Source organism: Devosia sp., assembly GCF_035944845.1.
Classification (GTDB): domain Bacteria; phylum Pseudomonadota; class Alphaproteobacteria; order Rhizobiales; family Devosiaceae; genus Devosia_A.
In genome coordinates this window covers 1-57,438 of record NZ_DASZAW010000069.1, presented here as the reverse complement: position 1 = coordinate 57,438, position 57,438 = coordinate 1, and the positions used below count along the sequence as shown (strand labels likewise).

Below are 57,438 nucleotides of genomic sequence, written 5' to 3'. Positions count from 1 at the left end.
CTACAAGCCGGGCGGCAAGCTCGCGATGTTCTTCGATCTGTCGGCCAAGCAGGCGCTGGTCCGGCCGGTGACCCCCGGCTACGTGGTCGAGGCCAAGGTGTTCGAAAAGGCGCTGGCCGATATCGCCAATGGCGCCAGCGTCGCCGACACCCTTGATGCGGCGGTGGACGAGATCGACGCCGATATCGAAAAGAACGGCGGCTACGGCTTCTAGGGACTTCTCCCTCTCAGTCCCCAGGACGGGATCCCGGCTCCGGCCGGGGTCCCTGTGGGTTCGCATTTCCCGCGAGACAGGCACATGGCCTCAAAGTTCACACGCTCAAATCGGGTCGGATGGCTGATGGCCGGGCCGGCGGCGTTCCTCATCGCCGCCTTCGTGGTGCTGCCCTTCATCTTCGCCATCATCCTGAGTTTCACCAACCAGCGGCTGATCTCTCCCAACCCGACGCAGTTCACCGGGCTCAGCAATTACGAGCAACTGCTCGGAGTGGGCATCCTGTCGCTCGAGCCCGAGCGCGATGCTGCGGGTGCGGTGCTGCGCGATGCCGACGGGGCGCCGAGCTACAAGGCGCTCCGCAGCTACACTCGCAACAACCCCGAATACCCGCAGTTTGACGGGATGCGGGAATGGTTCAGCTTCCAGCAGGGCGACAATCGCACCTATGTGCTGGCGCGTGACGTCGTGTTTATGAAGGCCGTCGTCAACACCTTCATCTTCGTGCTGGTGGTGGCGCCGGTGCAGGCGGGGCTGGCGCTGGTCCTGGCGCTGCTGATCAACCAGCGCCTCAAGGGCATCAACCTGTTCCGCGCCATCTATTTCATGCCGGTGGTGGTTTCGATCGTCGTGGTGTCGCTGCTCTGGCGCTTCATCTATGACGGCAGCAGCGGGCTGCTGAACAACCTGCTCGGCGCGCTCAGCTTCGGGGCCATCCCAAAGGTCGACTGGCTCGGCAATCCGTCGACGGCGCTCGGCGCCATCATCGCCATGTCGATCTGGCAGGCGGTAGGCTTTCACATGGTGATCTGGCTCTCCGGCCTGCAGACCATCAGCCCTTCGCTTTACGAGGCGGCGGCGATCGAAGGCTCCAGCAAGTGGCAGGTGTTCCGCTACGTCACCTGGCCGGGGCTGAGGAACACCGCGGTGCTGATCCTCATCGTCATCACCATGCAGGCCTTCTCGCTGTTCTCGCAGATCGACGTGATGACCGGCGGCGGGCCACTCGACTCGACCCAGACCATTGTCTTCCAGGCGGTCGAGCGCGGTTACGGCAAGCAGGACATTTCGGGCGGCTCGACCATCTCGGTGATCCTGTTCGTCATCGTCCTTTCGATCTCGCTGCTGCAGCGCTGGCTCACCCGGGAGAAGAGCTGATGGCCACCATTGCATCCGACAATCGCGGCCTGAGGCTGGCCGTGCGCTATGCCGTGCTGATCCTGATCGCGGTGATCTTCATCTTCCCGCTGGTGTTCATGCTGATGTCGAGCCTCAAGCCCGACCAGCAACTGCTCAACGATACCGGCAGCCTCGCGGCCTTCCTGCCGGTGGGCGACATCTCGCTCGACAATTACACCGATGCCTTCAAGCGCGCGCCGGTGGGGCTGTTCATCTTCAACTCGGTGTTGGTGACCGGGGTGACGGTGCTGTTGTCGCTGCTCATCTGTTCGGCAGCCGCCTTCGCCTTCGTCTTCGTCGACTGGCGGGGCAGGGAGCTGGTGCTCACGGCGATCCTCGCGACGCTGATCGTGCCGTTCGAAACCATCGCCATCCCGCTGCTGTTGATCGCCTCGAAGCTCCCTTGGCTCGGGCTCGACGGGCTGACCTTTGGTTGGCTCAACTCCTACCAGGTGCAGATCGTGCCGTTCATCGCCGACGGGCTGACGATCTTCCTGTTCGTGCAGTATTTCAAGGATCTGCCGGGCGAGCTGATCGAGGCGGCTCGGGTCGAAGGCGCCAACTGGGGCCAGGTGTATCGCAGGATCGTCATGCCGCTGGCCGGCCCGGTGCTGGCGACGGCGGCGATCCTCAAGTTCCTCGTCATGTACAACCAGTACCTGTGGCCGCTGATGGTGGTGCAGGAGGAAGGCTACCGTCCGGTTATGGTGGGCCTGCAGTACTTCTTCCAGCTCAACCGGGCCTGGGGCGAGATCATGGCGTATCTGTCGATGATCACCCTGCCGGTGCTGGCCTTCTATCTTTTCCTGCAACGCGCATTCATTGCCTCGATCGCCTCGACCGGCGTCAAAGGCTGACGGAGCATTTTCATGGTCATTGCCCTCGAAAAGAAGTGGATCTGGGACAGCTGGTACGTCAATGACGGCCAGCGCTGGCACGGCTTCTTCCTCCAGGCCGACAAGAGCCTCGGCGACCCCGATCTCAGGCATTTCAACGTTACGCAGGGCCATGCCGTGTCCGACAACCTGGTCGACTGGCAGCACCTGGGCACCACGTTTGCGCCGAGCCCCGGCCCGGCCTGGGACGATTACACCACCTGGACCGGTTCGGTACTGCGCGGCGACGACGCGCTGTGGCACCTGTTCTACACCGGCACGACGCGGGCGGAGGAGGGGCTCATCCAGCGCATCGGCCACGCCACCTCGACCGACCTCCACAACTGGCAGCGCGTCGGCAACGGGCTCTGCCTCGATCTCGAGGGGCCCGCCGCGGCCCAGTATGAAGCCCAGCACGCCATCGGCCACTGGCACGACCGCGCCATGCGCGACCCCTGGGTGATGCGCGACCCCGGCGGCAAGGGCTGGGTGATGTATTTCACCGGCCGCGTCCCCAATGTTGCCGAGCCCAATGGCGGCGGCGCCATCGGTTTTGCCACCTCGCCGGATCTCTTCACCTGGACGCTGCAGCCACCGGTGTTCTCGGGCGGCTTCGGCCAGCTCGAAGTGCCGCAGGTCTTCGAACACCTGGGCAGATGGTACTGCCTGTTCTGCACGTCCAGTCAGCACTGGTCGGAGGCGTACAAGCGCTTCAACCCGCAGAGCCCGGTCACCGGCACCCATTACCTCGTCGCCGACGATCCGCGCGGGCCCTGGCAGATCGCCCCCGGCCCGTTCCTCGACGGTGCCGAGCCCTGTCAGCGCTATGCGGCGCGCATCGTTACGACCAGTGGCGGCCTGCGCATCCTCGGCTTTGCCGATACCGGCAAGGCGACGTTCGGCGGGTACGTCACCGACCCCGATCCGGTGCTCGTCGGCTCCGACGGCCACCTCAGCGTGAACCCCATCAGAGACGCAGCGGAGTAGCAGCCATGGCGCGCGTGTCGTTAACGGATATCAAGAAGGTCTACGGCTCCACCGAGGTGATCAAGGGGGTCGACATCGACATTGCCGATGGCGAGTTCGTGGTGTTCGTCGGCCCTTCGGGCTGTGGCAAATCCACCCTGCTGCGGATGATCGCCGGGCTCGAGGATATCTCCGACGGCACGCTGACCATCGGCGAGCGGGTGGTCAACGACCTGCCGCCCAAGGATCGTTCGATCGCCATGGTGTTCCAGAGCTACGCGATCTTTCCGCACATGACGGTGCGCGAGAACCTCGCCTTCGGGCTCACCATCGCCAAGGCGCCGAAGGCCGAAAAGGACGCCAAGGTGGCCGAGGCCGCCCGCATCCTGCAGATGGAGCACCTGCTCGAGCGGCGGCCGAGCCAGTTGTCGGGCGGGCAGCGCCAGCGCGTCGCCATCGGCCGCGCTATTGTGCGGCATCCCGGAGTGTTCCTGTTCGACGAGCCGCTGAGCAATCTCGATGCGGCGCTGCGCGTCGACATGCGGATGGAGTTGGCAAAACTCCACGCCGACCTTGGCGCCACGATGATCTACGTCACCCATGACCAGGTTGAAGCCATGACACTGGCCGACAAGATCGTCGTGCTCAATGCCGGGGTGGTGCAGCAGGTGGGTTCGCCGCTCGAACTTTACCATCACCCGGCCAACCTGTTCGTCGCCGGCTTCATCGGCTCGCCGAAGATGAACTTCCTCAAGGCCAGGGTCGAAGCGATCGACCCGACCGGGGTCAAGGTGGCCTCGGGCGACCTGGGCACGCTGGTGCTGCCCAGGGGCGGCGTGGCCGCGAGTGTCGGCGACGAAGTGACGGTCGGGCTCCGCCCGCACCACCTGGCCCAGAACGGGCAGGGGATCGGCGGCCAGGTCATCCTGGTGGAACGGCTCGGCAATGAGACCCTGGCAGTGGCGCGCCTGCCATCCGGCCAGCAGATCGTCGCGGCGCTCCCGGGCGACGTCGAGATCGCGCCCGGCGCGCCCCTCGGCCTCGCGCCGATGGCCGACAAGGCCAGCTTGTTTCTTGGCTCGGGGCTGGCGGCATAGGGAAGCTGATCCGAGTAGACTGCGGGGTGTGACTACCGCCGGCTGCTCAAGGCTGCGAGTCAGTATTCGCTTGGCGCCAAGTGCGGAGGTTCGGCAATGAAGCCTATGGCGACCGCCTCCGCGGTCCGCAATGGGAGCCGCTTAGCTGCCGAACCAAATCTCAGACAACGCACCGAATGACATCGGATCGTAGCCGATCAGGACTCCTGTAGCGAATTGCCGATCCAAGACAGCGCGTTAGGCGCCGCTGAGGAATCGAGCCAGTTTAGTACCGGTTTCCAGCGGGAACACCTCCGGAAAGAAATGGCCTCCCGGCATGGCCTCTCCTGATACGACGGGGGCAATTCGTCTCCAGATTCCAATGGGGCCATCGTGCTCTGCGTACCATGCATCTAGCGGCCCCCCTGAACTCCAAAGAACGCAGACTGGGCAATTGATCATTCGATCTGCCGCTTCGTCAGCTTCGTCGTGCTCCCGATCAATGCTCGCTGCCGCGCGATACTCATCGCAAATACTGTGCACATGGGCGGGATCGCTGATTGCCCGAATGTAGTCTTCCCTGACCTCGGGCGAAAAAACTCTGGCATCTGCCCCCCACTGCGACAGCGCATTGTCAATCACGGCATGAGGCGCGCCTAAAATTAGTTGCTCGGGCAGCGGAGCGGGCTGTGCAAGCAATGAAAATGGCCAGAAGGTGAGCACTAGTCGATCATCGGCACGACGCCAAACCTCAGCAATTGGCAACACGTCGAGGACGGCTAAGCGGATCACGGCGTTCGGATGATCCAAGGCCATCCTGTATCCGACTCGACCCCCACGATCATGTCCCGCGACTGCAAAGCGATTGAACCCAATGGCGACCATGGCTTCCAACAGCGTCTCCGCCATCGATCGCTTAGACATCGAACGATCGGCGGGGCAGTCACTTTCTCCGTAGCCTGGAAGGTCTGCTGCCACGACTGTGAAAGTGTTTGAAAGCAGTGGGACAACGTCGCGCCACATCAAGCTTGTCTCGGGAAAGCCGTGAAGAAGGAGCACGGGCGGACCATCGCCACAAATTCTTGCAAAGACAGCCCCACGGCTCGTTCTGATGCGCAACCCCGACCATTCCTTGCCCACTGCACCTCCTGCGGACTATTCGCCGGATAATCTGACGCGGGAGAACGGCCAGTTCTCGATGCGACAGTTCTTTGGTGTGAAAGCTGACATGAAAGGTGCCATCGCCATGATCAGGCGCCCGCCGAACGTAGGCTTCCCTGTCTCGACCAAGGACTTCAAGTTGTCCACGATAAACCGACCGGAGCCGCCCATCTTCGCGGTTTGCGTGCCGGCAACAACGTCGGAAACAAGAGTTAGTTTCGTCCCGCCTGGAACCGGCCCGAGTTCATAAGTTGTGACCCCCGGGATCTCGTCAGGCGCCATCGTGAAATTGATGGAGTGCGAGTAGCGAGTTGGGGCGCTAACGTCGAGAACTTTGCCATAGGCAACAACGTGTCTGCCGTCCTTCGATGCCATTCGCATTGACTTGCCAACGACGAGCCCGTCTTCCGTTTGGCATATTGCACCGAAAAGAAATGGCAACACTTCGTCAGTTCGCACGATGCGCCTCCAAACAGTCTCAGGCGGAGCCGCGATGATGACCTGCCATGTCTGCCGGTCCAGCGTTTCGTTGACCATTCCTACCTCCCACTAGCCGAGCGTACCGCGCGACCAAAGGTAGCGATTAACCAGACGAAAGAGAGGATAACCGCGGCGTAGAATCCAAGAACTGTTGCGGCACTGCCCGCACCAGACGCGATACCAGCGAAAGCTCCGAGAAAGACGAGCCCTGTAATAAGGGCGAACCAACCCCGACCGCTCTCTTGGGACTTGAAATGCACCCGAGCTCGAATTAAGGCCGCGGCTATGAATGCGAGGAAGCCGACGCCCCCGATGGCGAAGTGCACTAGACCTTGAGTACTGATTGCCGCGGTGTCGGGGGTACCCGGAGGGAAACCCGCCCCCGGATCAGCCTTGAAAATCCCGGCGAGCAACAGGCTGAAGCCATAGATAAGGAGCAGAACCGCACTGACCAGTCGGCCGCGGCCACTTTCGCCGCGTACGAGGCCAATGGCGCCTGCCATCAGAAGCAAGGCAGTCACGACGAAATTAGCGACCTGTACCCAACCGAAGTCCCCATTGACGAGTACGCTGAGTGGGTGGCGAGTAACATCGAAGCCGGGCCGAAGCAGAATCTGAAGCCCGCCAACGAGCAGGTATACCCATCCAGCTGCAACGCCTAGCCGAAGCATGGCGCGTGTCATATTTGCCGGCCCATCGGCGGTGGTGGTCATATGAACCCCAAAGTATCTGATGTTGGTTTCGCGTGCTCAGGGAAACAGAGCGCTATCTGGCGTTTCATCGCTTAGGAACGGCTCGATCAACTCGAGAAGTAGGTCGACCTGCCCGATCACCGCGGTGTGAGAACTGGCGGGTAGAATGGCCAGTCGAGCCGTAGGGAGCGGTTCACCCATGTCCCCCATCACTCCGCCGCCGAGAAGACGGAAAAGTTCCAGAGTGTGGTCCAGAGACGCGACATCGGCGTCGCCGCTAATGACGAGCACCGGCGCCTTGATCGTCCTTACCAGTTCTTCCCAAGCGAATTTCTCATGCTCGAGATCAATTAGCTTCTTGACGAGCGCCGGGTATCCGTTCGGATCAGCAGCAAGCGTCTGGTATGTCTTGGCCATCGGCAGAGCCATGAACATCTCAACGTTCATCGTTTCCTTCAGCGCCTTCAAGGCAGGCTGCCATCCGTTGGAATCGAAGGCGATCGAGGCCAGCGCCAGGTGCGCGACCTTTTCGGGATGGCGAACGGCAAGCTGCAAGCCGGCAACTCCCCCCATCGAGTAACCAAAGACGTCGGCCTTTTCGATGCCGACCGCGCCCATGAAGGCCGCAACGTCGTCGGCGAGAGCTTCATAGGTTATTGGCCGTTCGATATCGGTTGTTCGGCCGTGTGCCTGAAGTTCCAGCGCGTAAACTTTGTGGGTCTCGGCGAGCTTCGGGATGATCTGGCCCATCGAGACGATATTCATATGGGCGCCATGCAGGACGATCAGAGGGGTGCCGCTGCCCGACACCTCGTAGTACATCTCCATGCCATTGACGGTGACACGATTGCCCATGGGAGCCTCCTCGGCGAGCGCGAAAGTGGCGACGAACGCGAGACTTGCGGTCAGGATACGCAGCATCGATTTTCTCTGTTCTTGAATTGGATTACGCGCGTCCGTAGACCGCGTGAACGATCCCCGTGCCCAGCTGTTTGAGGTCCATCAGCTCGAAGCTGACGGCACAATTCGATGGAAATAGCCGCGTGCCACGGCCCAGTACTGTCGGATAGATCAACATATGGATTTGATCGATCAAACCGTGCGGCAGAAGTGAGTGAACTAGCCCCGCACTCCCATATATGACGATGTCGCCACCATCGTCGCTTTTCAGTTTCCTCACTGCACTGGGGACATCGCCTGACAGTATGGTCGTATTGCTCCAATCGGCGTGCTTCATGGTGTTCGACGCCACATACTTGGGCATAGCATTTAGTTTCTTGGCAAAGCCGGCGGGGTCATCAATCGTAGGCCAGACCGGAGCAAAGCCCTCATACGTCGTGCGACCCAACAGCACGATGTCCGCATCCCAGAGTTCCTGGTGTATGAGGTCGTCCCCTTCGGGGCCGCGGCTGTACGGACCGACCCAATTCCCCAGTCCGGAATTTTCCATTCCGACAGGGTCTTGAATTACGCCGTCGAGCGAAACATAGGTGCTCACTATCAGCTTCCGCGACATTGCAATCTCCGTGATTAGAATAATGATCGGTCAGGCGACCGCTATCAGTGGCCTTTCCCGCTTTGCCTTTTTGAGCGCTTCCACCATCGCCGACGTTTCTGCAGCAGGCACGGCGTCGGCCGTTGCTGGCTAGGCGTTCGGCAGAGTGATTAGCCACAGTCCGAAGCCAGCCAGCGGGACCAGAATCGCTCCAAAAATGGATGCGACCACGATGTTGCGTTCTCTCACAAATTGTCCCTTGGGTTGGCGTGCCGGTGACACTGCGCTATTCTCAGCAGACCCCATGGTGGCGATGATGGCAGTCGCATGCCCGCTGCACAGGCTCGATTCTTGCCCACCTTAACTTGAGGACTTGATGTCCGATCAACGCACGGCGCACGACCTGTATTCCAGCGAGAAGCGGCATTCGCTCGACCTGCCTCGCCTTAAGGTCACTTATGCGTGGATGCCGCCGTTTGAGGGTGCTTCGGTGACACGTCCAAACCGACTTGAGGTGGTATTCTCGCCGCACGACCGGGTTGTCCTGCAGCAGGGCGGAAGGCTCTATGATGTCAATGTGGAAGCGGGCGGCTTCTATGTCATTGGGGAAGAGCCGACAACGCTCGTGAATGTTCCGGAACACAGTGACACACTCGAAATGTACCCAGACATGGACTTGGTTGAGACAGTCCACGCGCGGAAGGTCGAGTTGGATCCGACGCTGGGCCGGTTGACTGGATCACAGCAGTTTACGCCCAACGGCGTGATGCTCGGTCTTGCCCATGTTCTGCGTCAAATGTGTTTGGGGCTTCGTGGCACGACCGCAATCGAAGTGAGTAGTATCGAACACGCAGTTGCCGCGCATATTACAGGCCTATCGAACTTCGCCGGGGGTGGGCGCCTCACTGGCAAAGTTCTCCGACGTATTGTGGATCAAGTCGAAGCAACCATGGCCGACCAACTCACTCTGGATGACATGGCCGCCCAGGCCTGTCTTAGTCCGTTTCATTTCGCGCGATCATTTCGCCGTTCGACCGGACTGTCCCCCCATCGCTACGTACTGGCGCGGAAGATGGATCATGCGAAAAACCTACTGCTAACAACGGACAGCTCGGTCGCAGCTATCGGAGCCGCACTTGCCTTTGACAACTTGCATCACTTTCGGCGGCAGTTCAGAAGTCATTTTGGAGTGCAACCCGGCGACCTAAGACGCGCTGCGTTATGATAAGGGTAGTTGCTTTGGCGAAGCAGGCTTTGCAGGCAGGGTCGTTCTCAGCGCAAGGGTCAACTGGCGAACGTCCGCTGTGAGCCGCAAGCGGAGGTGCGGTCGGCGATCCTACGATTAGTTTGTGCCTCGACACGCGGGATAATTGCTATCGGAAGCTCTGTTGACTGGCAGGCGGACCTTGCACACTTGGCGGACTGAATCGGCCAACCATCGCCACCCGTTCCACTTGACCTCTCAAGACGCGTTCGACACAGTGTCGCGGACCTCTCGGTCAGAATACGCTCCCTGTCGGATAGTGACGCGCTCGTCGCCTTACGGGGTATCGCTGCCTACGTTGGCGACGGCTACCTTCGTCGCTGCACCAAGCCGCCCCAAGTTTCCCATCGAACTATATTGGTTCGGTGACTACTTAACGGTGATCCGAGCAGGAATGGGTCGCAGCGAGTTGCTTGGCGCACGCTTGTTGGCGATAGGCGACCACCCGGTTGCAGAGGTGCACGAGCGTTTGCAGTGGCTCATTTCCAAGGTGAGAACGGGTGGTTCGTACTGGCGAAAAGTGTCGAGCTGATTTTGCGAACCGGAGGTTATCGCCGCGCTCGGCATCGAGCCGTGTTTCGGGTTCGTCGATCGAAATGGTCGGGAGGAAGTCGTCGTTCTTTTTGCGTCAAACGAGGTGTTGGGCCATGCTGAAAACGCGCCACACTCCTGCTGCCGTCCAGCGCTCCCACCATGTCGGCGGCGGAAACGGTGGCCCTAGAGAGCGACAGCGTGCCCAGCAGGGCAGCAGTCATCGTCTACGCGTTGCGTATCGAAACCTTCCCTTATTGTTGTGATCAGGCGGCTCCTTTGAACTCCTCCGCCAGATCAGGAACGACAGGCCCGCGCGCTCACATTTCCGGCCGGATACATTCAGATCGCGCTAGCTCAACACGATTTCTCTTTCAATGCCGATCGCCTCGAGGAAGTCGCGATCATGGCTGACCACCAGCAGCGCGCCGTCAAAGGCGCTCAATCCGGCCTCCACGGCCTCGATGGCGTGGATGTCGAGATGGTTGGTCGGCTCGTCGAGGATCAAGAGTTCAGGCGGCCTGCCGCTGCCGATCGTGCAGGCGAGTCCGGCCCGCAGCATCTCGCCGCCGCTCAGCTGTCCGACCGGCTTCAGCGCCGCATCGGCGCGGAACATGAAGCGGGCGAGAGCCGAGCGTGCGGTGGTCTCGCTGTCGTCGGGGTTGAGCCGCAGGTAATTCTCGCGGATGGTCTCCGAAGGATCGAGCAGGCTCACTTCCTGGTCCAGCAAGGCATGGCGCCGCGCGATGCGCACCGCGCCGCCCTGGGGGGCAAGCGCGCCGGTGATCAGGCGGAGCAGGGTGGTCTTGCCCGAACCGTTAGGTCCGGTGATCGCCACCCGCTCGGGGCCGGTGATGGCAAAGCTCTGGTTGCTGATGACAGGGGCGTTGGGCACCGGGCCACCGGTCAGCCGATCAAGCTGCAGCACAGTCGTGCCATTCGACAGCCCGCTCGGTTCCAGCCGGACGGCCATCGGCTGCAGCACCTCGATCTCCGCTTTGGCGGCGGCGAGGGCGGTGCTGGCGCCGGCACGGCGTCGCTCGCTGAGCTTGGCTTGCTCGCCGCTGGTGTTTTCCGCGTTCATCTTCATGCCGCCCAGCATGATGCGCGGAATGTCGCCCTTGGCGGCCTTGCGGGCGCCGGCACTGTCCTTCCTGGCTTTGCGCTCACGCTGCAACTGCGCCTTGCGGTCGAGTTCGCCAAGCGTCCGCTCGGCGCTGGCGAGGCCCTGTTCGGCCGCCGCGAGCTCGATGGCCTTGCGCTCCTGGTAGAGATCCCAGTTGCCGCCATAGGTGCGGGCGCCGATCGTGGTGAGCTCGACAATGGCGTCCATCTGCCTCAGCAGCGCGCGGTCGTGGCTGACGACGATGGCGCCGCCGCGCCAGCGCTTCAGCAACTCGGTCACGGCGGCTCGGCCATCGCGATCGAGGTTGTTGGTCGGCTCGTCGAGCAGCACGGTGTCCGGCTGTTCGATCAGCAGGGCGGCCAGCGACAGCCGGGTGCGCTGTCCGCCGCTCAGCGTGGCCGTGGGGCGATCGAGCGCCAGCGGCGGCAGGCCGACATCGGCGAGCGCGGTTTCAATCCGGCCGGGCAGCAGCCAGTCGGCCTGTTCGGCATCCTCGAGCGAGCCGGTGCCGGCCTCCAGTCGGTCGAGTCGTGCCAGTTGTTCGGCGCAGCCGAGTGCATAGGCGACATCGGCGTCGGAGCGTTGCACCGCCTGCCGCAGCACGCCGAGCGTCCCGGAAACGACGATCTCGCCGCTGGACGGCGTGAGTTCGCCGAGCAGCAGCTTGAGCAGCGTGGTCTTGCCGGTGCCGTTGCGGCCGATCAGGCCGGTGCGAACCGGGCCGAAGGAAAGATCGAGATCTGAGAAAAGGGTGACGCCATCAGGCGTCTTGTAGCTCACCGCTTTGAGCGAAATGGAACCGGGCATGGTTGGACTCCGGGTGACGGATCAGGGTGTGTTGATCGGTCATGCGGATATCCATTGGGACCTGCCGGCTGGTGTTGCGGATGGGCGGAAAATAGGGAGGTTCGCCCGGATGTCAACCTTTGGCATCGAGGTCACAAACCCGAGAGCAGGCGTAACCATGCGCCCTGGCGGTGCGAATGAGGCAGTGAGGAGAGGCCTGCCTCCCGAACTCAGCTGATCAGGATCCCGATGATGAAACTTCCTTTTGCCGTAGCCATGTTGGCCTTCTTGCCGGCGTTCGCTGGTAGTGCCGTCGCCGCGGAGCCGCAACCGGCAGCGGTGGTGGAGCTCTTCACCAGCCAGGGCTGTTCGTCCTGCCCGCCCGCCAATGCCAACCTGATCGAACTCAGCCGCCAGCCGGGAGTTCTCGTGCTCAGCTTTGCGGTCACCTATTGGGATTATCTCGGCTGGAAGGACAGTTTCGGCAAGGAGGAGTTCACCGAGCGGCAGCGCGTCTACGAGCCGCCGCTGCAGCAGCGTGGACCGTATACACCGCAGATGGTGGTCAACGGGCGCGCCACCGTGGTCGGCAACAATCTGGGGCAGGTGCAGCAGCTGATTGCCAGCACGCCGCGACCGGCCGGTCCGCCGGTCACGGTATCGGCCAGCGCCGTGCGGATCGGTGCGGGGGAAGCCCCGGCGGCAGCCGATGTCTGGCTGGTGCGCTACGATCCGAATGTCGTCGAGGTGCCGGTCGGTCGTGGCGAGAACACCGGCCGCACGCTGCCGCATACCCATGTCGTGCATAGTCTCGATCGGCTCGGGACGTGGTCGGGCGCTGAACTGTCGCTGACCTTCGGGCCAGCCGCTGACGGTCTGCGCACAGCAGTGCTGGTGCAGGAGCGGAACGGCGGCCCGATCCTCAGCGTCGCCACCGACTGAGCCTCACGGGGGGTCGATGGTGCGATTGGCGGCAATGGCGGCGAACCAGTTGGGCGGGCGCTCGATCATCCGGCGCACCACCGGGCGCTCCGGGCCCTGGTGCAGGTTGCGCAGCTGTTCGCCGATCACCTCGTCGGCATGGGTGAGCCGCTGGTTGTGCCGGGCATACTCGGTCCAGGTCGGGCTCTTGTAGCTTTCGACCCAGACATCGGTTTCCGAGAGGTCGCGGCGCAGCACCCACTCGCGGGCGCCATCGCGCATGCGCACCCGCTTCCGATCGGCCATGACGCGCAGGAACTCGCGCACGTCCTGCGGGCGGATCCGGTATTCGATGGAGATGACGATGGGACCGGAGCGCGGTTCGATCGGCAGCGCGATCTGCGGTTCCTGCCAGCGATTGGCCGGATCGAGGTCGAGCATGACGCGCGGCGGGATCGACAGCAACAGCCCGACGGCAGCGCCGACGACGAGGGCAATGGCGGAAGCGAGCAGCGCGTTGCTGACGCCGAATTCTTCGCCGGCGACACCCCAGAGCCAGCTGCCGGCGGCGAGGCCGGCAAAGGTTGCGGTCTGGTAGAGCGACAGCGAGCGGCCGACCACCCAGCGCGGGGTGGAGAGCTGCACGGTGACGTTGAACAGCGTGAGCGCCAGCACCCAGCAGGCCCCGCCCAGCAGCAGGGCGACGCCGGTCAGCCAGGGCGAGGGGCTGAGACCGGTGACCGCGGCACAGATGGCAAAACCGAGGAAGGCGAGGCGGACAATGGCTTCGCTCGAGAATTGTTCGGCCAGCCGCGCGCTGATCAGCGCGCCGCCGACGGCACCGAGACCGAAGGCGCCGAGCAGCAGACCGTAGACCAGCGGTCCACCGCCGGGGATCTGACTCGCCACCACCGGCAGCAGCGCCAGCACCGAGCTCGCGGCGAGGCCGAAGATGAAGCTGCGGATGAGCACTTTGCCCAGTTGCGGCGACAGCGCCATGTAACGGATGCCGGCCAGCATCGCAGCACCGACCGCTTCGCGCGGCAGGCCAGCCGGGGCGGGAGCCGGCTTCCAGCGTAACAGCACGAACAGCAGCCCGAGATAGCTGACGAGGTTGACGGCGAACGCCGCCGCAGCGCCGGCGACGGCGACGATGATGCCGCCCACCGCAGGCCCGAGACTACGGGAGAGGTTGAAGCCGATGGAGTTGAGCGCCACGGCCGAGCCGACGCTGGAGCGAGGCACCAGATCGCCGACCGAGGCCTGCCAGGAGGGGTTGTTCAGTGCGGTGCCGCAGCCGATGAGAAAGGTGAAGGTGAGCAGCAGCCAAGGAGTGATGAGCCCGAGCAGGGCGCTGAGGGTCAAGAGCGCCGAGATCGCCAGCATGAAGAACTGCGCCACCAGCATGACCCGGCGCCGCGGGAAGTTGTCGGCGATCGCGCCGCCGAGCAACGAGAACAGCATGATCGGCAGGGAGGTGGAGGCCTGGACCAGCGCCACGAGGTCGACCGAGTTGGTCAGCGCCGTCATCATCCAGGCGGCGCCGACGCCCTGAATCAGGGCGCCGAAGCTCGAGACAAGGTTCGCAACCCAGATGTTGCGGAACGTTCCATGCTGCAGCGGCTGCAGGACCGATGGTCGATCCTTGGCCATGGATTACCCCCCGATCAGCCCAGGTAGCGGCGCGTCAGGTGCTCCTGGAAGTGGCGCGCGTTGAGCTTCTCGCCGGTGGCGCGCTGCAGCAGCTCGGGCGTCGAGTACTTGCTCGCCTCTTTCCAGATGTTGTCGCGCCGCCAGTCGTTGATGCCGACGAAGCGGCCGTTGCGCATATCCTCGCGGGCATTGGGCTGATCTCGCTCGATGGCGCTCCACAGCTGCGCCGCGATGATGGCGCCCAGCGTGTAGCTCGGGAAATAGCCGATGGCGCCTGACGGCCAGTGCACATCCTGCATCGGGCCATCCTTCATGTTGTCGATGGTCGAGAGCCCCAGATACTCGCGCATCTTGGCGTCCCAGGCTGCCGGCACGTCCTTGGGCGCCAGTTTACCGCTGATCAGGTCCTGCTCCAGCTCGAAGCGCAGGATGACGTGCAGCGGGTAGGTGGCCTCGTCGGCATCGACGCGGATCAGACCGCGCTCGATGAAGTGAACATGCGCGAGGACGTCTTCGAGCTCCCAGCCGGCAATGGCGGCCTCGCCGAGCTTTTCGCGCACATGCGGCATCGCCCATTCCCAGAACTCGGGCGAGCGGGCGATCTGCTTTTCGACAAACAGGCTCTGGCTTTCATGCATGGCCATGCCGCGGGCCCGACCGACCGGCCAGTGCGTCCACTCCTTGGGCAGGCCCTGTTCGTAGAGGCCGTGGCCGGTCTCGTGCAGGATGCCCATCAGCGAGGTGAGGAACTCGCCTTCGGTGTAGCGGGTGGTCATGCGGATATCGGTCGGCACGCCGCCGCAGAACGGGTGGTGCGAGACGTCGAGCCGGCCATGTTCGAAATCGAAACCGACGGCCTCCATCATCACGAGGCCCAGCGCCTTCTGCTTGTCGATGGCGAAGGGCGCGTTGAGCGGCTTCAGCGGGCGCTTCGCCAGCTTTTCCTCCTGGTGGGCGAGCGCCGCCGGGACGAAATCCTTGAGGAAGGTCTTGAGGTCATTTAGCACCGGCGCCACGTCGGCGACACGGTTGCCGGGGTCATACTGCTCCATCAGCGCGTCATAGGGCGAGAGGCCCAGCACGTCGGCGCGCAGTTGCGCTTCCTCGCGCGCGGTCGCCACGAGCCCCTCGAAGGCCGGGAGGAACCCGGCCCAGTCGCCGGAGGGGCGCAGTTCGCGCCACAACTGCTCGGCGCGAATACGGGCATTCACCTGCTTACGCACGAAGTCGGCCGAGAGGCAGGTCATGTTGGTGTGGACGCGGCGGAACTCGCGGATGGCTAGGCGCTGCATCTCATCGAGCGGCTCGGCCTCGGCATCGCCGAGCCAGTCGCCGACTTCCGGCGCCGTCGCCATCTCGTGGTACATGCCGGCCAGCATCGACATGGTCTCGGCGCGCTTTTCGCCGCCGCCCACGGGCATCATCACCGCCTCATCGACGCCCAGCATCGACTGTGCATGCTCGATGGCCTCGAGCTTGCGGCTCAGCGCGTCGAGTTTTGAGAAGGCGGAATTGGCTGACATGAGTGGCCTCTTGAGGTGAGCAGCAACCGCGGTGGCGAACGTACTACCGGGTCATTCCCGCGAACGCGGGAACCTCTGTTTAGGATGTCGCCGCTGGCAAGAAAACAGGGATTCCCGCTTTCGCGGGAATGACCCGGCGTTTGGTTTACCAAATCAGATCAACGGGAATGACGCTCAGCTTTGCGTGTCGTCCGGTCCGGTCAGTCGCGGGGTTGTTTCCACAGCCCCATCGCCAGCGCTCCGGCGATGGCCAGCGCGATACCGATGCCAATTCCCATGCCGATGCTGCCGGTGATCATGCCAATGACCACACCGATCGCGACGCCCACGCCGATGATTATCCCATAGTTCCTGCCCCGCATGGTGACCTCCGTCTTGGTTGGTGTGCTTGGCGAACGAACGGAAGCTGCGACAGTTCCTCAGGAACGACGGCCGCCCAACAGGGGCGGCCGTCAGCAGACGCCGTCAGAGCGCCGCGCGGCAGACGACGCGCACCTGGTAGGCGGTGTTGTCGTGGTGATCGTAGCCGCCCTGATGGGAGTCGTGCTTACCCTTCTTGTTGTTTGCCTTGGAGTCGGCCCAGGCGGAGAAACCGACGAAGGCGAGGGCCGTGGTCTTCTGGTCCTTCGACAGGACCTGTTGCTTGGTCATGCCTTCCGCCATCTTCTGCTTCATCAGGTTGTCGCAGGCCGTCTTCGGCGTCGTCATCCAGGAGAGGCTGCCGGGCTTGGCAAAGACTTCCAGGCTCTTGCCGTAGACCTCCCAGCCCTCGGAGCGGCCGACATTCTTCTCGAACAGGCTGTTGTTCTTGCCGATGCCGAAGACCTTGACCTTCCAGACGCGGTTCTGGCCCGCCGCCTTGGCGAAGACGCGGACCATGTACTTGTGGGCCTTCTGCTCGGAGCCGGTATAGCCCGAGGAGCGCGAGTCGACGTAGATCGGCGCCGTGTCGATGCCTTCGGCGACGATATCGACCTTGGCCATGTTGCTGCCGGCCTGGGCCGGGGTGATCACCGCGAGCGGCGCGGCGACGGCGAGAACCGCCGGGAGCAGCGCCAGGCGGCGGGTGAGGGTAGTGACGTTCATGTTGGTTACTTTCATCAATGTGAAATGAGGCTGGCAAAAGCCTGCGCCGCCTCGCCTAAACCGCCACTGAATTCGTCGTTCACCTCGCCAAGCCATTGTTCTCAAACGGGGAAAGGGCGCAGCCGGGGAGACTGCGCCCTCTGGGGCGGGTTCTATTCTGGAACCGGCCGAGGCTGACGGCACCAATGGGGGATTGTGCCGGCAGCGATGGGGAAAGCCGGAGGAAGGGGCCTCCTCCGCGCGGCTCAGAAGGGGAGGATCGCGTCGGCGATCTGCTGGCCGTAGCGGGGTTGCTGGACCTGGGTGATCTGGCCGCGGCCGCCGTAGGAGATGCGGGCTTCGGCGATCTTGGAGGAGGGGATGGTGTTGTCGGCGTGGATATCCTCGGGGCGGACGATGCCGGCGACGATCAGTTCGCGCACTTCGAAGTTGACGCGCACCTCCTGCCGGCCCTCGATCACCAGGTTGCCGTTGGGCAGCACCTGCACCACGACGGCGGCGACCTGGGTGGCAAGGCTCTCCTTGCGGTTCACCGAGCCCGAGCCGCCATCGGCCATGTCGCCCGAGGTGGTGATCTTGCCCGAGGCCTGCACATCGGCCAGCGGCACCTTGCCGCCGAAGATCGAGCCGAGCACACCGCCGACGCTGCCTTCCGACGACGAGGTGCGCTCGCGATCGGTGGAGTTCGAGATCTTGGCGCTGTCGTCGATGGTGACCATGACCGTCAGGATGTCGCCGATCTTGTGAGCGCGCTGATCCTTGAAGAAGCCGCGGGCCTCGTTGGAGAACAGCGAATTGGGCTGATACGAGGCGACCACCGGTTCGGGCATCGGCATCTGCACCGGACGATAACCTGCCTGGGCGGTCGGGTCGGCAATCGCGGTGAGCCGCGGCTGCTGACCGACCGAGGCCAACTGATCCATGGTCGAGCAGCCGGCGAGGAGGGCGGTGAGCGCGAGGGTGGCGAAGAGTTTCATCGGGTTCATTTCAATTGTCCTTTCGCCCATCACAGTCCGGCGACCTGCAGCTTGGTGGCGGCGGTGGTGATTTCCACCGTGCCGTTGGCGGTCGCGACGCCGTTGAGGATCTTTCGGGTTACCGTGTTCATCACCTGCACCGGCTGGCCGGTAACGGCATCGCCGAGCGACTGGCCGATCACGGTCAGCGTCATCGGGCCGGTGCGCAGCAGCACGGTGACCTCGGTGTTGCGGCGCACCGCCAACGGCTCGGTGACATCGGCGGCCTTCAGCATGACGCCGGCGCGCGAGTTGCGGCGGAGTTGCTTGCCGACGAGATCGTCGAGGTTCTCGACGCCGGACTGGTCGGCGAAAGCGAGCGAAACGCGTTTCATTTCGATATCGGCAGGGCCCAGCACAGCGCCGGCCTTCAGCGAGGCAGCGAGGTGCGGCACTTCAACCAGGAGGTCGATGCTGCCGGAGACGTCGACCGGCAGGTCCATGCCGGCGACCTGGAAGCGGGCAGAAAAGCTGGCTGCACCCGGCTGATAGCGTAGCGCCAGCAGCGTCACCGGGGTCTCGATGGCTTCGGCATTGTAGCTGAGCGCCGGGTCGCTGAAGCGGGTGTGGAGTTCGGCGCCGGCGGGAAGCAGGCCGCGGGCGGCGAGATCGGCAGAAATGAGGCTCGTCAGCGTCGCCGTATCGACCACCGTTACGCGGCGCTCGACGCGGACACTGAGCAGGCCATCCTGCGTGTAGTCGGTGAGCCCGGCCTTGGCCGCCGCGGCGCGCACGGCGTCGAGGCTGACGATGCCGGTGGTGCCGGGCTCGGGAGCGCGGAACAGGGCGCGTTCGGCGAGGAGGCCGGCGTCTTCGAACATGTCGCCGACGGTGATGACCGGGTGGTTGACCGAGACCTCCGCCTTGAGCACCGGCGCCGCGAAGGCAGTGGAACTGGCGAGTGCCACGAACAGGGCCGGGAGGATGAGTTTCTGCATCTAGCGTCTCCCGATCAGCGCAGCTGACTGGCCGACTGCATCATCTCGTCGGCGCCGGAGATGACGCGGGCGTTCATCTCGTAGGCGCGCTGAGCGGCAATCAGGTCGGCGATTTCGGTGACGGAGTTGACGTTGCTGGCTTCGAGATATTCCTGCAGCAGGTCGCCCATGCCGTCCTGGTTGGGCGTCCCCACCTGGGCCGGGCCGCTCGACGCGGTCTCGACGAAGAGGTTGTTGCCGGCCGAGGCGAGGCCCGCCTTGTTGACGAAGCGCGCCAGCTGCAACTGGCCGACCGTGGTTGGGGCGGTGTCGTTGTCGAGAAACACCTCGACGGTGCCATCAGGGCTGATCGACACCGAGTTGGCATTGCCGGGAATGGTGATGCCGGGCTGGATCTCGTAGCCGTCGACATTGACCAGTTGCCCCTCGGGGCTGCGCTCGAACGAGCCGTCGCGGGTATAGCCGGTGCGGCCGTCGGGCATCTGGACGACGAAGAAGCCTTCGCCGCGGATGGCGACGTCGAGTTCCTTTTCGGTCGGGGCGACGGTGCCCTGGCTCATCACACGCGGGGTTGCGGCGGTGCGCACACCGGAGCCGACCTCGATGCCGACCGGCGCCATGGTGCCAGTCTCCGAAGTGGTGCTGCCGGCCTGGCGCTGCACCTGGTAGAGCAGATCCTGGAACTCGGCACGCGCCCGCTTGAAGCCGGTGGTGCGCATGTTGGCGATGTTGTTGGAAATGACTTCGACGTTGCGTTCCTGGGCCGCCATGCCGGTCGAAGCGATGTATAGGGCTTTCATCTGATGTGCTCCGATCAGCCGTTGAGGTTGCCGAGTTTCTGGATCGCCGTGCGGCGCTGGTCGTCCTGCTTGGAGATCAGCGAGGCGATGCTCTCATAAGCGCGCTGCACCCGGATCATCTCGGTCATCTCGCCGACGCCATTGACGTTGGATTTCTCGATCGAGCCTTGCACAACAAGTGTCTGGGTCGCTTCGAGCGGGTTGGTGCCGGCCCACAGGTTGCTGCCTTCACGGGTCGTCGACTGCATGTCGTCGAATTCGACGAGGCGGAGACGCCCCTTCTGTCCGGCGCTGGAGGAGATCGAGCCGTCCTCACCGATCATGATGTCGGTTTCGCCGGCGGCGAACTGGATCGGGCCGCCAGTACCGAGCACCGGGTTGCCGTTGAGGTCGACCAGCGTGCCGGATGCATCGATGCCGAGCGAGCCGGAGCGGGTATAGCGCTCGCCGGCGGCGGTCTCGACGGCGAGGAAGCCGTTACCCTGCAGGGCCACATCCAGAGGGTTGCCGGTCTGCACCAGAGTGCCGCCGGTCATATCGTGCATGGTGGTCCAGTCGTCGGTGTAGCTGAGAGGCTGGTCCAGCGTGGGGAAGTCGCGATCCCGGGCGACCGGCATCAGGTACTCTTCGAACAGCAGTTGTTCGGATTTGAAGCCAGAGGTGTTGATGTTGGCGATGTTGTTCGACACCACGTCCATCTGCCGTTGCAGGCCGATCTGCCGCGACAATCCGATGAGCTGCGCATTTTCCATGGCCGCTGAAGTCCCCGTTACGTCCCCGAACCTTTCGACCTCCCCAGGCCGTCGGGCTCGCCATTAACATTGCAGCAACCATGCCAAGTCGCGAATGCTAGCAAGATCAATATGTTAAGCGACCTAACGGGTCGGCAGACTCCGCCACTTGGCCTGCCGCATGGCAAAAACTGCCCGGCAATTTGTGCCGGGTTGATGCAGTTCGTAACCAATCGTTAACCCTGGGGCGATTAGCTCGATCGTGACTGGAATCGTCCGGCGGGGCAGGGGTTTGGGGCATGACGGCTGAAGCCGATATCGAGGGTGGCGAAGTCGCCGCGCCCGCGAAGAAGAAGTTGCCCATCATGCTGATCGCCATGATCGCAGCGGCAGTGGTGCTGCTGGGTGGCGGAGCCTCAGCCTACTTCCTGTTGTTCTCGGCACCCAAGCCGGATGAGACGCATCTCGCGGCCGTGCCCGAGACCTTCATATTTAACCTGCCGACCATGACGGTGAACCTGCGCGGCGATGGCGAGCGCGAGCAGTTCATGAAGCTCACCGTGGCGCTCGAAGTCGCCAATGAAGAGGTGATGACCGAGATCCAGCCGCGCATGGCCAAGGTGGTCGACGCGTTTCAGGTCTATCTGCGCGAGTTGCGCAAGAGCGACCTGGAAGGCTCGGCTGGCATCTATCGTCTCAAGGAAGAGCTGCGCCGCCGCGTGAACATCGCGATCTTTCCGGCGCAAGTGGACTCGATCCTGTTCAAGGAAATTCTGGTGCAGTGATGGCTGGTCCCGGGGAACAGGACAAACTCAGCGACGAATGGGGGCTGGATCCGGCCAGCAGCGGCACGTCCACGCCGGTGACGCAGACCGCTGAAGACGGCATGGGCGCGGAGTGGGCGGCGATGCTCGAGGCCGACAACGCGGAAGCGGGCGCCGCCGACCGGGTGCTGAACCAGGACGAGATCGACAGCCTGCTCGGCTTCGACCCCAATGCGGGCGGCGGCGCGGAGCTCACCGGCGTTCAGGCGCTGATCAACTCGGCACTGGTTTCCTACGAACGCCTGCCGATGCTCGAAATCGTCTTCGACCGGCTGGTGCGGCTGGCGACGACGTCGCTGCGCAATTTCACTTCCGACAATGTCGAAGTAGCGCTCGACTCGATCTCGTCGGTGCGTTTCGGCGATTACCTCAACTCCATCCCGCTGCCGGCCATCCTTTCGGTGATCAAGGCCGAGGAGTGGGAGAACTACGGGCTGCTGACGGTCGATTCCTCGCTGATCTATTCGATGATCGACGTGCTGCTGGGCGGACGCCGGGTGGGCGGGCAGATCCGGGTCGAGGGGCGGCCCTATACCACCATCGAGATGGCGCTGGCGCGCCGGATGATCGAGGTGATCCTCGAGGACACCCACCGCGCCTTCGAGCCGGTGACCGAAGTGAATTTCCGGGTCGAGCGGCTTGAAACCAACCCGCGCTTTGCGGCCATCTCGCGCCCGGCCAATGCGGCGATCCTGATCGAACTCAGGATCGAGATGGACGATCGCGGCGGCAAGATCGAAATCCTTCTGCCCTACGCGACGATCGAGCCGATCCGCGAACAACTGCTGCAGATGTACATGGGCGAGAAGTTCGGCCGTGACCCGATCTGGGAAGGCCACCTCGCCACGGAGATCTTTGCCGCCGACGTCGAGGTCGACGCGATCCTGCATGAGATGGATCTGCCGCTGAGCCGGGTGCTGTCGATGCAGCCGGGCGACACGGTGATGTTCGACCGCACCCCGAGCGACCCGATCGGTCTGCGCTGCGGTGATGTCGACCTCACCGAGGCGATCATGGGGCATATCGGCAACCACGTATCGGTGCGCGTGTCGCGCCCGCTCAACGCGCCGAAGGTAACGATGGCGGCTTTCGAAGCCATCGATGAAAACAAGCAGGAGGGCCGCTGATGTTCGGTTTGCCGTTGGGAATCGTAATCGAAACGCTGGTTGCGATTTTGCTCGCTACGACAATTGGCTATTGCGTGATCCTCAACCAGCGCTTGAAGCGGCTGCACTCCGATCGCGGTGAGCTGAAGCAGATGGTGGCGGACCTGGTGCAGGCCACCGGGCTGGCCAATACGGCGATCCAGGAGCTGAAGCATACGGCGCAGGAGGCCGAGACGGTGCTGGAGACGCGGCTGGGCGAAGCCGAGCGCTTCGGCGTGGAACTGGCCCAGCACGTCAATGCCGGCCAGCAGATCATGGACCGCCTGGCCCGGATCACCAGCGCAGCGCGTGGCACGCAGCCGTTCGACGATCGGCTGGATGAGCCCAACAAGGTGCAGTCGGCGCTGCAGCAGCTTTCCATGCGGCCGCGCATCCGCGGCAACGCCGCGTGATGAAAACGCCGCGCCTGCTGCCGGTCGTTATAGCCGCCGCCACTGCGCTCCTGCTCTTCAAGGGCATCGGGCTGGTGACGACAGGCGGCTATGTGTTGACCGGTACGGGCAGCGCAGTGGCAGCAGGCGGTGGCGGCGGCCACGCGGCGCCATCCGCGGCGACTGCTGCCGGGGCCGATCCGACCATGGCGCTGCCGCCCGACACGACGATGGCCGATACCAGCCCGACGCTGGCCGATGAGGCCCCGGTATTGCCGCTCGAACCTGAGGCCGGCGGCCACGGCGCCGCTGCGCCGACTACCGCCGGGCATGGTGCTGAGCCGGACGCCGAGCATGGTGCCGAACCGGCCGCCGAGGACCATTCGGCTGCGCCGATCGATGTGGCATGCGCTGCCGATGCGGCAGCGCCTGCTGCTGCCGCGGCGGAAGCAGGTCATGGCGCGCCCGCCGAGGGAGCTTCGCCGGCCGCCGCGTCGCTGGCCGATTGCCCGCCTTCGGTCAACGCGCATGGCGATGCCTTGCCGATGGAACTGAACAGCGCCGGTGTGCTGGTGCCAATGGAAGGCGAGGGCGGCAGCGAGAGCGAGTTGCTCGGTCGGCTCGGGGAACGCCGCGATTCGCTCGATGCGCGTGAGAAGGAACTCGAGATGCGCCTGGCGCTGGTCGAGGCGGCGGAAAAGCGGCTCGATGAGCGCACCGAAACGCTGAAGGCCATCGAGGCCAGGATCAACGCGCTGGTCGACGAAAAGAAGGCGGCCGAGAACGAGCAGTTCGCCTCGATCGTCGCGATGTACGAGACAATGAAGCCCAAGGAAGCGGCGACCATCTTCAACCAGCTCGACCTGGCGGTGCTGATGCGGGTGGCAAAGGCCATGAACCCGCGCAAGATGGCGCCGGTGCTCGCCAAGATGGACCCGCTGAAGGCCAGATCGCTGACCGCGGGCCTCGCGATGGAGCAGCCAGAACCAGCGCTGGATATGCCGGTCGAGGACCTCGCCAGCCTGCCGCAGATCGTCGGCCAGTAGTCCAGAACCCGCGCATTGCTGAAGCGTTTCTTCGGGTGCCGGTTAGGCGCGCGTTAAGCCCGTCTGCCTATGCTCGCCGCACCAGAAGAGTGTAGGGCGGGCAGAAGCCGGCATGACATCGTGGGTCGCATATTGGCGAGGGGCGTTCACGTTCCTGTGGCGCCCGGTTGCTGTGGCGTTGCTCATCGCCTGCAGCCTGTGGCCCACCCTCGCTTCGGCACAGGAAAAGGCGCAGATCTTCGCCACCCCGGAGAACGGCTTCGGGCGCCTGATCATTGCCTTCCCCGAGCGGATGGACCTGCCCAAGTACAAGGTGAAGTACGAGAACGGCGTGCTCGCCATCGAGTTTGAGCAGCCGATCTCGGTTCTTTTGCCCGATATCTCCCTCGCCATGCCTGACTACGCCACCATCGCACGCGTCGATCCGGACCAGCGCGGTATCCGCATCGGACTTCGCACCACGTTCAACATCAACCGCATGGATGCGGGCGAGAAGCTCTATATCGACCTGTTGCCGACCAGCTGGGTCGGCCTGCCGCCGGCGCTGCCCGCCGAGGTGGTGAAGGCGCTGGCCGATCGGTCCGAGAAGCTCGCGATCATCGCGGAACAGAAACGCAAGGAAGAAGAGGCCAAGGCCCTGCAGCCGGTGGCGACGGTGCGCGTCGGCCGCAACCCGACGTTCCTGCGCATCCAGTTCGACTGGAATGTCGATACCAAAGCCAAGTTCACGCTGAAGGGCGCCAAGGGGACGCTCGGCTTCGACTGGCCGGTGCCGATCGATCTCTATGCGCTGAAGGCCGACATGCCGCCGGAGTTCAAGGGTGCCAGCAACGCCGTTAGTCCAGCCGGTTCGTCCGTCGATCTCACCGTGGCTGAGGGCGTGGTGCCGCGCTTTTACGAACTGTCGCCGCGACAGTTCGTGGTCGATGTCGATATTGCGCCGGAAGAAGGCCTGAAGGCGGCCCTGGCGGCCGAAGAGAAGGCCAAGCAGGCCCGGCTCGACCTCGAGGTTGCGGCCGCCGAGCAGGAGCAGCGCCGGGCCGCCCGGCTCGGGCTCGAGACTGGCCGCGACGACACATCCGACCTTTACCCGACCTCGCGTGGCGTGGTGACGCCGACGGTGACTACTGTCGGCAAGACCGTGCGCATCGCGTTCCCGTTCGATGCCGATACGCCGGCGGCGGTGTTCCGGCGCGGCGATACCGTCTGGATGGTGTTCGACACGCCACAATCGGTGGTGGCGCCGCCGCCGTCGGATGCGCTCGCCAGCATTGCCAGCAATTTCGAAATGGTCGCTGCAGGCGAGACCAAGGTGCTCCGCATGGACCTGTCGGCCGACCGGCTGGCGACGCTGGGGTCGGAGGGCAGGGCCTGGGTGCTGTCGCTCGGCGATGCGCTGCTCAGCGCCACCGAGCCGATGACGCTCGATCGCGAGCGCGACGAGAACGGCCGGTTCGAGATGACCGCCGATATCGAGCGTCCGGGCAAGGTGCATGTGCTCCGCGACCCGGTGGTCGGCGACAGCCTTCGCGTGGTGACGGTGATGCCGCCGGCGCGAGGCCTGACGCGTGACCTGCAGTTCGTCGATTTCGATGCTCTGCGCTCGGCGCATGGCCTCGTGATCAAGCCGCGCAATGACAGCCTTGACGTCGAGGTGGAGGACAAGGTCGCGGTGATCTCCGCCGAGGCCGGCCTGACGCTCTCGACGCTCGAGACCTCGCGCAAGCTCGATGCCGGCAATTCTCCGGAGTTCCGCCAGAGTTATCTTGATCTGGGCGTCTGGCGCGAGGACAACCCGGAAAAGCTTACAGCCCGCAAGGAAGAGACGATGGCGCGGGCGGCGGCAGCGGAAGGGCAACTGCGTGATGCGGCGCGGCTCGACCTGGCGCAGCTCTATGTCGCCAACGACCTGTCCTACGAAGCGATCGGTGTGCTCGGTATCCTCGACGAGGAGCTGACGAACGAGGATCTGCGCAAGAAGACCCGGCTGGTTCGCGCCATTGCCGATACGCTGGCGGGCCGTTGGCGCGAGGCGCTGACGACGCTGAACGGTGGCACATTCCCCGAGGAGAGCGACGCGCTGCTGTGGCGGACCATTGCCCATGGCGACAGCGGCGACTTCCGTGGCGCGAGGCTCGATGCGATCGCTGCCGAGGGAATTGTCGGCACCTACCCGACCTGGATCCAGACCAGGTTCCTGTTCGCGGCCTTGCGCTCGGCGGTCGAGACCAACGATGTCCAGATGGCGTTGCGCTTGCTCGGCGAGGTGGATTTTCCCAAGCTCGACCCTGAGCAGACCAGTTTCTTCCAGCTGATGCAGGGACGAGTGGCCGAACTCGAAGGCCATGACCAGGACGCGATCGACACCTACGGCCAGGTGATCGCCTACGACTTCCGCCCGACCCGGGCCGAGGCCGTATATCGCACGCTGCTGCTGCTGCGAAAGGAAGGCAAGGTCGACCTCGCCAAAGCCACTGATACGCTGTCGGCCGAGGCGATGATGTGGCGAGGCACCGCGCTCGAGGCCGACATGCAGAAGCTGTTGGCCGAGCTCTACTTCGCCAACCACGACTACCGCGACGGGTTTGATGCAGTGAAGCAGGCTGCCGCCAGCTTCCCCGAGAGGGAATCCACCGATGCGCTGCTGGCCGAAGCGCAGACGACGTTCGAGGATCTCTATCTCAACGGCGCTGCCGACAACCTGAGCGACCTCGATGCGCTGGCGCTCTACTACGATTTCCGCCAGCTCACCCCGCCAGGGACGCGTGGTGACGAGATGATCCGGAACCTGGCGCGCCGACTGGTGAAAGTCGACCTCCTGACCCAGGCCGCGGACCTGCTGGAGTACCAGATCGACAGCCGCCTCACCGGGGTGGCCCAATCGCAGGTGGCGGCCGATCTGGCGTTGATCCGCATTGCCGATCGCAACCCGGAGGGAGCACTGCGTGTGCTCAACCGCACACGGCTCGCCGACCTGCCGCCGCAGCTCGAGCGGCAGCGCCGGGTGCTCGAGGCGCGGGCGCTGATCGATGCCGGCCGGCAGGAGCTGGCGCTCGACCTGATCTCGAAGCTCAGCGGCAAGGATGCCGATATCCTCAGGGTCGACGGCTACTGGAAATCAAAGAACTACGCCATGGCGTCGGAACTGCTCGAAATCCTCAACGCGCCGACCGACGGCAAGCTGTCGCAGCCGGCGCGGATGAGCGTGGTCAAAGCCGCTGTCGGCTTCGTGCTGGCGGGCGACGAACTGGGCCTGTCGCGTATCCGCTCGAAGTTCTCCGAGCAGATGGCGAACTCGGCGGAATGGCCGCTGTTCGAGTACGTCACCCGCGACATCGCCCCGCAATCGGTGGAGTTCCGCAAGGTGGCGCGGGAGGTGGCGAGCGCGGATTCGCTCGACGCGTTCCTGCAGTCGTATCGCGAGCTCTATGGCAGTGCCGAAATGGTGCCGGACAAGTCGGCGCCGGGGGCGGCTTAGCGGCTACCGACAGGGGATTGGTGCAGAACCTGCCCCCCACTCGATGTCGTTCCTGCGAAAGCAGGGACCCAACTCTCCCCTCACGCCGGCCGATAGCTGGGTCCGCTGCTTTCGCTGGGATGACGTCCGGTGAGGAGGTGAGGTGGTGGACCCTTCATGTCGGCCTGCCTCGACGGCAGACTCTTCCGAGAATGCCTACGTACTCACAAAGCTGCGGATCAGCGATCCCGCGACGAGATGCCAGCCGTCGACCAGAACGAAAAAGATCAGCTTGAACGGCAGCGAGATCACCACCGGCGGCAGCATCATCATGCCCATCGACATCAGCACCGACGCCACCACCATGTCGATGATGACGAAGGGCAGGAACAACAGGAAGCCGATCTCGAAGGCGCGCCTGAGTTCGGAGATCATGAAGGCCGGGATCAGGATCTGCAGCGGAATCGCGGTATTGTCGGCGGGTGGCGGTGTCGACGACATGTCGAAGAACAGCTGCAGGTCGGCCGGCCGGACGTTGGCCGCCATGAAGTCGTGCACCGGGGCAGAGGCGCGGGTGAAGGCTTCCTCGACCTGGATCTGGCCCGCGATCAGCGGCGCGATGCCGCTGTCGTAGCTCTGCTGCAGCGTCGGGCCCATGACGAAGATGGTGAGAAACAGCGCGAGGCTGACCATCACCGAGTTCGGCGGAGCAGTCTGGAGGCCGATGGCGGTGCGGAGCAGCGACAGCACCACGACGATGCGGGTGAAGCTCGTCACCATGACGAGGATCGACGGAGCGAGGGAGAGCAGGGTGATCAGCCCGACGAGCTGCACTGCCCGTTCGGTGATCGTCGCGTCGTTGCCGAAATCGATCGAGATATCCTGGCCGAAGGCGAGGCCCGGAAGGATCAGCGCGGCGAGAAAGGCGAGTAGCGTCAGAACCCGCCGCAGGACGGGTCGGGAGTTAGCGGCTGTCCGCCTTGGATTCGTCCCCGAGATTGCGTTGAGCGCCAAGCGCAGCCCGCCCGTTGTCCTTGCCTGCGGGGGTTGTAGCTGAGTCGGCTTTGCCGCGGCCGGAGTTATCCCCAGTCATCACCGGCATCGGGATGACGGCGGGCTCCATGGTGCTCACCGGACGCAACAGGCCGGTGTGACGGAGCGAGGTGGACTTGCGGGCGCCGGGCCGCACGAATTCACGCAACCGGTCGATCTCGGACTTGCTGAGCGTTGGGGCGGCGGGTGGCACCACGTCCTGCTCGACGCTGCGGCGGCTCGGCATCGGCGGGCGTTCCACCGGAATGCCAGTTTCGACGATCACATCCTGCGGGCCGCCGGTGAGGATCAGGTGTTCGACATTGTCGCGCCGGATGATCAGCAGCTGGCGCTTGGCATCGACCTGCATGTGGTCGATGACGCTGAGCCGGCGGTTGCGGCCGCGACCGACAACGGTGGTGCCGCGGGTGAGCAGCTTCAGGGCCCAGAGGCCGAGAACGATCAGCACGAGGACGATGCCGAGGGCAAGCACCGAAGTGACGATGGTTCCCGCCGACTCGCCCAACAGACTGGTCATGAATTGCATCGCCGCACACTCCCTCGACGCTCGGGGTGGCCATCCGAACGCAAATCAATGGAACTTCTTGCCGAGTAATGCGCCCAGATTATGCAAAATGCGAGACAACTCGGCGTGCGGAGCCTCGTGGTTAATGCCTCGTTAACGCTTGCTAGGCAGGATTTGCCCAGTTCCTCAGGGGATTCTGGATCCGCCTCACCATGAAATTAGGTTTGCTCGACGCCATCAGCGAGAAAATGCGCTGGCACCAGACGCGCCAGACCTTGCTCGCCGAGAATGTCGCCAATGCCGATACTCCCGGCTACCGCGGTCGCGACCTCAAGGCCTATGGCTTCGAAGAGCACATGAAGAACCTGTCGACGTCGAAGATCGCGACGGTGACGACCCAGCCCGGGCACATCGCCATTTCCGGCACCGATGCCGACGGGTTCGGGGCGCGCAGCATGAACAGTTTCGAGATCACCCCGGAGGGGAACGGCGTCACGCTCGAGGACGAGATGATGAAAGTCGCCGGCAACCAGATGGACTACCAGGCGATCACCGCGCTCTACACCCGCTCGGTCAAGCTGATCAAAACCGCCCTCGGCAAGCAGGCATAAGCGATGAACGACTTTCTTTCGTCCCTGAAGATCGCGGCGACGGGCCTGCATGCCCAATCTGCCCGCATGCGGGTGATCGCCGAGAACCTGGCCAACGCCGACTCCGCCGGCAAGACGCCGGGGGAGGACCCGTATCGGCGCAAGATCCCGACCTTCAAGGCGGTGATGGACAACGAGCTCGGCGCCACCAAGGTGGAGATCGGTCGCATCGCCTACGACCAGTCCGACTTCACCTCGCGCTTCGAACCCGGGCATCCGGCGGCCGATGCCACCGGCTACGTGCGCTATCCCAACGTCAATTCACTGATCGAGACGATGGACATGCGCGAGGCGCAACGGAGCTACGAGGCCAACCTCAACGTCGTCACCGTCACCCGGCAGATGCTGGGTTCCACCCTCGATATCCTGCGCGGCTGACGCGCTTTCCTAGGAACACCCCATGGCTCTCCCGATCAACGCCGCCACCGCGGCATATTCGAATGCCGCCAAGCTTCTGGGGCAGGCGACAAAGCCGCAGCTCAACCAGGTCGCCGATCTCGGCGGCGGGCAGGATTTCGCCAAAATGCTCGGCCAGGCGGTGCAGGGCGTCGTCGACAGCGGCAAGGTGGCCGACACCAAGGCGATGGAGATGGTCAACGGCCGCGGCGACATGGTCGACGTGGTCACCGCCATCAGCCAGACCGAGCTGGCCATGGATACCATGGTGACGGTCCGCGACCGGGTGATCTCGGCCTATGAGGAAATCATGCGGATGCCGATCTGATAGCAGGGCGACTCGCGCTAGCCTTACGTTACCGAACTGATGGGCAGTCCCCGTATGCGCTTCCCCCCTGCCACCGCCATTGGCCAACCCACCGCCGTCATCCCCGCGAAGGCGGGGATCCATCTGTCGGCTGGCGCGGGCGGTGAGATGGATCCCCGCCTACGCGGGGATGACACCCAGTGGGAGGCGGGCATTGTTGGACCGGCCGGGAGCGGCAACTCATGACCGGCGCCGCCGTACTCGATCTTGCCCGTGAGGGTATCTGGGTGATGATCCTCGTCGCCGCGCCGATGATGATCGTCGGGCTGGTGGTTGGCGTCGTCATCGCGCTGTTCCAGGCGCTGACCCAGATCCAGGAAATGACGCTGGTGTTCGTGCCCAAGATCCTCGCGATCTTCGTCACCATGCTGCTGTCGCTGCCGTTCATGGGGGCGATCCTTGGCGGCTATATGAGCAAGCTCGCCGATATGATCATAGCCGGCGGCTGACCATGGTCTCCCTCAACTGGCTACCCGAGACCGCCTATTTCTACGTGCTGATCTTTGCCCGGGTCGGCGCGATGCTGATGCTGATCCCGGCGCTCGGCGAAACCGCCATCCCGGCCCGCATGCGGCTCAGCTTCGCCCTGGTCTTCGCCGCAGTGCTCTATCCGATCGTTTCGCCGCAACTGCCGCCTCTCGCCACCAACCTGCCGGAGATCGTGGTGGTGGTGCTGCACGAGGTGATCGTCGGGCTGATCCTCGGGGCCATTGCCCGCCTTGCCGTGTCCGGTACGCAGACCGCCGGCGCGGTCATCGCGTCGTCCTCCGGTCTCTCGGTGGCGCAGGCCGCTGACCCCACCAATGGTGGCGTGCAGGGTGCGCTGATCGGCGCCTTCCTCAGCTTCCTCGGTATCGCGTTGATCTTTGCCACAGACCTGCACCACGTGGCGCTGTCGGCGATCCATGACAGCTACATGATCTTCACGCCCAAGGAGCCGCTGATGTTCGGCGACGCCGCTCAGACAGTGGTTGATACCGTCGCCGGCGCCTTCGTCATCGGGGTGCAGATGTCGGCGCCGTTCATCGTGTTCGGGCTGGTGTTCAACCTGGGGATGGGCATCCTCAGCCGGCTGATGCCGCAGTTGCAGGTCTTCTTCATCGCCATGCCGGCAACCGTCGGCGTCGGGCTGATCCTCATGGCGCTGCTCCTGGCCATGATGATGGGGCTTTACCTGATGCATTTCGAGGGCGTGCTCGCCATGCTGCGCGGCGTTCGCTAGATGAGCGACGAGGCCCCGGAACAGTCATCGAAAACCGAAGACCCTTCGGAAAAAAAGCTCCGCGACGCCCACGAGAAGGGCGACGTGGTGAAGAGCCAGGAGGTCAACACCTGGTTCATCCTGTCGGGTTCGGCACTGGTGTTCGCCTTGATGGCGGGGCCGACCAGCGCCGGCCTCGTCGAACAGTTGAAGGTGTTGCTCGGCAATGCCGAGAAGTTCGAGGTCGGCAGCCAGGCACTGACGGCGTTCTGGAGCGGCCTCGCCGGCTCCATCCTGATGGTGGCGATCCTGCCCTCGATCGTGCTCGCCGCCTTCGGCATCGCAGCGAACCTGGTTCAGCATCGGCCGCTGCTGTCGCTTGATCCGATCAAGCCGAAATTTTCGAAGATCAACCCGATCGAGGGCGCCAAGCGCCTGTTCTCGACCGAGGCGCTGGTCAACTTCGCCAAGGGGTTGATCAAGCTGGCCGTGGTGTCGGCGGTGCTGTGGTTCGTGCTGGCGCCCAAGATCGACAGCCTCGAGATGATGATCCAGCTCGAGCCGGGGATGATCGCCGCCGAGTTCATGGACCTGAGCCTCAACATCTTCGGCGCGGTGCTTGCCGTGGTCACCATCGTCGCCATCGCCGACTATGTCTACCAGCGCAACCGCTGGTGGAACCGGCTGAAGATGACGGTTCAGGAAACCCGCGACGAGTACAAGCAGCAGGAAGGCGACCCCAAGGTCAAAGGCCGCATCCGCCAGGTGCGCATGGAGCGCAGCCGCAGGCGCATGATGGCGGCGGTGCCCGAGGCGACGGTGGTAATCACCAACCCGACCCACTTCGCCGTGGCGCTGAAATACGATCGCGACATGGCCGCGCCGAAATGCGTGGCAAAGGGTGCGGACGCCATCGCCTTTCGCATCCGCGAACTGGCCAAGGACAACAACATCCCGATCGTCGAAAACCCGCCGCTGGCCCGCGCGCTCTATGCCAGCGTCGATATCGACCAGACCATTCCGACCGAGCACTTCAAGGCCGTCGCCGAAGTCATCGGCTTCGTGATGCGGCTGAAGCAGGGCCGGGGGTGGAAGGCGAATTAGCGGTCGCTCGGGTGTGCGCTGCCACATCCACGATGTGGAACTACCAACGGCCGTCATCCCCGCGAAAGCGGGGACCTCCGTTTGCGGTGGTGCCGTGGCGCGAAACAGAGGTTCCCGCTGTAGCGGGAATGACCCTGTGGTTGGCGGCGCGACGGGTGCCAGGCATTTCCGCGTCACCCCTCACAAATCCGCCCGACGCGACGGGGATAACGCCATTGCGGCTACCCAACCGACTTATGGCTTTGCTAGACCTTGAGAAGGCCGATTCGGCGTGATTTCCCCCGGGGCACCCCCAGCGCATGGCACCTCTGCCGCTCGACGAGGATAATTATCCCAACCCGCTGCTGAACCGCGGGCGCAGCAGCGCCGGGTTGTGGCGGGTGGTGGCGCTGGCGGCGTTCTTCATTGCAGGCGCGGTGCTGCTGGCGACACTGGGTGATCGCATCCCGGCCGACCTGATCCTGGTGTTTCTCGGGCTGCTTGCCGTGGTCGGAGTGTTCTGCCTGTTCGCGGTGGCGGCCGGCTTGTTCCGCTTTTCGACCAGCGAGGATACCCAGACGCTGAGCCGCGCCGTGGTCGACAGCCTGCCGTTCGGTGCGCTGGTCACCGACCGCGAGGGCAAGATCAGCTATGTCAACGCCCATTACGGCGAGTTTGCCGGCGGGGTGACCGATGGGGTGCCAGTTTCGGTGCCGCGGCTGTTTGCCGGCGAGCCCGAAGCATCCGAAGCCGTGTACCGGTTGGCCCGAGCGGCTCGCGACGGCCGTCCGGCGATCGAGGACATCCGCATTATCGGCGGGCTCGGCGGCTCGGTCGGCGGCTCGACCAAGCCGTTCTGGTACCGAGTCGGCGTCCGTGCCCTGCCAACGATCGACGAGGGCGGCAAGCCTTTGGTGCTGTGGACTGTCGAGGATATCACGCGCGACCGCGAGCGGCAGGATAATGCCTTCCTCGAGCTGCAGCGGGCCATCGATTACCTCGACCATGCGCCGGCGGGTTTCTTTTCCGCCGATGCGCAGGGCAGGGTGCAGTACCTCAACTCGACGCTTGCCGACTGGCTGGGCTACGACCTTGCCGAGTTCGAGGCCACGGCCATCAAGCTCAGCGACATCGTGCGCGGCGATGGTGCCAGCCTCTTGATGCGCGGCCGCTCCGACGGCGAAATCCGCACCGAGATCATCGATATCGACCTGGTGCGCCGCAACGGCACCAGCTTCCCGGTGCGGTTGATGCACCGTGCCGCGCGTCTTGCTGATGGGGAACTGGGCGAGACCCGTACCCTGGTGCTCGACCGCCGCCAGGGCGCCGACAAGGAGGAGGCCCTGCGCGCCTCGGAAGTCCGCTTCTCGCGGTTCTTCAACGATACGCCGTTCGCCATCGCGACGCTCGACAAGGCGGGTCGTATCATCCGCACCAATGCGCCGTTCAGCCGGATCTTCGACTGGGCTGGCGGCGAGCAGTCGATCGATATGCAGCCGATGGCCGATCTGTTGGCCGAGGGCAACCGCGACGCCTTCGCCAAGGCGATCGACGCGGCACTGGCCAGCCGTTCGGAGATCGAACCGGTCGATGCAACACTGACCCGCGGCAGTGATCACGCTGTCCGGCTCTATGTCTCCAGTTCGGAAGAGGCCGAAGGCGCCGCCGAGCGGATCAACGTCTATGCGCTCGACATGAGCGAGCAGCGCAAGCTCGAGGCGCAGTTCGCCCAGGGCCAGAAGATGCAGGCCGTGGGGCAGCTTGCGGGCGGCGTCGCGCACGACTTCAATAACGTGCTGACGGCGATCATCGGCTTTGCCGACCTGCTGTTGCTCAAGCACAAACCGGGCGACCCCAGCTTCGCTGACCTGATGTCGATCAAGAACAGCGCCAACCGCGCCGCGGGCCTGACGCGCCAGTTGCTGGCGTTCTCGCGCCGGCAGACGCTCAGGCCGCAGGTGCTGGAAGTGCCGGGGCATCTCGATGATCTGACGGTGCTGCTGAAGCGGCTGATCGGCGAGCAAATCACGCTCGGGGTGGAGCACGCCGCCGCGGTGTGGCCGGTGAAGGCCGACCTGGTGCAGCTCGAGCAGGTGGTGGTCAACCTCGTCGTCAACGCGCGTGACGCGATGCCGAATGGCGGCACGATTACGCTCAGGACCCGCAATGTCAGCGAGCAGGAGTCGCAGAGCTATGCCTATCGCGGCATGCCGGCGGCGGATTACGTGCTGATCGAAGTCGAGGACACCGGCACCGGCATGTCGCCGGAAATCCTCGAGAAGATATTCGAGCCGTTCTTTTCCACCAAGGAGCTCGGCAAAGGCACCGGCCTCGGGCTCTCGACGGTCTATGGCATCGTCAAGCAATCGGCCGGTTACATCTACACCGACTCGGTGGTCGGGCAGGGCACGACCTTCCGTATCTTCCTGCCGCGCTACGTCCCCATCGAGGGTGAGGCGCCGGTCAAGCAGGTTGCCGCCCCGGTCAAGGACCTGACCGGGCACGAACGCATCCTGATCGTCGAGGACGAAGACAGCGTGCGTGCCTTCTCGGCTCGGGCGCTGCGGACTACCGGCTATGAGGTGTTCGAGGCCGATAGCGGTGACGAGGCGCTCGATGTGCTGGAGGAGCTCGACTACAAGATCGACCTGATGATCTCGGACGTGGTGATGCCGGAGATGGATGGGCCGACACTGCTCACCAAGGTGCGCGAGCATATGCCCGAGCTGAAGGTGATCTTCGTTTCCGGTTATGCCGAAGAGAACGTCCGGCAGGATATCGCCGACAATCAGAGCGTCGAGTTCCTGCCCAAGCCGTATTCGCTCGACCAGATCAACTCCAAGGTGAAGGACGTGCTGGGCAAGATCGAACAGGGCGCGGAATAGCGCGCAGTAGCGTTTCGCGTGCAGCGGGCCTATATGGCTCGAATGGATACCAGCCTTCCCAAGATCGACCAGTTCCTCGCCGCGCTCGAGAGCGCCGTCGCCGATGGCAGCTTCGTGCGCCTGGCGCTGCGCCTGCCGTTCGGCGCCGACGAGACGCTGAAGAGCGTTGACATCAAGCCCGCCACCATTCGCGAGCAGCTGAAGCTCAGCTTCACCTTCCACCACCAGACCCGCGATCTCGTGCAGAACCATCCTCCGGCCGGCGCGATCGGCCAGCTCAGGCGGCTCCTCGAGAAGGACTTTCGCCAGGGGTTCCTGTTCACCACGCGGTACGACCTGCAGTTCGACAGCCAGGGCAAATCCCCTCGGCTGAAGCAGACCGAGCCGACCAGCAAAGCGCCGGCCTCGCTGTCCCACGATCGCGCCAAAGCCCGCCCGATCCCGGCGGCCGGCAAGGCCTGGCTCGCCGAACTCGGCGTTACCGGCGCCGATGGCCAGGTGCTGAAAGGAGCCGGCGACAAGTTCCGGCAGATCAACCGCTATGTCGAAATCCTCGGACCGCTGCTGAAGGCGATCCCTGAGGGCCGGCTCAACCGCGTGGTCGATATGGGCGCCGGCAAGGGCTATCTGACCTTTGCGGTTGCCGACTACCTGAAGCAGACTCTCGGACGTTCCGCAGAGGTGGTCGGCGTCGAGTTCCGCGACGACCTGGTGACGTTCTGCAACGACACGGCGCAGGCGACCGGGGTCGGCAATCTCCGCTTCGAACAGGGGACGATCGAGAATTTCGACTCCGCCGGCGCCGACGTGCTGATTGCACTGCACGCCTGCGATACCGCCACCGACGATGCGATCGCCAAGGGCATTGCCGCCGGCTCCGAGCTGATCGTCGTCGCGCCCTGCTGCCACAAGCAGATCCGCCGCGAGATCGAGACTTCGAACCGCGGCAACGCGCTGGATTTCCTGATGAAGCACGGCATTTTCGTCGAGCGGCAGGCCGAGATGGTCACCGACGCGATGCGCGCCATGATCCTCGAGCATTTCGGCTATTCGACCAAGGTCTTCGAGTTCATCTCGGACGTACACACACCCAAGAACGTGCTGATCGTCGCGACCAGGACGAAGCGCGGCAAGGATGCATCGCAGCTGAGTAGGCTGGCGGAAGCCAAGGAGTTCTTCGGGATCAGGCGGCACTATCTCGAGGATGCGGTAGGGCTCTGAGCTGAGGTGCAGTACCATTGCTGCTTCCCCAAACTCGATGTCATCCCAGCGAAAGCTGGGACCCATCTCGCCGCTCGCGCCAGCTGACAGTTGGGTCCCAGCTTTCGCTGGGATGACACCGGTGGGGTGGATGGTGTGTGCTCACCCCAGATAGGGTGCCAGTTCCTCATCCAGCAGGCGCTCGCCCGTCCAGTGCACCGCGCTCCATCCACTTCGCCGTGCCGCCTCGACATTGGCGAGCGTGTCGTCGACCAGCACGATGTCTTCAGGCGCGGCACCGGCGATGGCGGCGGCGTGAACAAAGAATTCGGCAGCGGGTTTCCGGTGACCGAGTGCCGCCGAATAGATGATGCCTTCGACATGCGCGCCGAGGCCGACCTTCTGCATCAGGTAGTCGGCGCGCAGGTGCTCCTGGTTGGTGGCGAGGAACACCGGCACGCCCCGCTCGCGATAGCGCTTCACCACCGAAAGCACGGTCTGGTCGACCCGCGAGTCGTTCTCGAACCAGTAGGCGATCAGCCGCTCGCACGACACTCTTGGCGCGATCTCGGCCAGCACCGGCGCCAGCCGTTCGGTCAGGCCTTCGCGGCCAGTGACGATCGCCTCCCAGAACGGCGTGAAGAAAGTCTCCCGCAGCCGATCCGGCGACAGGCCAAGGTCGGCCTGCAGTTCGGCGAACAGATGCCGGCCATCGGTCGGGCGGCCGCTGACGAGGACGCCATCGACGTCCATCATCAGCACCTTGCAAGGCATCAGGCGACGCGTCCGTTCGGCAGCGGCGTGCCCGCTTCGACGAGCTTCCGATCTGCCAGGGCATCCCACAGGGCGTCCGGCACCTTGGTGTTCCACCAGTCGAGAATACCGTTAAGCTCGCCCGGTGATTTGGGGCCGGGGAGGATGTTGCAGATCGCCTGGTGGGCCAGCGGGAACTGCAGGGCGGCGGCGCCAAGCGGCACGCCGAATTCCTTGCAGAGGGCCTCGAGATCGGAGACGCGCTTGATGATGTGCTCGGGCGCCTTGGCGTAGTTCCAGGTGCCGGTGCCCATCAGGGCGCCGCCGTTGAATGGGCCACCGCAGACCACCGACGCGCCGCGCTCGAGGCAGGTGGTGAGGAAGGGCGAGAGCGAGGTTTGCTCGAGCAGGGTGTAGCGGCCAGCGAGCAGGAACACGTCCCAGTCGCCGAGTGCGAAGGCATCCATGAGCACTTCCCACTCGTTGACGCCGAGCCCGATGGCCGAGACCTTGCCGGTGGCCTTGAGTTCCTTCAGCGCCTTGTAGCCGCCGTCCTCGGCAAGCTGCTTCCAGTAGATCGGGTTCTGTTCGGCGCTGTGGGTGGCGAGGCCAATATCGTGCACATAGAGGATGTCGACCTTGCTGAGGCCGAGGCGGGCGAGGCTCGCCTCGTAGGAGCGCATAACGCCCCAGTAGCTGTAGTCGTAGACCTGCTCGAACGGCAGCGGCTTGATCCAGTTGTGCAGGTAGTCGCGCTCGGTTTCTGCCTGCACCGGCCGAAGCAGGCGGCCAACCTTGGTGGAAAGGACGACGCCCTCGGTGCGGAAGCGCAAGCCATCGCCCATCAAGTGCTCGGAGCGGCCATAGCCATACTGGGGAGCGGTGTCGAAATAGCGGATGCCGGCGTCGAGTGCCGCGCCGACGGTGGCCCGGGCCTGCTCGTCTGGCACTTCGGTGAAGATGCCGGCGAGCGTCGCGCCGCCGAGCCCGAGCTCGGTCAATCGGAGGTCGGTCCGGCCAACCTGGCGCTGCTTGAAACTGGTGACGCTCATCTCTTCGAAACTCCCTGGGCCAACGGCGGCGGACACTGACATGTCAGTTGCACGGGGTAAACCAGCCAAAGGGTTTAGGGAAGGGGGCGAACGGTCTGTCAGTCGCGAGTGCCTCACCGCGGCTCCCAAGGGGGTGCCGGAGGGCACTATGGTCCCATCCTCTCGTCACCTTAATCCTCCCGGAACGCATGGCTCAGCTGGGCCGCCAGCGGGCCGAGCAGGTAAGCCAGCACCGTGCGGTCGGCGGTGCGGAGGAAGACTTCGGCAGGCATGCCGGCGGTAACGTGCTGGCCGCGCGGCAGGCGGGCGAGCTCGGTCTGGGGCAGTTTCATGCGGATCGAGAAGTAAGCGACGCCGGTAGTCGGGTCGCGCGACAGGTCGGGCGAGATGGCAGCGACGCTCGCCACGAGCTCCGGGGTGGTCCGCGGATCGAGCCCGATGAGCCGGATGGCGGCGGTCTGGCCGATGCTGAGCTTGTCGACATCGAGCGGTGACACCCGCGCTTCCAGCGCCAGCCGGTCGGAATGGGGCACTACCTGCATCAGCGTTTCGCCTGCGGCGACAACGCCGCCGACGGTGCGGACGATCGACTCGTGCACGATGCCGGCCTGCGGGGCGCGGATTTCGAGCTTTTGCAGCCGGTCCTCGGCGGCGATCTTCTGTTGCAGCAGCTCGGCGATCTGCAGGCCGACATCACGCAAATCCTCCAGCACGCCGGCCCGGAAGGTGGCGGTGTTCTCGGCGATCTTGGCACGGCTGCCGGCGATGGCGGTGCGGGCCGAGGCGATTTCGGCAGTGAGGTTGCCGGCCTCACCCTCGAGCCGCGCCAGCTCGCGGCGCGAACTGTTGAGCCGGCTCGCCTCCATCAGGCCATCGCGGAACAGCGCTTCGGCGTCGGCGACCTCGTCGGACAGGATTTCGCTCTGCCGATGCACCGCCGACTGCTGGGATTCGAGCCCGATGATCTGTTCGCCGAGCTGGCCGATCTGTTCCTCCAGCTGTGTCGTCAAGCCGGCCTGAGCTTCGGCGCGGCTCAGGCGAAGCCGCTCCTGGGCAGCGAGCAACCGATCGAGCGTCGGTCGGTCCGGCCAGCCATCGAGGCTTGCCGGAAGCGTCAGCCTGTCGTTACCGATGCTCTCGGTGGTGAGCCGGGCTTCCAGGGCGAAGGCGGCGCTCAGCTGCGAAACGATGACCGCGAGGTTGGCGGAAACGGTGGTGCTGTCGAGCTGCACCAGTAATTGCCCAGCCTCCACGGCATCGCCATCCCGCACCAGGATGGCGCTGACCACGCCGCCTTCCGGGTGCTGGACGCGCTTGCTGCCTTCGAGCGGCACGACGGTGCCCTGCGCCACCACCGCACCGGCAATTTCGGTCGTGCCGGCCCAGCCGCCCAGGAGACCGGCGAACAAGGCCAGGGCGCAGAGCCCGGCGATGGCGTGCCGCCTGAGGCTCCGCAGCGGCTCAGCCATTGACCCGCGCCCCTTCGATGCGTGGGGAGGGGGCCGTCACCTGGCGCAGCACCTCCTCCTTGGCGCCGAAAGCGCTCTGCCGCCCATTCACCAGGTAGATCAGCTTGTCGCACACGGCGATCGCACTCGGCCGATGGGCGATGACGATCACCACGGCGCCACGCGCCTTGGCGGCGGTGAGCGCCATGGTGAGCGCGTTGTCGCCGGCGAAATCGAGATTGGCATTGGGTTCGTCCAGCACCAGCAGGAACGGATCGCCGTAGAGGGCCCGGGCGAGGCCGATGCGCTGACGCTGGCCGGCCGAGAGCGCCGCGCCGCGGGCGCCGATGCGGGTATCGTAGCCATCGGGCAAGCCGGCGATCAGCTCGTGCACCCCGGCATGGTGCGCCGCCTTCAGCACGCTGTCGCTGTCGGCATCAGGGCGGAAGCGGGCGATGTTCTCCGCTACCGTGCCGTCGAACAGACCGACGCTCTGCGGCAGATAGCCGATGCGGCGACCGAGTTGTACGGGATCGAAATGCGTGAACTCCGAGCCATCGAGCCGCACCTCGCCCTGCAGCGCTGGCCAGATGCCGCAGAGCCCGCGGGCCAGCGAGGTCTTGCCCGAGCCCGAAAGACCAAGCACCCCCATGGCTTCGCCCGCCGCGAGGGTGAAACTGGCGCCCGCCACCAGTGGCGGCTGCCGCGCGTCGGGCCCAGTGGCGAAGTGGCGGACCTCAAGGGTGACCTGCGGATCGGGGAGGCTCAGGCGATTGCTCTCGGGCGGCCGGGCCGCCAGCAACGCCTCCGTGCGCCGCAGCGCCTGCCGGGCCGCTGCGAGCCCGCGCCACTGCGCCACCACCTGCTCGACCGGCGCCAGCGCCCGCGAGGTGACGATCGAGGCGGCGATCATCAGCCCGGCCGAGAGTTCGCCACGAATGACCAGGTAGGCGCCCAGCGCCAACACCGCCGACTGGAGCAGGAAGCGGAACGACTTAGTTACCGATGCGTAGAGCGCGGCGACATCGGAGGCGCGGCTCTGCACCTCGGCCAGCGACGCCGCGCGCGCCTGCCAACGGTTGGTCACATCGTCCAGCATGCCCATGGCGAAGATCGGCTCGGCATTGCCCAGGGCATCCTCGCCGAGCGCCTGGCGCTGCGCCATGGCAGCGCTGGCGTCGGCGGTCGGCCGCCCGGACAGGCGCTCGTTGATCACCAGCAGGGTGGTGGCCACCAGTGCGCCGCCGGTCGCCAGCCAGCCGAGCGCCGGGTGAAACAGGAAGACGATCGCCAGGTAGACCGGCAGCCACGGCAGGTCGAACAGTGCCAGCGGCCCCGATCCTCCAAGATAGCTCCGGATGGAATCGAGATCGCGCACCGCATCCGGGCGGGCGAGACCAAGCGGCGACTGCCCGGCTCGCAGCGAGGCGCGGAATATCTCGGGGGCGATCGAGGCCTCGAGGGCACCGGCGAAACGCGAGGCCATGCGCGCGCGCAGCAGTTCGAGCAGCGCCAGGAAGGCGTAGGTGCCGGCAACCAGCGCGAACAGCGCCACGAGTGTCGGCACCGAGCGGCTGGCCAGCACGCGATCGTAGACCTGCAGCATGAACAGCGGGCCGGTGAGCACCAAGAGGTTGGTGGCAAGGCTCAGGAGGCCCAGCGCCAGCAGCGGGAAGCGGGTGCGCCTCAGAAGGGCGCGGACGACGCTGTCGCGCCGGGCGCCATTCAACATGCTTGCCACTCCGTCTTGCCCTTGCGCCGCCCATCGGGGACTGCAGCGAAGTCTCGTTTCCGGGCCGCCATGCATGAACCGGCTGCCTCGGATAGGAGCTATGCCCGAGGGGCATGGCCTCAGCCGTGTGCGCAAAGAAAAAACCCCGGAACACTTGAGGTTCCGGGGTTCAGTTGATGCGGGGTTGGTGCCGCATTTTTCAGCAACAGGACTTTGGGTGCCCCCGTGCCGAAATTGAAGGCATCGTCAGACGATCCAGTCCGACGATGCCAGAAGGGATTCGAGCGTGGCGCCGTTGATCGCCATGACAAGTGTATCGCCGTGGGCGTCGGCGACGCGGATTTCGACGTGAGTTCCGCTGCCGTCGACATCGATGCCGAATGCATCGAAGCTGTCGCCGCCGCTTGCCGCCGCCTCTTCGAACGCGGCGAAGAAGGCTGCCGCCGAGCTGAAACGGGTGAGCCCGACATCCAGCCGATCGCCGGAGCGGAGCGAGAAATCCGCCACCGTGTCGCGGCCGGCCGAGAACACAAAAGTGTCGGCACCCGAGCCGCCGTTCAGCAGGTCGTCGCCGCTGCCGCCGAACAGCCTGTCGTTGCCAGCCTGGCCGTAGAGATCGTCAGCGCCATCGCCTCCTGAAAGGTAGTCGTTGCCGCCGCGGGCAAAGAAGCGGTCATCACCGGCAAAGCCGAACAGCTCGTTGTCGGCATCGTTGCCGGTGAAGCTGTTGTTGCCGGCATTGCCGAAGCCGTTGACGGCGCGGTCGCCGACCAGTTCGAGCGCCTCGTTCTCGTCGCCCAGCACATAGCTGGTGGAGGCGACGATGCGATCGTAGCCGCCGCCCGACAGCACCACGTCGTGCACGGAGCCGACGGTGATGCGGTCGGCGTCGTCGGAACCGAAGAAGGTGGTCGGCAGGTCGGTCAGGGTCGACGTTGCCACTGTGCCATCGGCGAAGCGGAATGCCTCGACGCCGCCGACGATGTCGTAGCCGCCGGCCTTGTGGATGACGAAACGGCCGGAGAGATCACGGGTCAGGGTGTAGTCGTCGCGCTCGCCCGCATAGGCCAGCACATCGGTGCCGACCCCGCCATCGATCAGGTCATTGCCTTTGGAGGCGAACAACAGATCGTCGCCCTTTTCGGCATAGAGCCGGTCGCTGCCATTGCCGCCGACCAGGATGTCGGCGCCGGCCCGGGCGTGGAACTCGACGCCGCTGTCATTGGCGACAAGCAGTTCGCTCTTGTTGGTGCCCTTCACCGCATCGAACGTCACGGTGTTGGCGTGCGGGTCGGTGGGGGCGCCATAGCTGGTGCCCTCGTCGTTCACGAACAGCGTCGGCGACAGGTAGGTGGCCTCGAGCTCGGTCCGCTCAGAGCTCAGCACGGCGACGATGTTGTCGTGGTCGTCGCCGCCGTGGAAATTGATGTCGCGATTGGTTTCGCGCACCTGGATGGTGTTGTTGGCCTCGCTGGTCCAACTGGCGAACAGCACCGCGTGACGGGTGTCGAAGGCCTCGAGCCCCACCAGTTGGCTGTCGTAAAGCGCCTTCAGCTGGAAGGCGTAGCCGTTGCCGCCATCACCCTTGTTCACGGCGCCATCGACCGAGAGGTTCGAGGCCTCGAGGAAGATCGACTGGGCGAAGGTAAAGCCATTGGAGGGCGCATTGTCGATGGCGATGTCGAACAGCTTCACATGGCTGGTGCCCGACAGCGAGATGACGTTGGAGCGATCGAAGGACGCCTCGACATTGGCGAAGCTGCCCGGATCCTGCTCGGCAAGCCCGGATTCGACGGTGAAGCCGCCGAGCTTGACGTTCTCGGCCACCTCGATCTTCTGCACCGAGGCGATGGTGGAGAAATCGAAGGCCAGCCCGTTGGTCAGCCGCACCGTATTGCCATTGACCGAGGCGACCTCGACCATTGAGGTGCGGAGCGGCTTGTCCTCGCGCCACTCGGTATCGCCGATCGAGTCGAGATACTCGGGCGTGTTCTCGAGCTCGATCCACAGGTGATCGCCGGCCACGAGTCCCGACGCGTCGGCGAGGTGGAGGTACATCGAGCCTTCGGGCGCCGGCTGATCCAGCGCGAAATCGCCCGAATAGCTCGGCACGTCGATGACGCCGCCGATCTGGAAGGCGCCGTCGGCGCGAGCATTGCCGACGAGATCGATGGTCGTAGCGCCCGATCCGGTGCCCATCACCGTGATGTCGTCGCGGTTGATGACGACAGTCTGGTCGAACTCGAACCTGCCGGCGCCCAGGAGGATGGTTTCGCCAGCGGGAGCCGAGTCGACAATGGCCTGCAGCTCGGCCGCTGAGGTCGAGGCGGATACGGTGATCATCGGGAGTACCTTTCGCTATAGGTGGAGACGGACGCGAATGCCTCCCTTTGCACCGCATCGGCAGTGTTCCCTGATCGGGGCTAATCCCGGCTGAGGCCGATCGATTGGATTTGCACCAAATGCCTGAGGACACGGGACGCCACCTCGCCCGCCAATCTGGGCGCGGAGGGGGCCGAAATGTGCACGCTGTGGAAAAGGCGCGAAAAGCAAGGAGCCGGGCGCTGGGCCCGGCTCCTGAAAGATCAGCGATGCGCTAGCCAGCTCCTCGTGCATTTCACAGTTCGAGTGCACCGGCGAAGCTGGTCGGCCTCATTCCTTGCCTACCCACCGGCCGTCATCACTGCGAAAGCAGGTACCCATTTATCCACTTGTTCGGGCTGCGAGTTGGGTCCCTGCATTCGCAGGGATGACATCGCAGGTGGGGTGGCTGCGGTGGATCAGTTCGACCCACCGCGCACCGGTGCATCTCGATAGTCTTGAGATGCCTTAAAGCTGGCGGACCGTGACCGGGCGATCTTCGTTCCACGCCACGGCATTGCGCAGCGGCAGGCCGAACTGGGCCTCCTCGATCTCGAACACGTCGCCGGGCTCGGTCTTGATGCCGTCGGCAAAGCTCAGCGTGGCGGTGCCGAACATGTGCACGTGGATGTCGCCCGGCTGGCGGAACAGATCGTACTTGAAGTGGTGGTACTCGAGGTTAGCGATGGTGTGGCTCATATTGTCCTCGCCGCTGAGGAACGGCTTTTCCCACAGCACCTTGCCGGCGCGCAGGATGCGCGACATGCCCGAGACGTTCCGCGGCAGTTCGCCGACGCGGAGCTCCGGCCCGAACGAGCAGAAGCGAAGCTTGGAATGGGCGAGGAACAGGTAGTTCACCCGTTCGGTCACGTGGTCGGAGAACTCGTTGCCGAGTGCGAAGCCGAGCCGGAAGGGCGTCCCGTCCTTGCCGATATAGTAGATGCCGGCAATCTCCGGCTCCTCGCCGGCGTCCTTGGCGAAGGCGGGCGAGGGGATCGGCTGGCCCGGCGCGGTGACGGTGTAGCCGTTGCCTTTGTAGAACCATTCGGGCTGCACGCCGATCTCGCCCGGCGCGGGCTTGCCGCCTTCGAGACCCATGCGGAACATCTTCATCGAATCCGTCAGCGGCGCCTCGGCCTGCTGCTGGTTCGACTTGTGCATGGCGTCGCGGGTGGAAGCCGAACCCAGGTGGGTGAGGCCGGTGCCGGTGACATAGAGGTGCGACGGATCGGGGTGATCGACCGGCGCGAGCAGCCGGCCTTCATTCGCCAGCGCCTCGCGGTCGAGTTTGGCGCCGAGACCTTTCTCGATCACCACGGCGCGCAGCGACAGCCCGCGCTCGGCGGCTTCGGCGGCGAGCGCATAGACGCTTCCGGCCCCGCTGACCACGCTGGTGACGCCGCCCTCGGTGGCGCCGACGGCGCGCGCGCCCTTGTCGTCCTCGAACTGGATGAGATGCATGAAGCCCATTCCCTCGGTTTTCGTTGCCGCCCTATAGCGCGGCCCGGCGGCGAATGCATTGGGATTTTGGATGTAGATCAACAACGCCGGTGGCAAGGGGCCGCAAGGCTCGAATCGCAAGGCGGCGGTGCGTAAGGAACAGCGAATTTACCCCCTTGACGATTTGGAAACGAAATGAGAACAGAATGAGTACATTCGATGGACATGTTATCGGTTTGCGCGGCGCAGATCGAAGTGAAATAAGGGAGACCGGTGATGGCTGCTGTTGCGCCTCTGCGAGTTATTGAGGGATCGATGGATAAGGACAAGGCGCTGGCGGCAGCGCTGAGCCAGATCGAGCGGAATTTCGGCAAGGGCACGGTGATGCGCTTCGGCGAGGGCGCCATTGCCCAGGTCGAGGCGATTTCCACCGGCTCGCTCGGACTGGATATTGCACTGGGCATCGGCGGTTTGCCGCGCGGCCGCATCGTCGAAGTGTTCGGGCCGGAAAGCTCGGGCAAGACCACGCTGGCGCTGCATGTGGTGGCCGAGGCGCAGAAGAACGGTGGCATCGCCGCGTTCGTCGACGCCGAGCATGCGCTCGACCCGATCTATGCCCGCAAGCTCGGCGTGAAGGTCGATGAGTTGCTGATCTCGCAGCCCGATACGGGCGAGCAGGCACTCGAGATTGCCGATACGCTGGTGCGCTCCGGCGCCGTCGACGTGCTGGTGGTCGACTCGGTGGCGGCGCTGACGCCGAAAGCCGAACTCGAAGGCGAAATGGGCGATTCGATGCCGGGCCTGCAGGCCCGCCTGATGAGCCAGGCGATGCGCAAGCTCACCGGCTCGATCTCGAAGTCGAAGGCCATGGTGATCTTCATCAACCAGATCCGCATGAAGATCGGCGTGATGTACGGCTCGCCCGAAACCACCACCGGTGGTAACGCGCTGAAGTTCTATTCCTCGGTCCGTCTCGACATCCGCCGTATCGGCGCGATCAAGGAGCGCGAGGAAGTCATCGGCAACCAGACCCGCGTCAAGGTGGTCAAGAACAAGCTGGCGCCGCCGTTCCGCCAGGTCGAGTTCGACATCATGTATGGCGAAGGCATCTCGAAAACCGGCGAACTGCTCGATCTCGGCGTGAAGTCGGGCCTCGTCGAGAAGTCCGGCGCCTGGTTCTCCTATGACAGCCAGCGACTGGGGCAGGGGCGTGAAAACTCCCGCCAGTTCCTCAAGGACAATCCGGCGATCGCCGACCAGATCGAAAAGGGCGTGCGCGAAAGCTCCGGCATCCTCAGCGAAGCGCTGCTGGCCGGGCCGGAAGGTGACGAGGGCGACGACGGGGAGCCGTGATCGGCTCAGCGGCGATGAATTGAAGGGCGCCTGCGGGCGCCCTTTGTATTTGGATCATGGCGCTGAACCAGTACTCGTTCAGTCCTTCTCCACCGGCCGTCATCCCGACGAAAGTCGGGACCCAGTGCTCAGGGTTCACCGCCGGGGCTGTCCTGCCCGACCTTGCTGTGCTTGACCGGCGCGGCTCGCGCCATCCCAACCGTCCGAGCAATGGGTCCCGGCGTTCGCCGGGATGGCGGCCGGTGGTGGGGGCGACGTATGGTAGGTGATGGCGGCACCACCAATCTGCCGCCTCTCGCCACCCTGTGCTGGACACAACCGCAAGCCCCGCGATAGAAGGCCTTTCCTGTTGTTCCTGGCGGGGCTACGGCCTCGCCATTTGTCTGTAAGAGACCCGTCATGACGAGCGTGAACGATATCCGGTCGAGCTTTCTGAGCTACTTCGCGAAGAATGGTCACGAAGAGGTTGCATCGAGCCCGCTGGTGCCGCGGAACGATCCGACGCTGATGTTCGTCAATTCGGGCATGGTGCAGTTCAAGAACGTCTTCACCGGCGTCGAGAAGCGCGACTACGTCCGCGCCACCACTGCACAAAAGAGCGTGCGTGCCGGGGGCAAGCACAACGATCTCGACAATGTCGGCTTCACCGCGCGGCACCACACCTTCTTCGAGATGCTGGGCAACTTCTCGTTCGGCGATTACTTCAAGGAGCGCGCGATCGTGCTGGCCTGGGACCTGCTCATCAAGGAGTGGGGCCTGCCCAAGGACAAGCTCTCTGTCACCGTCTACCAGGACGACGATGAGGCGTTCGAGCTCTGGAAGAAGATCGCGGGCCTCTCGGACGACAAGATCGTCCGCCTCGGCGCCAAATCAAACTTCTGGCAGATGGCCGATACCGGCCCCTGCGGTCCGAACTCCGAGATCTTCTACGATCACGGTGACAAGTACTGGGGCGGCCCGCCGGGCTCGCCCGAGGAAGACGGCGACCGGTTCGTCGAGATCTGGAACCTCGTCTTCATGCAGTTCGAGCAGTTCAAGGACGGCTCGCGGACCAGGCTGCCGAAGCCGTCGGTCGATACCGGCATGGGTCTCGAGCGCGTCGCCGCGGTGATGCAGGGGACGAACAACAACTATGAGATCGACCTGTTCAAGTCGCTGATTGCCGCGACCATGCAGGCGACCGCGTTCAATGGCGATCCGACGACACCGAGCCTGCGCGTCATCGCGGACCATCTCCGTTCTATGAGCTTCCTCATCGCCGAAGGCGTGCTGCCCTCGAATGAGGGGCGCGGCTATGTGTTGCGCCGCATCATGCGTCGCGCCATGCGGCATGCGACGCTGCTGGGCGCGGCAGATCCGGTGATTCACAAGATCGTCCCCACCCTGGTGCGGGAAATGGGCCAGGCTTACCCTGAACTTGTCCGCGGCGAGCACATGGTCGAGGAGACCATTCGCCTCGAAGAGCAGCGCTTCCTGAAAACGCTGAGCCGCGGCCTCGTCATCCTCGACGAAGCCACCGCCGACCTCAAGCAGGGCGACATGCTCGAAGGCGTCACCGCCTTCAAGCTCTATGACACCTATGGCTTTCCGCTCGACCTGACCCAGGATGCGCTGCGCACCCGCGGCATCAATGTCGATCTCTCGGGCTTCGAGAATGCGATGGCGCGCCAGCGCGCCGAGGCCCGCAAGAGCTGGGCGGGTTCGGGCGAAGCGAGCGAGGACAAGGTGTGGTTCGCGGTGGCCGACCAGGTCGGCCCGACCGAGTTCCTCGGCTATGAGACCGAGACTGCCGAAGGCGTGGTCACCGCGCTGGTCAAGGGCGGAGCGATTGTCGACGAGCTCAGGGCCGGCGACGAAGGCTACGTCGTGCTCAACCAGACGCCGTTCTACGGCGAGAGCGGCGGCCAGGTCGGCGATACCGGCACGCTGAGCGGCGAAGGCATTGCGGCGACAGTGACCGACACGGTCAAGAACAACGGCGTGTTCGGGCACAAGGTGAAGGTCACCGAAGGCACCATCAAGGTCGGCTCGCCGCTGGCGCTGCTCGTCGATCACGATCGGCGCTCGGCCATTCGCGCCAACCACTCGGCGACGCACCTGCTGCACGAAGCGCTGCGCCTGGTGCTTGGCGATCACGTCGCGCAGAAGGGCTCGATGGTTTCCGCCGACCGGCTGCGCTTCGATTTCGTCCACACCAAGCCGATCACTCCGCAGGAGCTGGCCGAGGTCGAAGAGATCGCCAACGATATCGTGCTGCAGAACTCTCCGGTCGAGACGCGCCTGATGGGCGTCGAGGAAGCCAAGGAGTCCGGGGCCCGCGCGTTGTTCGGCGAAAAGTACGGCGATGAAGTGCGCGTCGTCTCGATGGGCGACCCCACCGGCAATGCGGTCGGCTGGTCAGTCGAACTGTGCGGCGGCACCCATGTTCGCCGCACGGGCGATATCGGGCTGATCACCGTGCTGGGCGATTCCGGCGTCGCAGCCGGCGTGCGCCGTATCGAAGCGCTGACCGCCAAGGGGGCGCGTCAGCATGCGCGTACCAATGCCAACCTCGTGGCGGGTGTCGCCGATGCGCTGCATGTCGGGACGCAGGACGTGTTCACCCGCATCGAAGCGCTGCAGGAAAATCTGAAGAAGGCCGAACGGGCGCTGAGCGATGCCAACAAGAAGCTGGCGCTCGGCGGCGGCGGTTCGGCGCCGGCCTCGGCCGACGAGACGGTCAATGGTGTCACCTATGTCGGCCGCGCCGTCGAGGGTATTTCGGCCAAGGACGTCAAGGGCCTCGTCGATACCGAAAAGAAGCGGATCGGTTCGGGCGTGGTTACGGTTGTGCTGAAGGGGGAAGACGGCCGCGGCACGGTTGCGGTCGGAGTCACCGACGATCTGACCAGCAAATACTCGGCCGGCGACTTGATCAAGCTGGCCACCGTCGCACTCGGCGGGCAGGGCGGCGGCGGCCGTCCGGACATGGCGCAGGGCGGTGGCCCGGATGGCGCCAAGGGCGCCGAGGCAATCGCAGCGGTGCGCGGCGGGCTGTAGGTCGGCAGTAGGCAGTAGGCAGTCGGCAGTAGGTCGTGCTTTCTGCTCCGACGACTGCCGACTGCCTACACCGGATCCGGGCCCGGCCCCTTGAAATCGTCGGGCGAGGGATTGTCTCGTCGCGCCCGGTACTCGGCCCAGCGGCCGGCGATGCGGGTGCGGGCGCCGTCGGCGAAGATGTTGGCGAGGCCGGCGGCCACGATGACGCCGAGCCCGGCAAGGCTGATGGCATCGGGCACTTCATCGAAGAAGAGCGCGCCGAACAACAGGGCCCAGACGATCTGGCTGTACTGCATTGGCGCCACCCGACTGGCGGGCGCCAGAGCCACGCCCTTGAGCTGCAGCAGATAGCCGATACCGCCGAGTACGCCGCAGACCACCAACCCGCCCAGCAGCAGCGGGCTCGGCCAGGTGAAACCGACAACGAAGACGCCGACCAGGTTGGCCGCCAGCGTGAACAGGCCGGGCAGGGCAAACAGCGTGACGCGGCGCTCGGCGCCGGAGATCAGCCGGATAGTGGTCAGCGACACGGCGGCAGCGAGGGCGCAGATGAAGGCAAAGATGTGCCCGAGTTCGATCTCGCGGAAGCCGGGTCGCACCACCAGCAACACGCCGAGGAAACTCACCACCACCAGCGCCCAGCGATCCAGCGATACCTCCTCCTTGAGCACGACGACCGACAGGATCGTCGCCAACACCGGGATGAGGAAGACGAGGCAATAGGCCTCGGCCAGCGGGATGGTGATGAAGGCGTAAGTAATCAGTATTGCGCTGAGGGTGCGGCAGAGCGCTACGAGGATGATCAGCCTGGGGCGCCTGAGCTTGAAGGTGTCGCGCCAGCGTTCCTCGCGCGGCTTCGAGAACAGCGCCGGCAGGAACGAGAAGATGGTGGTGAAGAGACCGATCTCGAAAACGCTGAGCGAGCCGCCCAGCGCCTTGACCAGCGCGTCGCCGGTCGAGAAGGCGGCCATGGCGCCCAGCGCGCAGAGCACGCCGAGCGACACGGGTGAGAGGGTGCGCAGCATCTATTTGCTCGTCGCGGGCGCCTGATCGTCGGCGTCGCTGCGGCGCGGCAGCTTGGCGTCGTCGCCGAGTGGCGGGCTGACCTCGGAAATGGCGCTGGCCGGCCCGAACACTGAAAGGCGCGAGAAGATGCGAATCCGGGTTTCGTCGGACATGACATTGAGGATGCCGCAGATGGCAACGACGACCAGCCCGCAATAGGCGACCGTATCGGGGTATTCGGCGTAGAACAGCGCGCCGAAAACGATGGCCCAGGCGATCTGGCTGTATTGCGCCGGCGCAATCAGGCTCACGGGCGCGTTGCGGGTTGCGGTGATGAACAGGATGTTGCCGGTGCCGCCCAAGGCGCCGATCAGGATCAGGAAGGCGAACTCCTGCAGCGTTGGCCAATGGAACCCGGCGACAAGCATCAGGATCGAGTTGATCACCACCACATAGCCCAATGGCAGGCCGAGCAGGCTGACGCGCTTTTCGACAGGCGCGACCTTGCGCAGGGTGGTGGTGGCGATGCCGCCCATGATCGCGGCGCCGACCGCCATGAGATGGCCGAGCTGCAGCTCGCGAAAGCCCGGCCGGACGACCAGCAACACACCGCAGAAGCTGGCGCCAAGGAACAGCCAACGCTGCCAGGTCACCGTTTCGCCGAGGAAGGTGCGCGACAGCGCCACCACAAAGATCGGGGCGAGAAAGGCAATCGAATAGGCTTCGGCCAGCGGGATGTGAGTGAAGGCGTAGATGATGCAGAGGTTGCCGATGACGCCGGCAATGCTGCGCAGGTGCACCAGGTAGGGGTGGCGCATGCGATGCAGGTGCCGCCAGTGCTCGCCCTTTGGCTTGGTGAAGATTGCCGGGATGAACGAGAACAGCGCCGTCCAGAAGGCAATTTCAAAGACGGAGAGGCTGGTGCCGAACCCTTTGATGATGGCGTCGCAGCAGGAATAGAGCAGGTAGGCAAAAAGCGCGAAAGCGACGCCGACGGGCATCTGAGGGGGAATCCGAAGCGGGAGGGGCAACTGGTATGTTAGTTGCGTATACGCTGACCGCCGGTGGGCGTCGATGGGCGTGAATGCCACAGGGCCTAATTATTTCGTCTCTACTTGAAGCGAGCCTTGGCGAGCGGACCGATGGTCTCGATCTTGTTGGTCCAGATATAGCCGGTGAAGTTGTCGGGCACCTGGGCCAATAGCTCAGGTGTGTCGATGCCGGCAGTGCCGGGGTCGCCGGAACTGTAGGGTCCGAGCAGGATCACTTCCGAGCCCGCCTGGCGGAGGCGCTCGATGAAGAGGTTTGGCCAGCCCCAGACGAACGGCGCGACGTTGATCGGCAGCATCACCTTGGTGTTGCGGCAGGCATCGGGGACAAAGCCGGTCCAGCCCAGACCCTCATATTGCAGCAGGCAATCGATGAGACCCTTGCGCGACCAGACCGCGAGGTCGCCGATCAGTTCGGCGGCGCGGTAGGTCGGCGGATCGCCGCCATAGGCGCCCCAGACAGCGGGACGCCATTGCGGGTGCGACGCCAGCAGATCTGCCAGCATGTCGCCTTCGCGGGCCTCGTTGCTCTTGAAGTTGACGAGGAAGCGCCGGTCGGGGAGGGCGGTGAACACCTCCTTGAGTTCCGGCATCAGCCCGACGCCTTTGCCGCGGAACGGATGGGTGGCGCCGCCGTCAGCCGTGTAGCCGTAGCCGATATCGAGCAGCTTCAGCGACGCCATGTCATGGCTGCGGGTCTCGCCGGTGCCCTCGGTGCGGCAATCGATGGTCCAGTCGTGCAGCACGGCGAACTGCCCGTCGGTGGTCGGGTGTACGTCGAGCTCGACGATCTCGGCGCCGGCGGCAAAGGCCGCCTGCATCGAGCGGATGGTGTTCTCGAGATAATCGTGCGTCGGCTGGTCGATCCGTTCAGCGGTGCAGGTGTCGTTCTTGAGGTCGGCGCGATCGAAGGTCTGATGCACGCCGCGATGCGCGATGAGCTCGAGCTTTCCTCCCGAAGGCGCCACGCGCCAGGACGCATTGAAAACGTAGACCGCGGCGACAATGACCGCGAGGCCGAGCAGAATCTTCTTGAACATCAGTACCCTCAATGGAGCTGACGCTCGTTTCGGTTCGTGGCCCAAGTATGGCTGGGCGGTCTCAGCCGCAGTTGAGTTTCGAGCCGAGGAAATCGGTCTCGCACTGGATGCGGCGGAGGGTGGCTAGGTCCTCGTCGGTGGGGGCTTCGCCGTTGGGTTTGATCACGATGGCCTCGACCACCGTGCTGCTCTCGCCATTGAGCATGCCGAACCAGACGAAGGTCGCCGCCGTATCGACGAAGGCGCCCTCGCGCACGAAACCGGTGTCGCTGCTGACATCATTTGTATAGGCGCGACCGAGCGCGCCCTGCCTGAGGGCGCTGTCATAGAGCTGGCGCGAGCCAACGCGCTCGAAGACGAAGACATCGCCCAGGTGCGAGACGCGCGAGCTGGGCGAGCTGGCGTCGACGATCAGATCGCTCGGCATGGTGGGGAGCAGCGGCGGCAGGGTGGTGTTGAAGCGGTTGGCATCGATGTCGGCTTCGCCGGGCAAGTCGAGGCTGTCGATGTCGGCGTCGAGCGGCAGGAAGAAGCTGTTGAGTGGCCCCTTGGCGAAGATCCGCTTGAGCGGATCGCGGCCGACACCGGCCGTCGACCAGCCATGCTGGCGGTTGAAGAAACTGGTGCTTGCGGCATTGAGGCCGTCGAGGCCGGGGGTGAAGTAAAGGGCGATCTCGTAGTCGCCATCGGTCGCCAGCGAGGCGTCGGTCGCCGCACAGCTGCCGATATCGAGCAGGCGCTCGCCGAGCTTGTAGCCCGAGATCGGCCCGGCGAACTCGGCCTTGCCGATATCAGGCGTGTAATCGGACTCGAAGCGCCACTGCATGTCGTAGGGGGCGGCCCGCTCGTCGATGGCCAAGAGGCGGAAACAAGCCTCGCGAATTGCCGTGGGCAGATCGGTGATCCAGCCGGAGGACGGGGTTGGAGGCAAGGTGACGCGCGCCAGGTAGAGGTCCTCGGCGGTCAGGAGATTGTAGGTCTGTTCCGGTCCCATCCCGACCATCTTGAAAATGACCTCGGGATCGACATTCCACTTCACCAGCTCTTTGACCATCAGGGCGAGCGAATCCCGGGTCTGACCCTGCATCGCCATTGCGCCGCGTTCGTTGAGCGCATTGGTGAAGGACTCCTCGTCGGCATAGGGAGCGTGGAAACCGACGATGGAGCCTGGTTCCACCATCCGATCGACATAGGTGCCGACGCCCTCCTGGCTCGACCAGGCAGAACCGCCGAGAAAGGCGAAGGCGCAGGCCGAGTAGCAACTGCTGCCACGCTCGACCACCGTGGCGATGTGGTTGGCGCGGAGGAAATCGGCGAGCGCCAATCCCTCATAGTAGCTGCCGCCGGGGCCGTTCAGGGTGAGCACGGCGGTTGCCCCGCCATCGGGCCCGATGCACGACAGGCGGCATTTGACGAAGGTATTGTACATGTCCTCGAGCGTCGCCACGTCGCCGTTCAGCGTCTCGCCGTCATAGCTGAGGTGCGGCACGGGGTGCGTGGCGGAATACTGCATCGAGACGATGGAAATAGTTGCAGCCGATGCGCTTAACGGCAGGGCGGCGGCGATCGACAGCAGAGCGGCCGCAAAGGCGAGAAGACGCATACGGAAAATCCCCCAAGAACTGTAGTTCTATGAGCTTTGACGTATGCGGTTCAAGCATCCTTGGGGGCAGGATGACGACTAAAGGGCACGGACCCGGTTGTTGCGCGGGCCGTGCTCCAGCTCGACGAGCCCCAGTGCCTCGAGGACCGGCGTCACGTAATTGGCGAAGCGTCCGCGAAAGCCCTTCCGGAGGCCGTACCAACCACCCACCGGGTTGTCGGCAGAGCGGGCCCAGGCTTCCACAGTGCCGGGCTTGGCATCCTTGCCTTCATCGGCATTGCCGAGCTCCATCCAGTCGCCGTGCCGTTTCAGCATCTGGTGCAGGTCTTCAATGGCGCTGAGGTGGTAGCGGAGCTCGGTGCCGCCGGCGACGCAGACCAATGCGGGTGGAGACGCTTCGGGGGCGCGGTAGAGCGCAATATCGCTGCTGCCCGGCGGGGTTTTGAGCAACCACGGATCGTCTTTGGTACCGGCTGCCATCGCAACTGCTCCCTGAAATCTTGAGCAGGATACGCCTGCCTGAGCGGAGAGAGCCAGAGCTTTTGCTCGGCCACAGGGCGGAGAAGCGCCCGAGCCTGAAGCTTGTCGGTGGCTGTGTCGATGGATGTCGGGTGGTAGGATCAGCCGTATGCCTTGCGGCTACGCTTCAGCTTGTTGCGCAGGGTGCTGAGTTCGATCGTGGCGCGGGCTGCAAGGAACTGCCAGGCGAAGTAAGGACCAAGCCCGGCCCGGCGCGCGTGCAGCCACCAGCGATCACTGCCCGGCAGGCCCCAGCGCCGCCACGGCTTGCGATAAGCAAAGTGGATGATGCGGGGTTCACTTCGCTGCAGGGCAACGACGCCAGTGAGTTCTGGAGCGAGGTCGTCCCACATGTCGTCGACAAGCGCCTCCGGCAACACGTTCCACCGCGGGTCCAGCAGGGCGATCTGGCCGCGGAAGGCAGTGTTGATGGCGCACTGATCGGCGAACCGCAGCAGGTCGCGCAAGCGCAGCATGGTATCGGCCATGCGCTGCTCATAGCCGAGTTCGCGCAGTTGATTGAGGTCGAGCACCGTAACACCCGCCTGAATGCAGCCCAGCATTTCTGCCGCGCTGGCGAAGCCCAGAACATCACGCAGGTAGCCGTGGGTGCCGTCGCGAGTTGCCTGCCGGTGAGGGTGCGAGGTTAGCGCCTCATCGACCATGCGGACATCGACCGCGGCGCCGATCGGCTTGCCGTCAAGCGGTGCGTGGAACAGGGCCTTGAGGTCGGCCTCAACGATCAGGTCGACATCAAGGTAGATGACGCGATCGAGCTCTGCGAGCAGGCGCGGGACGACAAAGCGAAACAGGGTGGAAGGCGGAAAGCCGTTGATCGTGCCGATCGGAGCGAAGGGATTGGGCAGGCGGTGCAGGACGATATCGACCTGCGGGTGGCGCCAGCGCTCGATGCGGCGGACGACCCAGCTGTCCGGTCCATCGTAGAGGACATGGAACACAACATGGCTATCGGGTGCAGCGCTGGCCGCCATGGAGTGCGCGACGACCAGCACGAGCGGCAGATAGCCGGCATCGAGGGCGGTGCAGACGGCGATGCTGCCGCCGCCTGCGACCGCTGAGGGCATCAGGCTGCCATGGCCTTCTTGAGGTTCGCGTCGATGGCATCGAGGAAGCCAAGGGTCGACAGCCACTTCTGATCCGGACCGACGAGCAAGGCGAGGTCCTTGGTCATCTGACCGCCCTCAACCGTGTCGATGCAGACCTGCTCCAGCGTCTCGGCAAACTTCGCCAGTTCGGCATTGTTGTCGAGCTTGGCGCGGTGCTGCAGGCCACGGGTCCAGGCAAAGATCGAGGCGATGGAGTTGGTCGAGGTCTCCTTGCCCTGCTGGTGCTGGCGGTAGTGGCGAGTGACCGTGCCATGAGCGGCTTCGGCCTCGACGATCTTGCCATCTGGGGTCATCAGCACCGAGGTCATCAGGCCGAGCGAACCGAAGCCCTGGGCCACGATGTCGGACTGCACGTCGCCATCATAGTTCTTGCAAGCCCACACATAGCCACCGGACCACTTCAGCGCGGAGGCGACCATGTCGTCGATCAGGCGATGCTCGTACCAGATCTTCAGTTCGTCGAACTTTGCCTTGTAGTCGCGGTCGAAGATCTCCTGGAAGATATCCTTGAAGCGACCGTCATAGGCTTTGAGGATGGTGTTCTTGGTGGAGAGGTAGCACGGGACCTTGCGGTTGATGGCGTAATTGAACGAGGCGTGGGCGAAGTCGGCGATCGAGTCGTCGAGGTTGTACATGCCCATGGCGACGCCAGCCGAGGGGGCGTCGAACACGTCGTATTCCTGCACGGTGCCGTCATCGCCGACGAACTTCATCGTCAGCTTGCCCTTGCCCGGGAACTTGAAATCGGTGGCGCGGTACTGATCGCCGAAAGCGTGGCGGCCGACGATGATCGGCTGGGTCCAGCCCGGCACAAGGCGCGGCACGTTGGACATGATGATCGGCTCGCGGAAGATCACGCCGCCCAGGATGTTGCGGATCGTGCCGTTGGGCGACTTCCACATCTTCTTGAGCTTGAACTCTTCGACGCGCTGCTCATCGGGGGTGATGGTGGCGCATTTGATGCCGACGCCATGCTTCTTGATGGCGTTGGCGGCATCGACCGTCACCTGGTCGTTGGTGGCGTCGCGGTTCTCGACCGAGAGGTCATAATACTCGATGTCGAGATCGAGATAGGGAAGGATCAGCTTGTCCTTGATCGCCTGCCAGATGATGCGGGTCATCTCATCGCCGTCGAGATCGACGACAGGGTTGGCAACTTTGATCTTGGCCATGCGTAAGCTCCTCAGCGGCGCGGAAAAT

51 protein-coding genes (1 of these 51 only partly in view) are annotated in these 57,438 nt (G+C 64.4%); 22 read left to right on the top strand and 29 right to left on the bottom strand.

All coding sequences use genetic code 11. The annotated features are described in order from the left end of the window. The 5 genes from VGV07_RS13405 to VGV07_RS13385 all read left to right on the top strand — a co-directional run. A protein-coding gene (locus tag VGV07_RS13405) for an extracellular solute-binding protein (protein WP_326869210.1) crosses the window boundary here: on the top strand, positions 1–214 show its end. 1,043 nt of this gene lie to the left of the window's left edge; 214 of the gene's 1,257 nt are visible here — the last part of the coding sequence; the start codon falls outside the window, past its left edge; it ends in the stop codon at positions 212–214. 126 nt (positions 215–340) lie between these two features. Then, a complete protein-coding gene (locus VGV07_RS13400) occupies positions 341–1,372 on the top strand; it encodes a sugar ABC transporter permease (protein ID WP_326869209.1) in 1,032 nt (343 codons plus the stop codon). Beyond that, positions 1,372–2,250, top strand: a complete 879-nt coding sequence (locus VGV07_RS13395; RefSeq protein WP_326869208.1) for a carbohydrate ABC transporter permease — start codon at positions 1,372–1,374, stop codon at positions 2,248–2,250. Before VGV07_RS13400 ends, VGV07_RS13395 begins: the two co-directional genes overlap by 1 nt. A gap of 12 nt (positions 2,251–2,262) precedes the next feature. Then, positions 2,263–3,255, top strand: a complete 993-nt coding sequence (locus VGV07_RS13390; RefSeq protein WP_326869207.1) for a hypothetical protein — start codon at positions 2,263–2,265, stop codon at positions 3,253–3,255. 5 nt (positions 3,256–3,260) lie between these two features. After that, complete coding sequence (locus tag VGV07_RS13385) at positions 3,261–4,331, top strand: sn-glycerol-3-phosphate ABC transporter ATP-binding protein UgpC (RefSeq protein ID WP_326869206.1); 1,071 nt, start codon at positions 3,261–3,263, stop codon at positions 4,329–4,331. 237 nt (positions 4,332–4,568) lie between these two features. Here the strand turns inward: VGV07_RS13385 and VGV07_RS13380 are convergent, their stop codons facing one another. The 5 genes from VGV07_RS13380 to VGV07_RS13360 form a co-directional block, all read right to left on the bottom strand. Continuing rightward, positions 4,569–5,369, bottom strand: a complete 801-nt coding sequence (locus VGV07_RS13380; RefSeq protein WP_326869226.1) for an alpha/beta hydrolase — start codon at positions 5,367–5,369, stop codon at positions 4,569–4,571. Between the two features lie 96 nt (positions 5,370–5,465). Then, positions 5,466–6,008, bottom strand: a complete 543-nt coding sequence (locus VGV07_RS13375; protein WP_326869205.1) for an SRPBCC domain-containing protein — start codon at positions 6,006–6,008, stop codon at positions 5,466–5,468. Positions 6,009–6,010: 2 nt separating this feature from the next. Beyond that, the gene (locus VGV07_RS13370; RefSeq protein ID WP_326869204.1) at positions 6,011–6,664 is read right to left on the bottom strand and encodes a DUF998 domain-containing protein; all 654 of its coding nucleotides are present in this window, start codon (positions 6,662–6,664) and stop codon (positions 6,011–6,013) included. Positions 6,665–6,700: 36 nt separating this feature from the next. Then, on the bottom strand, positions 6,701–7,564 hold the full coding sequence (locus tag VGV07_RS13365) for an alpha/beta hydrolase (protein WP_326869203.1): 864 nt from the start codon (positions 7,562–7,564) through the stop codon (positions 6,701–6,703). A gap of 25 nt (positions 7,565–7,589) precedes the next feature. Continuing rightward, complete coding sequence (locus VGV07_RS13360; RefSeq protein WP_326869202.1) at positions 7,590–8,159, bottom strand: dihydrofolate reductase family protein; 570 nt, start codon at positions 8,157–8,159, stop codon at positions 7,590–7,592. A 355-nt stretch (positions 8,160–8,514) separates the two neighbouring features. On the opposite strand from VGV07_RS13360, the gene VGV07_RS13355 reads away from it, so the two are divergent. Further along, positions 8,515–9,363: an AraC family transcriptional regulator gene (locus VGV07_RS13355; RefSeq protein ID WP_326869201.1), complete on the top strand. Its 849-nt coding sequence runs from the start codon at positions 8,515–8,517 to the stop codon at positions 9,361–9,363. Between the two features lie 922 nt (positions 9,364–10,285). Here VGV07_RS13355 and VGV07_RS13350 read toward each other — a convergent pair. Next, positions 10,286–11,866 carry an ABC-F family ATP-binding cassette domain-containing protein gene (locus VGV07_RS13350; protein ID WP_326869200.1) on the bottom strand — a complete coding sequence of 527 codons (1,581 nt, stop codon included), beginning with the start codon at positions 11,864–11,866 and terminating at the stop codon, positions 10,286–10,288. Between the two features lie 231 nt (positions 11,867–12,097). Here VGV07_RS13350 and VGV07_RS13345 point away from each other — a divergent pair, with 231 nt between their 5' ends. Further along, positions 12,098–12,787 (top strand): DUF1223 domain-containing protein, encoded by a 690-nt coding sequence (locus tag VGV07_RS13345; RefSeq protein WP_326869199.1) that lies wholly within the window; start codon positions 12,098–12,100, stop codon positions 12,785–12,787. A 3-nt stretch (positions 12,788–12,790) separates the two neighbouring features. On the opposite strand, the gene VGV07_RS13340 is transcribed toward VGV07_RS13345, so the two are convergent. The 8 genes from VGV07_RS13340 to flgF form a co-directional block, all read right to left on the bottom strand. Continuing rightward, a complete protein-coding gene (locus VGV07_RS13340; RefSeq protein WP_326869198.1) occupies positions 12,791–14,419 on the bottom strand; it encodes an MFS transporter in 1,629 nt (542 codons plus the stop codon). 14 nt (positions 14,420–14,433) lie between these two features. Next, positions 14,434–15,942: a carboxypeptidase M32 gene (locus VGV07_RS13335; RefSeq protein ID WP_326869197.1), complete on the bottom strand. Its 1,509-nt coding sequence runs from the start codon at positions 15,940–15,942 to the stop codon at positions 14,434–14,436. Positions 15,943–16,142: 200 nt separating this feature from the next. Then, a complete protein-coding gene (locus VGV07_RS13330; RefSeq protein ID WP_326869196.1) occupies positions 16,143–16,304 on the bottom strand; it encodes a hypothetical protein in 162 nt (53 codons plus the stop codon). A gap of 103 nt (positions 16,305–16,407) precedes the next feature. After that, complete coding sequence (locus VGV07_RS13325; protein WP_326869195.1) at positions 16,408–17,028, bottom strand: hypothetical protein; 621 nt, start codon at positions 17,026–17,028, stop codon at positions 16,408–16,410. Between the two features lie 245 nt (positions 17,029–17,273). Beyond that, entirely contained in the window at positions 17,274–18,014 is a 741-nt protein-coding gene (flgH, locus tag VGV07_RS13320; protein ID WP_326869194.1) for a flagellar basal body L-ring protein FlgH, read from the bottom strand. Positions 18,015–18,034: 20 nt separating this feature from the next. After that, a complete protein-coding gene (gene flgA / locus VGV07_RS13315; RefSeq protein ID WP_326869193.1) occupies positions 18,035–18,982 on the bottom strand; it encodes a flagellar basal body P-ring formation chaperone FlgA in 948 nt (315 codons plus the stop codon). Positions 18,983–18,996: 14 nt separating this feature from the next. Continuing rightward, positions 18,997–19,782 carry a flagellar basal-body rod protein FlgG gene (gene flgG, locus VGV07_RS13310; protein WP_326869192.1) on the bottom strand — a complete coding sequence of 262 codons (786 nt, stop codon included), beginning with the start codon at positions 19,780–19,782 and terminating at the stop codon, positions 18,997–18,999. A gap of 14 nt (positions 19,783–19,796) precedes the next feature. Beyond that, entirely contained in the window at positions 19,797–20,534 is a 738-nt protein-coding gene (gene flgF, locus VGV07_RS13305) for a flagellar basal-body rod protein FlgF (RefSeq protein ID WP_326869191.1), read from the bottom strand. A 278-nt stretch (positions 20,535–20,812) separates the two neighbouring features. Here flgF and VGV07_RS13300 point away from each other — a divergent pair, with 278 nt between their 5' ends. From VGV07_RS13300 to VGV07_RS13280, 5 genes are all read left to right on the top strand, one after another. Then, positions 20,813–21,298 (top strand): flagellar basal body-associated FliL family protein, encoded by a 486-nt coding sequence (locus VGV07_RS13300; RefSeq protein WP_326869190.1) that lies wholly within the window; start codon positions 20,813–20,815, stop codon positions 21,296–21,298. Continuing rightward, positions 21,298–22,464: a flagellar motor switch protein FliM gene (gene fliM / locus VGV07_RS13295; protein ID WP_326869189.1), complete on the top strand. Its 1,167-nt coding sequence runs from the start codon at positions 21,298–21,300 to the stop codon at positions 22,462–22,464. Before VGV07_RS13300 ends, fliM begins: the two co-directional genes overlap by 1 nt. Continuing rightward, positions 22,464–22,895, top strand: coding sequence for a DUF6468 domain-containing protein (locus VGV07_RS13290; RefSeq protein WP_326869188.1), 432 nt, complete (start codon positions 22,464–22,466; stop codon positions 22,893–22,895). The genes fliM and VGV07_RS13290 overlap by 1 nt, the downstream gene beginning before the upstream one ends. Next, the gene (locus VGV07_RS13285; protein ID WP_326869187.1) at positions 22,895–23,920 is read left to right on the top strand and encodes a hypothetical protein; all 1,026 of its coding nucleotides are present in this window, start codon (positions 22,895–22,897) and stop codon (positions 23,918–23,920) included. The genes VGV07_RS13290 and VGV07_RS13285 overlap by 1 nt, the downstream gene beginning before the upstream one ends. 112 nt (positions 23,921–24,032) lie before the next feature. Further along, complete coding sequence (locus tag VGV07_RS13280; protein ID WP_326869186.1) at positions 24,033–27,398, top strand: hypothetical protein; 3,366 nt, start codon at positions 24,033–24,035, stop codon at positions 27,396–27,398. A 195-nt stretch (positions 27,399–27,593) separates the two neighbouring features. Here VGV07_RS13280 and fliP read toward each other — a convergent pair whose 3' ends face one another. Beyond that, complete coding sequence (gene fliP, locus VGV07_RS13275) at positions 27,594–28,376, bottom strand: flagellar type III secretion system pore protein FliP (protein ID WP_414649948.1); 783 nt, start codon at positions 28,374–28,376, stop codon at positions 27,594–27,596. Continuing rightward, positions 28,342–28,947, bottom strand: a complete 606-nt coding sequence (locus tag VGV07_RS13270) for a hypothetical protein (protein ID WP_326869185.1) — start codon at positions 28,945–28,947, stop codon at positions 28,342–28,344. The genes fliP and VGV07_RS13270 overlap by 35 nt, the downstream gene beginning before the upstream one ends. Before the next feature lie 200 nt (positions 28,948–29,147). Here VGV07_RS13270 and flgB point away from each other — a divergent pair, with 200 nt between their 5' ends. The 8 genes from flgB to VGV07_RS13230 all read left to right on the top strand — a co-directional run bounded on the left by flgB (position 29,148) and on the right by VGV07_RS13230 (position 36,738). Further along, the gene (gene flgB / locus VGV07_RS13265) at positions 29,148–29,546 is read left to right on the top strand and encodes a flagellar basal body rod protein FlgB (protein WP_326869184.1); all 399 of its coding nucleotides are present in this window, start codon (positions 29,148–29,150) and stop codon (positions 29,544–29,546) included. A gap of 3 nt (positions 29,547–29,549) precedes the next feature. Then, positions 29,550–29,963 (top strand): flagellar basal body rod protein FlgC, encoded by a 414-nt coding sequence (gene flgC, locus VGV07_RS13260; RefSeq protein WP_055882301.1) that lies wholly within the window; start codon positions 29,550–29,552, stop codon positions 29,961–29,963. 22 nt (positions 29,964–29,985) lie between these two features. Continuing rightward, entirely contained in the window at positions 29,986–30,309 is a 324-nt protein-coding gene (gene fliE / locus VGV07_RS13255) for a flagellar hook-basal body complex protein FliE (RefSeq protein ID WP_326869183.1), read from the top strand. A gap of 221 nt (positions 30,310–30,530) precedes the next feature. Continuing rightward, a complete protein-coding gene (gene fliQ / locus VGV07_RS13250) occupies positions 30,531–30,797 on the top strand; it encodes a flagellar biosynthesis protein FliQ (RefSeq protein WP_326869182.1) in 267 nt (88 codons plus the stop codon). A gap of 2 nt (positions 30,798–30,799) precedes the next feature. After that, positions 30,800–31,570, top strand: a complete 771-nt coding sequence (fliR, locus tag VGV07_RS13245; protein WP_326869181.1) for a flagellar biosynthetic protein FliR — start codon at positions 30,800–30,802, stop codon at positions 31,568–31,570. Next, entirely contained in the window at positions 31,571–32,653 is a 1,083-nt protein-coding gene (gene flhB / locus VGV07_RS13240) for a flagellar biosynthesis protein FlhB (RefSeq protein WP_326869180.1), read from the top strand. Positions 32,654–32,952: 299 nt separating this feature from the next. Then, positions 32,953–35,517, top strand: a complete 2,565-nt coding sequence (cckA, locus tag VGV07_RS13235) for a cell cycle histidine kinase CckA (RefSeq protein ID WP_326869179.1) — start codon at positions 32,953–32,955, stop codon at positions 35,515–35,517. Positions 35,518–35,559: 42 nt separating this feature from the next. Then, positions 35,560–36,738 carry an SAM-dependent methyltransferase gene (locus tag VGV07_RS13230; RefSeq protein ID WP_326869178.1) on the top strand — a complete coding sequence of 393 codons (1,179 nt, stop codon included), beginning with the start codon at positions 35,560–35,562 and terminating at the stop codon, positions 36,736–36,738. A gap of 141 nt (positions 36,739–36,879) precedes the next feature. On the opposite strand, the gene VGV07_RS13225 is transcribed toward VGV07_RS13230, so the two are convergent. The 6 genes from VGV07_RS13225 to araD1 all read right to left on the bottom strand — a co-directional run bounded on the left by VGV07_RS13225 (position 36,880) and on the right by araD1 (position 45,524). Beyond that, a complete protein-coding gene (locus VGV07_RS13225) occupies positions 36,880–37,491 on the bottom strand; it encodes an HAD-IA family hydrolase (RefSeq protein ID WP_326869177.1) in 612 nt (203 codons plus the stop codon). After that, positions 37,491–38,522 (bottom strand): aldo/keto reductase, encoded by a 1,032-nt coding sequence (locus VGV07_RS13220; RefSeq protein ID WP_326869176.1) that lies wholly within the window; start codon positions 38,520–38,522, stop codon positions 37,491–37,493. The genes VGV07_RS13225 and VGV07_RS13220 overlap by 1 nt, the downstream gene beginning before the upstream one ends. Positions 38,523–38,692: 170 nt before the next feature. Next, positions 38,693–39,991 carry an HlyD family type I secretion periplasmic adaptor subunit gene (locus VGV07_RS13215; RefSeq protein WP_326869175.1) on the bottom strand — a complete coding sequence of 433 codons (1,299 nt, stop codon included), beginning with the start codon at positions 39,989–39,991 and terminating at the stop codon, positions 38,693–38,695. After that, complete coding sequence (locus tag VGV07_RS13210) at positions 39,984–41,702, bottom strand: type I secretion system permease/ATPase (RefSeq protein WP_326869174.1); 1,719 nt, start codon at positions 41,700–41,702, stop codon at positions 39,984–39,986. The genes VGV07_RS13215 and VGV07_RS13210 overlap by 8 nt, the downstream gene beginning before the upstream one ends. A 246-nt stretch (positions 41,703–41,948) precedes the next feature. Next, entirely contained in the window at positions 41,949–44,045 is a 2,097-nt protein-coding gene (locus tag VGV07_RS13205) for a calcium-binding protein (RefSeq protein ID WP_326869173.1), read from the bottom strand. Positions 44,046–44,531: 486 nt separating this feature from the next. Further along, positions 44,532–45,524: an AraD1 family protein gene (gene araD1 / locus VGV07_RS13200; RefSeq protein ID WP_326869172.1), complete on the bottom strand. Its 993-nt coding sequence runs from the start codon at positions 45,522–45,524 to the stop codon at positions 44,532–44,534. 255 nt (positions 45,525–45,779) lie between these two features. On the opposite strand from araD1, the gene recA reads away from it, so the two are divergent. Beyond that, entirely contained in the window at positions 45,780–46,856 is a 1,077-nt protein-coding gene (recA, locus tag VGV07_RS13195) for a recombinase RecA (RefSeq protein ID WP_326869171.1), read from the top strand. Between the two features lie 399 nt (positions 46,857–47,255). After that, positions 47,256–49,895, top strand: a complete 2,640-nt coding sequence (gene alaS, locus VGV07_RS13190; RefSeq protein ID WP_326869170.1) for an alanine--tRNA ligase — start codon at positions 47,256–47,258, stop codon at positions 49,893–49,895. Between the two features lie 65 nt (positions 49,896–49,960). On the opposite strand, the gene VGV07_RS13185 is transcribed toward alaS, so the two are convergent. The 7 genes from VGV07_RS13185 to VGV07_RS13155 all read right to left on the bottom strand — a co-directional run bounded on the left by VGV07_RS13185 (position 49,961) and on the right by VGV07_RS13155 (position 57,410). After that, positions 49,961–50,920 (bottom strand): DMT family transporter, encoded by a 960-nt coding sequence (locus VGV07_RS13185; protein WP_326869169.1) that lies wholly within the window; start codon positions 50,918–50,920, stop codon positions 49,961–49,963. Beyond that, positions 50,921–51,901, bottom strand: coding sequence for a DMT family transporter (locus VGV07_RS13180; protein ID WP_326869168.1), 981 nt, complete (start codon positions 51,899–51,901; stop codon positions 50,921–50,923). A 110-nt stretch (positions 51,902–52,011) separates the two neighbouring features. Next, on the bottom strand, positions 52,012–52,989 hold the full coding sequence (locus VGV07_RS13175; RefSeq protein ID WP_326869167.1) for a glycerophosphodiester phosphodiesterase family protein: 978 nt from the start codon (positions 52,987–52,989) through the stop codon (positions 52,012–52,014). A gap of 61 nt (positions 52,990–53,050) precedes the next feature. Further along, on the bottom strand, positions 53,051–54,592 hold the full coding sequence (locus tag VGV07_RS13170) for a hypothetical protein (RefSeq protein WP_326869166.1): 1,542 nt from the start codon (positions 54,590–54,592) through the stop codon (positions 53,051–53,053). Positions 54,593–54,670: 78 nt separating this feature from the next. After that, positions 54,671–55,072, bottom strand: a complete 402-nt coding sequence (locus tag VGV07_RS13165; RefSeq protein ID WP_326869165.1) for a DUF6855 family protein — start codon at positions 55,070–55,072, stop codon at positions 54,671–54,673. A 140-nt stretch (positions 55,073–55,212) separates the two neighbouring features. Further along, on the bottom strand, positions 55,213–56,262 hold the full coding sequence (locus tag VGV07_RS13160; RefSeq protein WP_326869164.1) for a glycosyltransferase family 8 protein: 1,050 nt from the start codon (positions 56,260–56,262) through the stop codon (positions 55,213–55,215). After that, positions 56,196–57,410 carry an NADP-dependent isocitrate dehydrogenase gene (locus tag VGV07_RS13155; RefSeq protein WP_326869163.1) on the bottom strand — a complete coding sequence of 405 codons (1,215 nt, stop codon included), beginning with the start codon at positions 57,408–57,410 and terminating at the stop codon, positions 56,196–56,198. Before VGV07_RS13155 ends, VGV07_RS13160 begins: the two co-directional genes overlap by 67 nt. Between the last annotated feature and the right edge of the window lie 28 nt (positions 57,411–57,438).

Coding starts and splice junctions, on each gene's coding strand:
- VGV07_RS13400 (WP_326869209.1), top strand. CDS start 341: ATGGCCGGGCCGGCGGCGTTCCTCATCGCCGCCTTCGTGGTGCTGCCC.
- VGV07_RS13395 (WP_326869208.1), top strand. CDS start 1,372: ATGGCCACCATTGCATCCGACAATCGCGGCCTGAGGCTGGCCGTGCGC.
- VGV07_RS13390 (WP_326869207.1), top strand. CDS start 2,263: ATGGTCATTGCCCTCGAAAAGAAGTGGATCTGGGACAGCTGGTACGTC.
- VGV07_RS13385 (WP_326869206.1), top strand. CDS start 3,261: ATGGCGCGCGTGTCGTTAACGGATATCAAGAAGGTCTACGGCTCCACC.
- VGV07_RS13375 (WP_326869205.1), bottom strand. CDS start 6,008: ATGGTCAACGAAACGCTGGACCGGCAGACATGGCAGGTCATCATCGCG.
- VGV07_RS13370 (WP_326869204.1), bottom strand. CDS start 6,664: ATGACCACCACCGCCGATGGGCCGGCAAATATGACACGCGCCATGCTT.
- VGV07_RS13365 (WP_326869203.1), bottom strand. CDS start 7,564: ATGCTGCGTATCCTGACCGCAAGTCTCGCGTTCGTCGCCACTTTCGCG.
- VGV07_RS13360 (WP_326869202.1), bottom strand. CDS start 8,159: ATGTCGCGGAAGCTGATAGTGAGCACCTATGTTTCGCTCGACGGCGTA.
- VGV07_RS13355 (WP_326869201.1), top strand. CDS start 8,515: ATGTCCGATCAACGCACGGCGCACGACCTGTATTCCAGCGAGAAGCGG.
- VGV07_RS13350 (WP_326869200.1), bottom strand. CDS start 11,866: ATGCCCGGTTCCATTTCGCTCAAAGCGGTGAGCTACAAGACGCCTGAT.
- VGV07_RS13345 (WP_326869199.1), top strand. CDS start 12,098: ATGAAACTTCCTTTTGCCGTAGCCATGTTGGCCTTCTTGCCGGCGTTC.
- VGV07_RS13340 (WP_326869198.1), bottom strand. CDS start 14,419: ATGGCCAAGGATCGACCATCGGTCCTGCAGCCGCTGCAGCATGGAACG.
- VGV07_RS13335 (WP_326869197.1), bottom strand. CDS start 15,942: ATGTCAGCCAATTCCGCCTTCTCAAAACTCGACGCGCTGAGCCGCAAG.
- VGV07_RS13330 (WP_326869196.1), bottom strand. CDS start 16,304: ATGCGGGGCAGGAACTATGGGATAATCATCGGCGTGGGCGTCGCGATC.
- VGV07_RS13325 (WP_326869195.1), bottom strand. CDS start 17,028: ATGAACGTCACTACCCTCACCCGCCGCCTGGCGCTGCTCCCGGCGGTT.
- flgH (WP_326869194.1), bottom strand. CDS start 18,014: ATGAACCCGATGAAACTCTTCGCCACCCTCGCGCTCACCGCCCTCCTC.
- flgA (WP_326869193.1), bottom strand. CDS start 18,982: ATGCAGAAACTCATCCTCCCGGCCCTGTTCGTGGCACTCGCCAGTTCC.
- flgG (WP_326869192.1), bottom strand. CDS start 19,782: ATGAAAGCCCTATACATCGCTTCGACCGGCATGGCGGCCCAGGAACGC.
- flgF (WP_326869191.1), bottom strand. CDS start 20,534: ATGGAAAATGCGCAGCTCATCGGATTGTCGCGGCAGATCGGCCTGCAA.
- VGV07_RS13300 (WP_326869190.1), top strand. CDS start 20,813: ATGACGGCTGAAGCCGATATCGAGGGTGGCGAAGTCGCCGCGCCCGCG.
- fliM (WP_326869189.1), top strand. CDS start 21,298: ATGGCTGGTCCCGGGGAACAGGACAAACTCAGCGACGAATGGGGGCTG.
- VGV07_RS13290 (WP_326869188.1), top strand. CDS start 22,464: ATGTTCGGTTTGCCGTTGGGAATCGTAATCGAAACGCTGGTTGCGATT.
- VGV07_RS13285 (WP_326869187.1), top strand. CDS start 22,895: ATGAAAACGCCGCGCCTGCTGCCGGTCGTTATAGCCGCCGCCACTGCG.
- VGV07_RS13280 (WP_326869186.1), top strand. CDS start 24,033: ATGACATCGTGGGTCGCATATTGGCGAGGGGCGTTCACGTTCCTGTGG.
- VGV07_RS13270 (WP_326869185.1), bottom strand. CDS start 28,947: ATGACCAGTCTGTTGGGCGAGTCGGCGGGAACCATCGTCACTTCGGTG.
- flgB (WP_326869184.1), top strand. CDS start 29,148: ATGAAATTAGGTTTGCTCGACGCCATCAGCGAGAAAATGCGCTGGCAC.
- flgC (WP_055882301.1), top strand. CDS start 29,550: ATGAACGACTTTCTTTCGTCCCTGAAGATCGCGGCGACGGGCCTGCAT.
- fliE (WP_326869183.1), top strand. CDS start 29,986: ATGGCTCTCCCGATCAACGCCGCCACCGCGGCATATTCGAATGCCGCC.
- fliQ (WP_326869182.1), top strand. CDS start 30,531: ATGACCGGCGCCGCCGTACTCGATCTTGCCCGTGAGGGTATCTGGGTG.
- fliR (WP_326869181.1), top strand. CDS start 30,800: ATGGTCTCCCTCAACTGGCTACCCGAGACCGCCTATTTCTACGTGCTG.
- flhB (WP_326869180.1), top strand. CDS start 31,571: ATGAGCGACGAGGCCCCGGAACAGTCATCGAAAACCGAAGACCCTTCG.
- cckA (WP_326869179.1), top strand. CDS start 32,953: ATGGCACCTCTGCCGCTCGACGAGGATAATTATCCCAACCCGCTGCTG.
- VGV07_RS13230 (WP_326869178.1), top strand. CDS start 35,560: ATGGATACCAGCCTTCCCAAGATCGACCAGTTCCTCGCCGCGCTCGAG.
- VGV07_RS13225 (WP_326869177.1), bottom strand. CDS start 37,491: ATGCCTTGCAAGGTGCTGATGATGGACGTCGATGGCGTCCTCGTCAGC.
- VGV07_RS13220 (WP_326869176.1), bottom strand. CDS start 38,522: ATGAGCGTCACCAGTTTCAAGCAGCGCCAGGTTGGCCGGACCGACCTC.
- VGV07_RS13215 (WP_326869175.1), bottom strand. CDS start 39,991: ATGGCTGAGCCGCTGCGGAGCCTCAGGCGGCACGCCATCGCCGGGCTC.
- VGV07_RS13210 (WP_326869174.1), bottom strand. CDS start 41,702: ATGTTGAATGGCGCCCGGCGCGACAGCGTCGTCCGCGCCCTTCTGAGG.
- VGV07_RS13205 (WP_326869173.1), bottom strand. CDS start 44,045: ATGATCACCGTATCCGCCTCGACCTCAGCGGCCGAGCTGCAGGCCATT.
- araD1 (WP_326869172.1), bottom strand. CDS start 45,524: ATGCATCTCATCCAGTTCGAGGACGACAAGGGCGCGCGCGCCGTCGGC.
- recA (WP_326869171.1), top strand. CDS start 45,780: ATGGCTGCTGTTGCGCCTCTGCGAGTTATTGAGGGATCGATGGATAAG.
- alaS (WP_326869170.1), top strand. CDS start 47,256: ATGACGAGCGTGAACGATATCCGGTCGAGCTTTCTGAGCTACTTCGCG.
- VGV07_RS13185 (WP_326869169.1), bottom strand. CDS start 50,920: ATGCTGCGCACCCTCTCACCCGTGTCGCTCGGCGTGCTCTGCGCGCTG.
- VGV07_RS13180 (WP_326869168.1), bottom strand. CDS start 51,901: ATGCCCGTCGGCGTCGCTTTCGCGCTTTTTGCCTACCTGCTCTATTCC.
- VGV07_RS13175 (WP_326869167.1), bottom strand. CDS start 52,989: ATGTTCAAGAAGATTCTGCTCGGCCTCGCGGTCATTGTCGCCGCGGTC.
- VGV07_RS13170 (WP_326869166.1), bottom strand. CDS start 54,592: ATGCGTCTTCTCGCCTTTGCGGCCGCTCTGCTGTCGATCGCCGCCGCC.
- VGV07_RS13165 (WP_326869165.1), bottom strand. CDS start 55,072: ATGGCAGCCGGTACCAAAGACGATCCGTGGTTGCTCAAAACCCCGCCG.
- VGV07_RS13155 (WP_326869163.1), bottom strand. CDS start 57,410: ATGGCCAAGATCAAAGTTGCCAACCCTGTCGTCGATCTCGACGGCGAT.